General features: G+C 73.0%; 50 protein-coding genes, 1 tRNA gene and 1 pseudogene. 18 read left to right on the forward strand and 34 right to left on the reverse strand.

Annotated features, from left to right (window positions below; all coding sequences use genetic code 11):
- Window positions 1-27 precede the first annotated feature (27 nt).
- Window positions 28-1230: a pyridoxal phosphate-dependent aminotransferase gene (locus ACWDR7_RS02455; RefSeq protein ID WP_449853354.1), complete on the forward strand. Its 1203-nt coding sequence runs from the start codon at window positions 28-30 to the stop codon at window positions 1228-1230.
- A 148-nt stretch (window positions 1231-1378) separates the two neighbouring features.
- On the opposite strand, the gene ACWDR7_RS02460 is transcribed toward ACWDR7_RS02455, so the two are convergent.
- The 5 genes from ACWDR7_RS02460 to ACWDR7_RS02480 all read right to left on the reverse strand — a co-directional run bounded on the left by ACWDR7_RS02460 (window position 1379) and on the right by ACWDR7_RS02480 (window position 7124).
- A complete protein-coding gene (locus tag ACWDR7_RS02460) occupies window positions 1379-2179 on the reverse strand; it encodes a carbon-nitrogen hydrolase family protein (RefSeq protein WP_449853355.1) in 801 nt (266 codons plus the stop codon).
- Window positions 2176-2673 (reverse strand): DUF6328 family protein, encoded by a 498-nt coding sequence (locus tag ACWDR7_RS02465; RefSeq protein ID WP_449853356.1) that lies wholly within the window; start codon window positions 2671-2673, stop codon window positions 2176-2178. Before ACWDR7_RS02465 ends, ACWDR7_RS02460 begins: the two co-directional genes overlap by 4 nt.
- A gap of 98 nt (window positions 2674-2771) precedes the next feature.
- Window positions 2772-2845 (reverse strand) — tRNA-Met (locus ACWDR7_RS02470).
- A 149-nt stretch (window positions 2846-2994) separates the two neighbouring features.
- A complete protein-coding gene (locus ACWDR7_RS02475; RefSeq protein WP_449853357.1) occupies window positions 2995-5904 on the reverse strand; it encodes a UPF0182 family membrane protein in 2910 nt (969 codons plus the stop codon).
- An 83-nt stretch (window positions 5905-5987) separates the two neighbouring features.
- Complete coding sequence (locus ACWDR7_RS02480) at window positions 5988-7124, reverse strand: YlbL family protein (protein ID WP_449853358.1); 1137 nt, start codon at window positions 7122-7124, stop codon at window positions 5988-5990.
- Window positions 7125-7271: 147 nt separating this feature from the next.
- On the opposite strand from ACWDR7_RS02480, the gene ACWDR7_RS02485 reads away from it, so the two are divergent.
- Window positions 7272-8831, forward strand: a complete 1560-nt coding sequence (locus tag ACWDR7_RS02485) for a zinc-dependent metalloprotease (RefSeq protein ID WP_449853359.1) — start codon at window positions 7272-7274, stop codon at window positions 8829-8831.
- Between the two features lie 860 nt (window positions 8832-9691).
- Here the strand turns inward: ACWDR7_RS02485 and ACWDR7_RS02490 are convergent.
- Both ACWDR7_RS02490 and nudC read right to left on the reverse strand, forming a co-directional pair.
- The gene (locus tag ACWDR7_RS02490; RefSeq protein ID WP_449853452.1) at window positions 9692-11380 is read right to left on the reverse strand and encodes an ATP-dependent helicase; all 1689 of its coding nucleotides are present in this window, start codon (window positions 11378-11380) and stop codon (window positions 9692-9694) included.
- 44 nt (window positions 11381-11424) lie between these two features.
- A complete protein-coding gene (gene nudC, locus ACWDR7_RS02495; protein ID WP_449853360.1) occupies window positions 11425-12321 on the reverse strand; it encodes an NAD(+) diphosphatase in 897 nt (298 codons plus the stop codon).
- 154 nt (window positions 12322-12475) lie between these two features.
- On the opposite strand from nudC, the pseudogene ACWDR7_RS02500 reads away from it, so the two are divergent.
- Window positions 12476-13237: pseudogene (locus tag ACWDR7_RS02500) on the forward strand (phosphotransferase); the annotation flags it as partial.
- A 386-nt stretch (window positions 13238-13623) separates the two neighbouring features.
- On the opposite strand, the gene ACWDR7_RS02505 reads toward ACWDR7_RS02500, so the two are convergent.
- Together ACWDR7_RS02505 and ACWDR7_RS02510 are read right to left on the reverse strand one after the other, a co-directional pair.
- The gene (locus ACWDR7_RS02505) at window positions 13624-17088 is read right to left on the reverse strand and encodes a UvrD-helicase domain-containing protein (protein WP_449853361.1); all 3465 of its coding nucleotides are present in this window, start codon (window positions 17086-17088) and stop codon (window positions 13624-13626) included.
- The gene (locus tag ACWDR7_RS02510) at window positions 17085-20330 is read right to left on the reverse strand and encodes a PD-(D/E)XK nuclease family protein (RefSeq protein ID WP_449853362.1); all 3246 of its coding nucleotides are present in this window, start codon (window positions 20328-20330) and stop codon (window positions 17085-17087) included. Before ACWDR7_RS02510 ends, ACWDR7_RS02505 begins: the two co-directional genes overlap by 4 nt.
- A 160-nt stretch (window positions 20331-20490) precedes the next feature.
- Between ACWDR7_RS02510 and ACWDR7_RS02515 the strand changes: the two genes are divergently transcribed.
- Window positions 20491-20715, forward strand: coding sequence for a DUF3107 domain-containing protein (locus tag ACWDR7_RS02515; RefSeq protein WP_449853363.1), 225 nt, complete (start codon window positions 20491-20493; stop codon window positions 20713-20715).
- A gap of 1 nt (window position 20716) precedes the next feature.
- Window positions 20717-21007 carry a hypothetical protein gene (locus ACWDR7_RS02520; RefSeq protein ID WP_449853364.1) on the forward strand — a complete coding sequence of 97 codons (291 nt, stop codon included), beginning with the start codon at window positions 20717-20719 and terminating at the stop codon, window positions 21005-21007.
- A gap of 101 nt (window positions 21008-21108) precedes the next feature.
- Here the strand turns inward: ACWDR7_RS02520 and ACWDR7_RS02525 are convergent, their stop codons facing one another.
- On the reverse strand, window positions 21109-21822 hold the full coding sequence (locus ACWDR7_RS02525) for a ferritin-like fold-containing protein (protein ID WP_449853365.1): 714 nt from the start codon (window positions 21820-21822) through the stop codon (window positions 21109-21111).
- A 194-nt stretch (window positions 21823-22016) separates the two neighbouring features.
- Between ACWDR7_RS02525 and ACWDR7_RS02530 the strand changes: the two genes are divergently transcribed.
- From ACWDR7_RS02530 to ACWDR7_RS02540, 3 genes are all read left to right on the forward strand, one after another.
- Complete coding sequence (locus ACWDR7_RS02530; protein WP_449853366.1) at window positions 22017-23462, forward strand: DEAD/DEAH box helicase; 1446 nt, start codon at window positions 22017-22019, stop codon at window positions 23460-23462.
- A 20-nt stretch (window positions 23463-23482) separates the two neighbouring features.
- Window positions 23483-23977: a DUF2087 domain-containing protein gene (locus ACWDR7_RS02535; RefSeq protein ID WP_449853367.1), complete on the forward strand. Its 495-nt coding sequence runs from the start codon at window positions 23483-23485 to the stop codon at window positions 23975-23977.
- Between the two features lie 87 nt (window positions 23978-24064).
- Window positions 24065-24911 (forward strand): IS5 family transposase gene (locus tag ACWDR7_RS02540; protein WP_233449959.1). Its coding sequence is split into 2 segments (ribosomal slippage): window positions 24065-24370 and window positions 24372-24911, totalling 846 coding nucleotides; the frame shifts between segments, so codons are not numbered across the junction.
- On the opposite strand, the gene ACWDR7_RS02545 is transcribed toward ACWDR7_RS02540, so the two are convergent.
- Window positions 24892-25221, reverse strand: a complete 330-nt coding sequence (locus ACWDR7_RS02545; RefSeq protein WP_026095586.1) for a hypothetical protein — start codon at window positions 25219-25221, stop codon at window positions 24892-24894. The two genes, ACWDR7_RS02540 and ACWDR7_RS02545, sit on opposite strands and share 20 nt — an antisense overlap.
- Window positions 25222-25284: 63 nt before the next feature.
- Window positions 25285-26142 carry a PHP domain-containing protein gene (locus tag ACWDR7_RS02550; protein ID WP_449853368.1) on the reverse strand — a complete coding sequence of 286 codons (858 nt, stop codon included), beginning with the start codon at window positions 26140-26142 and terminating at the stop codon, window positions 25285-25287.
- 110 nt (window positions 26143-26252) lie between these two features.
- Between ACWDR7_RS02550 and ACWDR7_RS02555 the strand changes: the two genes are divergently transcribed.
- Genes ACWDR7_RS02555 through ACWDR7_RS02565 form a run of 3 tightly spaced genes read left to right on the forward strand, consistent with a single transcriptional unit; the run spans window position 26253 to window position 29664 of the window.
- The gene (locus tag ACWDR7_RS02555) at window positions 26253-27278 is read left to right on the forward strand and encodes an endonuclease/exonuclease/phosphatase family protein (protein WP_449853369.1); all 1026 of its coding nucleotides are present in this window, start codon (window positions 26253-26255) and stop codon (window positions 27276-27278) included.
- Window positions 27279-27334: 56 nt separating this feature from the next.
- Window positions 27335-28267, forward strand: a complete 933-nt coding sequence (locus ACWDR7_RS02560) for a hypothetical protein (RefSeq protein ID WP_449853370.1) — start codon at window positions 27335-27337, stop codon at window positions 28265-28267.
- Window positions 28264-29664, forward strand: a complete 1401-nt coding sequence (locus ACWDR7_RS02565; protein ID WP_449853371.1) for an aminopeptidase P family protein — start codon at window positions 28264-28266, stop codon at window positions 29662-29664. The genes ACWDR7_RS02560 and ACWDR7_RS02565 overlap by 4 nt, the downstream gene beginning before the upstream one ends.
- Window positions 29665-29753: 89 nt before the next feature.
- On the opposite strand, the gene ACWDR7_RS02570 is transcribed toward ACWDR7_RS02565, so the two are convergent.
- The 4 genes from ACWDR7_RS02570 to ACWDR7_RS02585 form a co-directional block, all read right to left on the reverse strand.
- Window positions 29754-30914, reverse strand: a complete 1161-nt coding sequence (locus ACWDR7_RS02570) for a cystathionine gamma-synthase (RefSeq protein WP_449853372.1) — start codon at window positions 30912-30914, stop codon at window positions 29754-29756.
- Window positions 30911-31912, reverse strand: coding sequence for a pyridoxal-phosphate dependent enzyme (locus tag ACWDR7_RS02575; RefSeq protein WP_449853373.1), 1002 nt, complete (start codon window positions 31910-31912; stop codon window positions 30911-30913). Before ACWDR7_RS02575 ends, ACWDR7_RS02570 begins: the two co-directional genes overlap by 4 nt.
- A 164-nt stretch (window positions 31913-32076) precedes the next feature.
- Window positions 32077-32745, reverse strand: coding sequence for an alpha/beta hydrolase family protein (locus ACWDR7_RS02580; protein WP_449853374.1), 669 nt, complete (start codon window positions 32743-32745; stop codon window positions 32077-32079).
- Complete coding sequence (locus ACWDR7_RS02585) at window positions 32742-33521, reverse strand: general stress protein (protein ID WP_449853375.1); 780 nt, start codon at window positions 33519-33521, stop codon at window positions 32742-32744. Before ACWDR7_RS02585 ends, ACWDR7_RS02580 begins: the two co-directional genes overlap by 4 nt.
- A 119-nt stretch (window positions 33522-33640) precedes the next feature.
- Here ACWDR7_RS02585 and ACWDR7_RS02590 point away from each other — a divergent pair, with 119 nt between their 5' ends.
- Genes ACWDR7_RS02590 through ACWDR7_RS02600 form a run of 3 tightly spaced genes read left to right on the forward strand, consistent with a single transcriptional unit; the run spans window position 33641 to window position 36620 of the window.
- Window positions 33641-34942: a magnesium transporter MgtE N-terminal domain-containing protein gene (locus tag ACWDR7_RS02590; RefSeq protein WP_449853376.1), complete on the forward strand. Its 1302-nt coding sequence runs from the start codon at window positions 33641-33643 to the stop codon at window positions 34940-34942.
- Complete coding sequence (locus ACWDR7_RS02595; RefSeq protein ID WP_449853377.1) at window positions 34942-35478, forward strand: DUF1003 domain-containing protein; 537 nt, start codon at window positions 34942-34944, stop codon at window positions 35476-35478. The genes ACWDR7_RS02590 and ACWDR7_RS02595 overlap by 1 nt, the downstream gene beginning before the upstream one ends.
- On the forward strand, window positions 35475-36620 hold the full coding sequence (locus ACWDR7_RS02600; protein ID WP_449853378.1) for an Mrp/NBP35 family ATP-binding protein: 1146 nt from the start codon (window positions 35475-35477) through the stop codon (window positions 36618-36620). The genes ACWDR7_RS02595 and ACWDR7_RS02600 overlap by 4 nt, the downstream gene beginning before the upstream one ends.
- Before the next feature lie 36 nt (window positions 36621-36656).
- Here the strand turns inward: ACWDR7_RS02600 and ACWDR7_RS02605 are convergent, their stop codons facing one another.
- On the reverse strand, window positions 36657-37067 hold the full coding sequence (locus tag ACWDR7_RS02605) for a twin-arginine translocase TatA/TatE family subunit (protein ID WP_449853379.1): 411 nt from the start codon (window positions 37065-37067) through the stop codon (window positions 36657-36659).
- A gap of 92 nt (window positions 37068-37159) precedes the next feature.
- Between ACWDR7_RS02605 and ACWDR7_RS02610 the strand changes: the two genes are divergently transcribed.
- On the forward strand, window positions 37160-37795 hold the full coding sequence (locus ACWDR7_RS02610; RefSeq protein ID WP_449853380.1) for an O-methyltransferase: 636 nt from the start codon (window positions 37160-37162) through the stop codon (window positions 37793-37795).
- 57 nt (window positions 37796-37852) lie between these two features.
- On the opposite strand, the gene ACWDR7_RS02615 is transcribed toward ACWDR7_RS02610, so the two are convergent.
- The 3 genes from ACWDR7_RS02615 to dapE all read right to left on the reverse strand — a co-directional run bounded on the left by ACWDR7_RS02615 (window position 37853) and on the right by dapE (window position 40417).
- Entirely contained in the window at window positions 37853-38026 is a 174-nt protein-coding gene (locus ACWDR7_RS02615; RefSeq protein WP_261164427.1) for a DUF3117 domain-containing protein, read from the reverse strand.
- 95 nt (window positions 38027-38121) lie between these two features.
- A complete protein-coding gene (locus tag ACWDR7_RS02620; protein WP_449853381.1) occupies window positions 38122-39315 on the reverse strand; it encodes a mannosyltransferase family protein in 1194 nt (397 codons plus the stop codon).
- A 25-nt stretch (window positions 39316-39340) separates the two neighbouring features.
- The gene (dapE, locus tag ACWDR7_RS02625) at window positions 39341-40417 is read right to left on the reverse strand and encodes a succinyl-diaminopimelate desuccinylase (protein WP_449853382.1); all 1077 of its coding nucleotides are present in this window, start codon (window positions 40415-40417) and stop codon (window positions 39341-39343) included.
- A gap of 57 nt (window positions 40418-40474) precedes the next feature.
- On the opposite strand from dapE, the gene dapD reads away from it, so the two are divergent.
- The gene (gene dapD / locus ACWDR7_RS02630; protein ID WP_449853383.1) at window positions 40475-41398 is read left to right on the forward strand and encodes a 2,3,4,5-tetrahydropyridine-2,6-dicarboxylate N-succinyltransferase; all 924 of its coding nucleotides are present in this window, start codon (window positions 40475-40477) and stop codon (window positions 41396-41398) included.
- Between the two features lie 61 nt (window positions 41399-41459).
- Here dapD and ACWDR7_RS02635 read toward each other — a convergent pair whose 3' ends face one another.
- The 12 genes from ACWDR7_RS02635 to ACWDR7_RS02690 all read right to left on the reverse strand — a co-directional run bounded on the left by ACWDR7_RS02635 (window position 41460) and on the right by ACWDR7_RS02690 (window position 53821).
- The gene (locus tag ACWDR7_RS02635; protein ID WP_449853384.1) at window positions 41460-42758 is read right to left on the reverse strand and encodes a citrate synthase; all 1299 of its coding nucleotides are present in this window, start codon (window positions 42756-42758) and stop codon (window positions 41460-41462) included.
- 87 nt (window positions 42759-42845) lie between these two features.
- Entirely contained in the window at window positions 42846-43958 is a 1113-nt protein-coding gene (gene dapC / locus ACWDR7_RS02640; protein WP_449853385.1) for a succinyldiaminopimelate transaminase, read from the reverse strand.
- 13 nt (window positions 43959-43971) lie between these two features.
- Entirely contained in the window at window positions 43972-44298 is a 327-nt protein-coding gene (gene fdxA, locus ACWDR7_RS02645) for a ferredoxin (protein WP_449853386.1), read from the reverse strand.
- A gap of 9 nt (window positions 44299-44307) precedes the next feature.
- A complete protein-coding gene (locus ACWDR7_RS02650; RefSeq protein ID WP_449853387.1) occupies window positions 44308-44739 on the reverse strand; it encodes a histidinol dehydrogenase in 432 nt (143 codons plus the stop codon).
- 26 nt (window positions 44740-44765) lie between these two features.
- A complete protein-coding gene (locus ACWDR7_RS02655; protein WP_449853388.1) occupies window positions 44766-45080 on the reverse strand; it encodes an AzlD domain-containing protein in 315 nt (104 codons plus the stop codon).
- Window positions 45077-45799, reverse strand: a complete 723-nt coding sequence (locus ACWDR7_RS02660) for an AzlC family ABC transporter permease (RefSeq protein WP_449853389.1) — start codon at window positions 45797-45799, stop codon at window positions 45077-45079. Before ACWDR7_RS02660 ends, ACWDR7_RS02655 begins: the two co-directional genes overlap by 4 nt.
- A 36-nt stretch (window positions 45800-45835) precedes the next feature.
- Complete coding sequence (gene typA, locus ACWDR7_RS02665) at window positions 45836-47749, reverse strand: translational GTPase TypA (RefSeq protein ID WP_449853390.1); 1914 nt, start codon at window positions 47747-47749, stop codon at window positions 45836-45838.
- Between the two features lie 145 nt (window positions 47750-47894).
- Window positions 47895-48455: a PH domain-containing protein gene (locus ACWDR7_RS02670; protein ID WP_449853391.1), complete on the reverse strand. Its 561-nt coding sequence runs from the start codon at window positions 48453-48455 to the stop codon at window positions 47895-47897.
- A 2-nt stretch (window positions 48456-48457) separates the two neighbouring features.
- Window positions 48458-50110 carry a dipeptide ABC transporter ATP-binding protein gene (locus ACWDR7_RS02675; protein ID WP_449853392.1) on the reverse strand — a complete coding sequence of 551 codons (1653 nt, stop codon included), beginning with the start codon at window positions 50108-50110 and terminating at the stop codon, window positions 48458-48460.
- Between the two features lie 14 nt (window positions 50111-50124).
- On the reverse strand, window positions 50125-51063 hold the full coding sequence (locus ACWDR7_RS02680) for an ABC transporter permease (protein WP_449853393.1): 939 nt from the start codon (window positions 51061-51063) through the stop codon (window positions 50125-50127).
- Window positions 51053-51982 carry an ABC transporter permease gene (locus ACWDR7_RS02685; RefSeq protein WP_449853394.1) on the reverse strand — a complete coding sequence of 310 codons (930 nt, stop codon included), beginning with the start codon at window positions 51980-51982 and terminating at the stop codon, window positions 51053-51055. The genes ACWDR7_RS02680 and ACWDR7_RS02685 overlap by 11 nt, the downstream gene beginning before the upstream one ends.
- Window positions 51983-52195: 213 nt before the next feature.
- Window positions 52196-53821 (reverse strand): peptide ABC transporter substrate-binding protein, encoded by a 1626-nt coding sequence (locus ACWDR7_RS02690; protein ID WP_449853395.1) that lies wholly within the window; start codon window positions 53819-53821, stop codon window positions 52196-52198.
- Between the two features lie 180 nt (window positions 53822-54001).
- Here ACWDR7_RS02690 and ACWDR7_RS02695 point away from each other — a divergent pair, with 180 nt between their 5' ends.
- Window positions 54002-54736 (forward strand): CPBP family intramembrane glutamic endopeptidase, encoded by a 735-nt coding sequence (locus ACWDR7_RS02695; RefSeq protein WP_449853396.1) that lies wholly within the window; start codon window positions 54002-54004, stop codon window positions 54734-54736.
- A 183-nt stretch (window positions 54737-54919) separates the two neighbouring features.
- A complete protein-coding gene (locus tag ACWDR7_RS02700; RefSeq protein WP_449853397.1) occupies window positions 54920-55879 on the forward strand; it encodes a hypothetical protein in 960 nt (319 codons plus the stop codon).
- A gap of 61 nt (window positions 55880-55940) precedes the next feature.
- Here ACWDR7_RS02700 and ACWDR7_RS02705 read toward each other — a convergent pair whose 3' ends face one another.
- Both ACWDR7_RS02705 and ACWDR7_RS02710 read right to left on the reverse strand, forming a co-directional pair.
- On the reverse strand, window positions 55941-56540 hold the full coding sequence (locus tag ACWDR7_RS02705; protein ID WP_449853398.1) for a GNAT family N-acetyltransferase: 600 nt from the start codon (window positions 56538-56540) through the stop codon (window positions 55941-55943).
- Between the two features lie 46 nt (window positions 56541-56586).
- Complete coding sequence (locus tag ACWDR7_RS02710) at window positions 56587-57180, reverse strand: hypothetical protein (protein ID WP_449853399.1); 594 nt, start codon at window positions 57178-57180, stop codon at window positions 56587-56589.
- Window positions 57181-57206 lie beyond the last annotated feature (26 nt).

The raw sequence follows: 57206 nt of genomic DNA on the forward strand, positions 1-57206 counted from the left end.
TCGCGGCCCCGACGGTAGCCTGGGACGATGCGATCCGTACCCGGCGCCTGGCGGCGCACCGCCGCCGGTGCAGGACTCCTCGGCGGCGACGGCTCGGTCGCCGCCACCATCTTCGCAGAGATGTCGGCCCTCGCGGCCCGCACGGGCGCGGTGAATCTGGGCCAGGGCTTCCCCGACGAGGACGGGCCCGCCGAGGTGCTCGAGGCCGCCAGGCGCGCGATCGCCGACGGCGCCAACCAGTACCCGCCGGGCCGCGGCGTGCCCGCGCTGCTCGAGGCCATCGCGGCGCACCAGCGCCGCTTCTACGGCATCGAACTCGACCCGGCCACCGAGGTCCTCGTGACGGCCGGCGCCACCGAGGCGCTCGCGGCGGCGCTGCTCGCGCTCGTCGACGGCCCCGAGGACGAGGTCGTCGTGTTCGAGCCGTACTACGACTCCTACGCGGCGTGCGTGGCGCTGTCCGGCGCCACGCTGCGCACCGTGCCGCTGCGCGCGCCCGGATTCCAGCCCGACCTCGACGAGCTGACCGCCGCCGTCACCGACCGCACGCGCGTGATCCTCGTGAACGATCCGCACAACCCCACGGGCGCGGTCTTCTCGGCCGAGACGCGCGCGCACATCGCGCGGCTCGCCGAGCGTCACGATGCGATCATCCTCACCGACGAGGTCTACGAGCACCTCGTGTTCGGCGAGCGGCACGTGCCGATCGCCACGCTGCCGGAGGCCCGCGAGCGCACGCTCACGATCTCGTCGGCGGGCAAGACGTTCCGCACCACCGGATGGAAGATCGGCTGGATCACGGGGCCGGCCGATCTGCTCACCGCCGTGCTCACCGTGAAGCAGTACCTGACGTACGTGAACGGCTCGGCGTTCCAGCCGGCGATCGCCGTGGGGCTGAGGATGCCGGACGCGTTCTTCCGCGGGCTCGCCGACGACATGCGCCGCAAGAAGGACGTGCTGGGCGCCGGGCTGCGCGCCGCCGGGTTCGAGGTGTTCGACCCGCAGGGCTCGTACTTCACGGTCGCCGACGCCGCGCCGCTGGGCGCGACCGACGCCGCCGAGTTCTGCCGCGCGCTGCCGCAGCGGGCCGGCGTGGCCGGCGTGCCGCTCACGGCGTTCGTCACGCCCGCGCGCCGGGCCGAGTGCGCCACGCTCGTGCGCTTCGCGGCCTGCAAGCGCATCGAGGTGCTCGAGGACGCCGCCGCGCGCCTGCAGGCGGCCTTCGCCTGAGCCGCTGAGCTTGCCGTGGTCGCTTCATCTCCGCGGCCTGCGGCCGCTCCGTTCAGCAACCGATCGGGTAGCGCTCATCGGTTGCTGAACGAAGTGAGCGTCAGCGAACGAAGATGAAGCGACCACCGCAAGCGTGCCCGCCGGGGGGTCAGCGCGGCTCGACGCGGTAGCGGCGCAGCTCGAGGGCCGGGTTGACCCGGCGGGTGCGGACGATCGCCTCGGGGTCCAGCCACGCCATCGCCAGCCCGGGCTCGGGCCCGAGGCCGGCGAGCGTCACGCCCTGCGGATCGAGCACGGCCGAGCGGCCGACGCCGATCGGGGCCGGATGGTCGGCCGCGACCACGAAGATCGTGTTCTCGATCGCGCGCGCCGCGAGCAGCGTCGTCCAGTGGTGCTCCTTGAGCGGGCCGCGCACCCACTCCGCCGGCACGAGCAGCACATCGGCGCCCGCGTCGACGATCGTGCGCGAGATCTCCGGGAAGCGCAGGTCGTAGCAGGTCATGAGCCCGAAGGTCAGGCCGTCGATCGCGAACGTCTGCGGCTCGTGCGGCGCGCCGGGCTCCACCCACTCCGACTCGCGCTGCCCGAACGCGTCGTACAGGTGCTGCTTGCGGTACAGCGCCACGACGCCGGAGCCGTCCACGGCCACGGCGGTGTTGCGCACCCGGCCGTCGCCGGCCTGCTCGATGAGCCCCGCCACGAGCGTCATGCCGAGCTCGCCCGCCAGCGCCGCCAGCCGCGCCGTGAAGGGCCCGTCGACCGGCTCGGCGTGGCGCGCGAGGGTCGGATCCATCGGGTTCACGAAGTAGCTCGAGTACTCGGGGAACAGCGCCACGCGCGCACCGCGCTCCCGCGCCTCGCGCGCGAGCCGCTCGATCTCGGCGAGGTTGGCCGCCTTGTCGGCGCCGGGCGCGAACTGGCCCGCCGCCACGCCCACCGATCCGCTCATGACTCCCCTCCCGTCCGGCGCGCCCGCAGCAGCAGCGGCGCGACGAACCACAGCACCACGACGAACGCGGCCAGCACCGATCCGGCGATCCAGGCGGCGGTGTCGCCGAGGACCACCTCGAACACGAATCCCACGACGCCCACGAGCAGCGCCGAGACGATGAGCAGGGCCGTCAGCAGCGCCGCGTGCCCGTAGGAGACCACGGTGCGCTTCATGCCGCCGCGGAAGGCGATGCGGTGCAGCGCCACCGGCGCGAGGGCGATGACGGCGCTCAGGCCCGCCAGCACGATGAGCACGAGGTAGAACACGCGCTGCCCGGGGTTCAGCTCGGCGAACGCCGGCTGGAACGCCAGAGCGAGCAGGAAGCCCGTGAGGATCTGCGTGCCGGTCTGCAGCACGCGCAGCTCCTGCAGCGCCTCGATCCAGTTGCGGTCATCGCGCTCCGCGGGCGTCTCGTTGCGGTGCGGCGCGCTCTGCTCGGCCGGGCTGGACATGCGCCCATCCTCGCACGCGAAGGCCCACGGCGGCCCCGCGCGGGCCGCCGCCAGGCAAAGCAGAAGGCCCGGATCCAAGCGGATCCGGGCCTTCTTTGTTGCGGGGGCAGGATTTGAACCTGCGGCCTCCGGGTTATGAGCCCGGCGAGCTACCGAACTGCTCCACCCCGCGGCACAAGAGACAAGCCTAGCACGGGTTTTCGGAGTGCGCCAATCGGGCCCGATCCCCCACCGGGTGAGACAGCAACTGCGCGCCGAGACGGTGGTCAGAAGCCACTGTCTCGGCGCGCAGATGCTGTTTCGCGGAGGGTCGGACGAGGGTTATTCCTCGGTGCCCTCCGGGGCCGCCTCGAGGTCGAACAGGCGCTGCAGGGCGTCCATGAGGCGCTCGTCGGCCTCGGCATACGCGACCATGTCGCCCTCCTCCAGCGCGGCGTTCTTCGCCTCCAGTGCCTCCGCGGCGTCCGCGAGGGCGGCCTCGCGGGCCTCCGCCTCGGTCGGGTCGGCCGTGCCGCCCTGATCGGGATCCGTCGCGCCCTCGGTCGGATCGACGGGATCGATGTCCTCGTCGCCCGTCTCGGATCCGGAGTCTCCCCCGAATATCGCGTCCAGCGCTTCGGCCAGGGTGTTCTCGAAGGCGATCTCGTCGCCGAACGCCACGAACACCTTCTGCAGGCGCGGGAACGACGTGCCGGTCTTCGACTGCACGTACACCGGCTCCACGTACAGGAAGCCGCCGCCGACCGGGAGGGTCAGCAGGTTCCCGAGCACGAGCTCCGAGTCGCCGATCTGCAGCTGGTTGCGCTCGTCGGCGCTGGCCGGGTCGGCGTTGAAGTTGTTCTGCATCTGGCCGGGTCCGGCCACGGTCGTGTCGCTCGAGACCTCGAGGAGCCGCAGCTCGCCGTAGCCCTCGCGCTTCGCGCCCGGCTCGGTGCCGGCGTCCGCATCCACGGAGAGATAGCCGAGCAGCACGTTGCGGCTGTTCTCGCCCGTCCCCGGCGGGATGAACGACGTGAACAGCGAGTACGACGGCTCGTCCTGATCCGGCATCCGCATCGTCAGGTAGTACGGCGGCTGCTTGACCGCGTCGTCCTGAGGATCGGCGGGCGTGGCCCAGATGTTGTCGCGGTTGTAGAAGCTGGCCGCGTCCTCCACGTGGTAGGTGCCGAGCATGGCGCGCTGCACCTTGAACAGGTCGGTCGGGTAGCGCACGTGGCTCATGAGCTCGCTGCTCATCGCGTCGAGCGGCTCCACCGTGGCGGGGTACACGTTCTGCCACGCCTGGAGGACCGGGTCCTCCTCCTCCCACGCGTAGAGGGTGACGGACCCGTCGTACGCGTCGACGGTCGCCTTGACCGAGTTGCGGATGTAGTTGATCTCGTCGATCAGCAGCTGCGGCTGGGGCACGTTCGAGTCGCTGATGGCGTCCGACAGGCTCACGGTCGACGAGTACGGGTACGAGGCGCTCGTCGTGTACGCGTCGACGATCCACACGACGCGGCCGTCGACGACGCTCGGGTACGGGTCGCTGTCGATCGTGAGGTACGGCGCCGCCTTCTGCACGCGGGTGGCCGGATCGCGGTCGTAGAGGATCTGCGACTCCTCGTTCACGTACTGCGAGAGGAAGATCTCCTCCGACTGGAACTTCAGCGCGTACACGATCTTGTTCAGCAGGTTGCCGACGCTCGGCCCGCCCTCGCCCTCGAACGTCGTGCGGGTCTGGTTCGACTCGTCCCCGCGCGCGTAGTCGAGCTCGCGCGGCTCGGCGCCCTCCGGCGCCCCCACGATCGAGTACTCGGGCGAGCTCTCGCCGAAGTAGATGCGCGGCTCGTAGTCCATCTCGGTGAACACGCCGGTCGAGGGGATGCCGTTCTCGAGGAAGACGGGACCGCCGTCGGCCGTGCGCTCGTTGCCCTTCATGGCCACGAGCCCGTAGCCGTGGGTGTAGACCGTGGCGATGTTCTCCCACGTCTGGCTCTCGAGCTGACCCTGGTTCAGCTCGCGGACGGCCACGACGGTGTCCTGGGACTCGCCGTCGATCTCGTAGCGGTCCACGTCGAGGTTGGGCTGGAAGGAGTAGTACGGGAACCGCTGCTCGAGCTGGCGGACCGTGGGGCTCACGACGCCCGGATCCATCAGACGCAGCGAGGCGGTCGTCTCGGCGTCGTCGCGCAGCTGACCGGCCTCGGTCGTCGTCTCGGCCCGGTACTCCGTGGTGCTGATGTCGTCGATTCCGTAGGCCTCGCGCGTCATGTCGACGTTGCGCTGGTAGTACTCGCGCTCCATCGACAGCTGGTTCGGCTGCACCTGGATGGTGTTGACGACCCACGGGTAGCCGATGCCCACGACGAGCGCCGTGACGAGCAGCAGCGCCGTGCCCGCCAGCGGCAGGCGCCAGCGGCCGATGATCGCGGTGACGATGAACAGGGCGGCCACGACGATCGCGGCGATGGAGAGGATCGTCAGACCGGGGATCTGCGCGTTCACGCCCGTGTAGCCGGGACCGGTGATGCGGTCGTTCGGCGCCACGAGGGTGTTGAAGCGGTCGAGGAACAGGCTCACGGCCTGGAGCAGGATGTAGACCGCGGCCGTGACCGCGATCTGGATGCGCGCCGGCTTCGAGATGCGCAGCTCGCCCTGGCCGATGCGGACGGAGCCGTACAGGTACGACACGATCGCCGTCATCACGAAGCTGAGCAGCACGGCGGCGGAGGCGAACGCCACCACGCCGGTGTAGAACGGCATGGCGAACATGTAGAAGCCCGTGTCGATGCCGAACTCGGGGTCGACCTCGCCCGTCGACACGCCGTTGAGCCACAGCGCCGCCGACTCCCACTGCGCCGAGGCGGCGAAGCCGGCGAAGAAGCCGAAGAACACGGGGATGCCCCACATCGCGAGGCGACGCAGCGGCTCGACGACCTCCTGGTAGCGGTCCAGCTGCGAGCTGAGGCGCGCGTACACGGGCCGCATCCGGTAGGCGAGGAAGATCGACGCCCAGATCGGCGCGGCCATGCCGACGAAGCCGATCACGAACATCAGCGCCCGCCCCGTCCACTGCGTCAGCAGCACGGAGTCGAATCCCAGCTGCTCGTACCAGAGGAAGTCGGCGTAGAGCGTCGCGAAGACGAAGAACGCTCCGACGAGCGCGGCGATCACGACGAGCGAGATCGTCACCACGCGTCGGAAGGGACTGGGAGCTGTGGCCGGCGTCGGCGCTGAGGTCGAGGTCACCCTGCCATCCTAGGCGGGCCGAAACGGCCGGGGGCACGAGCCGGGCACCCCGACGCGGATACGGGGGATTCCCCCAGGGCGGATCAGCCGGCGGTGCAGGACGGAAGCCCGTCCGCGTCGCCGTCCGCGATCGCCTCGACCGCGTCGACGGCCTCGTCGAGCGTCGCGATCGACACGACGGTCAGCCCGTCCGGCTCGTGCCCCACGACCTGGTCGCAGTTGTCGCGCGGGGCGAGGAACCACTCGGCGCCCGCGGCGCGCGCACCGTGCAGCTTCTGGCGGATGCCGCCGATCGGCCCGACCTCGCCCGCGCCGTCGATCGTCCCGGTGCCCGCGATGTCCTCGCCGCCCGTGGCCTCCCCCGGCGTCAGCACGTCGATGATCCCCAGCGCGAACATCGTGCCGGCGCTCGGGCCGCCCACGTTGTCGAGCTGGATGTGCACGTCGACGGGGAAGTCGTCGTAGTCGGTCGTCAGACTCACGCCGATCGCCCATGCCTCCGCGCCGTCGATGACCGCCCGGGTCGGCGTGATCTCGGCCGCGCCCGGCTCGCCGTCGCGCAGGTAGCCGATCTCGATCGGCTCGCCCTCGCTCGCCTGGATCAGCTCGCGCAGCCGGGTGACGTCGGTCACGTCCTCGCCGTCGGCGGTCGTGATCACGTCGCCCTCGCGCAGCGCGCCGCGCGCGGGCGATTCGTCGGTGAGCGAGACGACCTGGATGCGGGAGCCGATGTCGTAGCCGAGCTGGCGCAGCGCGGCCGCCGTGGCGTCGGCCTGGGAGTCGACCATGAGCATGGCGTTCTGCTCGGTGCGCTGCTCGCTCGTCGTGCCCCGCGGGAAGACCGAGTCGAGCGGCACGACGGCCTTCGACGGGTCGAGCCAGGCCGCGGCGAGCTGGATCCAGCGGGGCGTCCACTCGCGGTTGCCGACGACCTGCACGGTGGTGAGGTCGAGGCTGCCGCCGGTCTCGTAGGTCTCGGCGCCGTCCACCTCGATGAGCGGCACGTCCTCGCCCTCGGCATTCTGCGCCGTGCCGATCGTGTTGTAGACCGGCCCCGGCTGCTGGATCACGTACGCCGACGGCATCAGGGTCAGCGCGAAGAGCACGACGAGCGCGATCGCGAGCGACACGGCTCCGATCGCGGTGCGTCGCGGCATCCGCCTGAGTGCCGACAGCGGGGTGGGTCGGGGCTGCTCCCCCGGCTCGTCGAACAGGCTCACGCGCGTGCCATCTCCCTGTGGTTCGTGGCCGTTCGCGCCGGGCGTAAGGCGGATGATCCGCCCGACGTGCCGGGCGACGACGGCGCGACTAGCGTAGAACGCATACCTTCTGGCCGGCTGATACGGCGCACACGAGAGGCGGCTGACGTGTCCCAGGACGATCCCCGACCGGATGACGACCTGCCCGAGTTCCTGCGGCGGATGTTCGAGGGAATGCCCGGCGGCCTTCCCGGCGGCTCCCTCGATCCCGAGCAGCTGCGGCGGCTCTCGGAGGCGATGGGCGACGGCGCGGGCGGCATGCCGTTCGACCCCGCCATGCTGCAGCAGATGATGCAGCAGATGCAGCGCGCGTTCGCCTCGGCGGGCGACGGCATCTCGTGGGACGCGACGAGGCGCAGCGCGCTGCACATCGCGAACCAGGACGGCAGGGGCGTGACCGACGGGCAGCGCACCGACCTGGACCAGGCCTTCGCGCTCGCGAACCTGTGGCTCGGCGAGGCGACGGCGATCTCGGAGCTCACGGAGACCCCGCACGCCATCACCCGCGGCGACTGGGTGGAGCTCACGCTGCCCGTGTGGCAGGAGCTCGCCGAGCCCGTGGCCACGAGCATCGCCGACGCACTCATCGAGGCGCTGCGCACGCAGTCGCCCGAGGAGCTGCGGCCCCTGCTCGAGGGTGCGGGACGGCTCATCCGCGGCATCGGCGGCCAGCTCTTCGCCGCGCAGTTCGGCCAGGTCATCGGCCGCCTCTCGCTCGAGGTGATCTCGGGCGGCGACGTGGGCGTGCCCGTCATGCCGGCCGGCAGCGCCGTGATCCTGCCGCAGAACTTCGCCGACCTGGGCCGCGGGCTCGAGATCCCCGACGACCAGCTCGCGATCTACGTCGCGGCGCGCGAGCTCGCGCACGCCCGCCTGTTCCGCCACGCCAAGTGGCTGCGCCTGCAGGTGATCGCGCAGGTGACCGAGTACGCCCGCGGCGTGGACATCGACGTGGAGCGGCTCGAGGAGCTCGCCTCGCGCTTCGACCCGCAGGACCCCGGCGAGCTGCGCGACGCGCTGCAGAGCGGCGCGCTGCTGCCCCAGCAGTCCGAGGCGCAGCGGCTCGCGCTCACGCGGCTCGAGAACCTGCTCGCCCTCATCGAGGGCTGGGTGGACGTCGTCACGGCCGACGCGACGAGCCGCATGCCCGATCTGGAGCGGATCGCGGAGACGATCCGCCGGCGCCGCGCGGCCGGCGGTCCGGCCGAGGACGCGCTCGCCGCGCTCGTCGGCCTGCAGCTGCGCCCGCGCCGCCTGCGCGAGGCCGCCGCCATGTGGCGCGCCGTCACCGAGGCGGTCGGCGTCTCGGCGCGCGACGCGCTGTGGGACTACCCCGACCTCATGCCGCAGGCGGAGGACATCGACGACCCGTCGGGGCTCATCGCGCGGCTCGAGGCGAAGGCGCGCGGCGACGAGCCGGAGCCCGACGAGATGGACGCCGCGCTCGCGCAGCTGCTGGCCGACGCCGAGCGCGGCGAACCGGGATCGGCGGAGCCGCGGGCAGAGGGCTCGGGCGACCGGGGCTCGGGTGACGACGGCTCGCGTAACGAGGGCTCGGGCGACGGCGGCTCGGGTGACGGGGGCTCGGGTGACGACGGCTCGGGTGACGGTGGCGACCGCGGCCAGGGGCCCGACGGCGAGGGGCCCGAGGCGCCGCGCGCGGTCTGAGGTGCGAACCGCGGGCCGGCGCGGACGCGCGCGGCGCGCGGCTCGCTCCCAGGCGCACGGATCGGGGCCGTCCGCGATCCGCTCTGTGGATAACGCCCCGCGGGCCCCGTGACGGCGACAGAATCGCGGCATGACCCCGCTGCGACTCGATCCGGCTCACGTGCCCCTCTGGCGCGACGCGTCGACGCTGCAGCTCGGCCGCGAGGGCACCGTGGTGCTGCGCGACCCGGCCCCGTGGCAGGAGCGCATCGTGGCCGAGCTCGAGCGCGGCACCGAGCGCGCCCACCTCGAGCGCCTGGCCGCGGCCCTGCGCGTGCCGCGGGAGGCGCTCGACGCCCTGCTCGACCGCCTCTCGCCCGTGCTGCGCCGCTCGGGCGACCCGCGGCGCGTGGCCGTGATCGCGGCCGACCGCTTCCCGGAGCGCGCCGTGGGCGACGTGCTCGACGGCCTCGAGGGCAGCGGCTGGGAGCCGTCGTGGGTGGCTCCGGGCGAGCCGCCCGTCGCGGTGCGGGACGGCCGGATCGAGCCGATCCCGGTCGTCCTGCTGGCCGCGCACGCGGCCGCGCCGCACCAGTGGGCGCCGCTGCAGCGCGCCGACGCGCCGCACCTGCCGCTCGTCTTCGCGGGCGGCAGGGCCGACGTCGGCCCCCTCGTCGTGCCGGGCCGCACCGCCTGCCTCGGCTGCCTCGCCGCGCACGAGCGCGACCGCGACCCCGCGTGGCCGACGCTCGTCACCCAGCTCGTCGCCCGCCGCCCGCCCGACGTCGCGCTGCCGCTGGCGATCGAGGCGGCCGCGCTCGCCGCACGTCTGCTCGACGAGCCCGTGTCGGATGCGGCCGAGGACGGCCGGTCCCGCTCCGTCAGGATCGACGCGGGGCTGCGGCGGCTGTGGCGCTCGCATCGACCGCACGCAGGATGCCTGTGCCGCCTTCTGCCCAGCGAGGCCCCGCGATCTCGGTCAGGAAGCGCGACGGCTGGCGCGCCACCCGTCCCGAACCCCGCGACCACGACAGCGACAGCGTTCGCGCGGCCCGCGTGATGCCGACGTACGCCAGGCGCCGCTCCTCGTCGATCTGCTCGATCCCGGTCGCGTACGAGATCGGCAGCAGCCCCTCCGAGAGACCCGCGAGGTGCACGTGCGGCCACTCCAGGCCCTTGGCGGCGTGGATCGTCGCGAGCGTGACGGTGCGCAGCGACGGCTCGTGGTGGTCCTTGGCCCGCGCGAGCAGCCCGTCGGCGAAGGTGCGCAGCGTCGTGCCGGGGCGTGCCTCCTCGGCCAGGCGCACGACCGCCTGGCGGGCCTCCCAGGCGTTGCGGAGGGCGCCGCCGGCCGCCGGCGGCTCGTCGGAGTGCCCCAGGCTGCGCAGCACATCGCGCACGGTGTCGACGAAGTCGTCGTGCTGCTGCGGGGCGACCGCGGCGCCGCGCAGCGCGAGCACCGCCTGACGCACCTCGGGCAGGTCGAAGAACCGGGTGCCGCCGAGCACCGTCGTGGCGATGCCGCGGGCCGCGAGCGCCTGCTGCAGCACGCCGGACTGGGCGTGCGAGCGGTACAGCACGGCGATCTCGTCGGGCCGCGCCCGCTGCAGCTGCCGCTCGATGGCGGCCGCGACGCCCGCCGCCTCCGCCGTCTCGTCCGCGTAGGCCGTCACCGTCGGCGTGGGCGAGAGCGACTCGTCGCGCGCGGGCACGAGCGTGAGGGCCCCCGGCCGGCCGCGCATGAGCGCGTTGGCCGCGTCGATGACCGAGCGGTCCGAGCGGTAGTTCCGCTCCAGTCGCACGACGGTGGCCCCCGGGTGGCGCCGCTCGAAGTCGAGGAGGAAGCGGGCATCGGCACCGGCGAAGGAGTAGATCGTCTGGCTCGCGTCGCCCACGACGCACAGGTCGCGGCGCTCGCCCAGCCACAGCTCGAGCAGCCGGTTCTGCAGCGGCGAGACGTCCTGGTACTCGTCGACCGTGAAGTGCCGGTACTGCTCGCGCACCGCTGCGGCCACGCGGGGCTCCGCCTCGAGCATGCCGGCGCACGCCAGCAGCACGTCCTCGAAGTCGAGCTGGCGGCGCTCGTCCTTCAGCGCCTCGTACGAGCGCATCAGCGCGACGAGCGCGTCGGGACCGATCGATCCGACCCGGCGCTCCAGCCGCGCGTACTGATCGATCGAGCGCATCGTGATCTTGCGCCACTCGATCTGCGAGGCCACGTCGCGCAGGGTGGCGGTGTCGGGCTTCAGCCCCACGCCGTCGGCCGCGTGGGCGAGCAGCCGCACCTTGTTGTCGATGATCTTCGGCGCCACGTCGCCGGCCACGGTGGGCCAGAAGAAGTTCAGCTGCGCCAGCGCGGCCGAGTGGAACGTGCGCGCCGCGACGCCGTCGACGCCGAGCGCGCGCAGGCGGCCGCGCAGCTCGCCCGCGGCCTTCGTCGTGAAGGTGAGGGCCATCACGCGCGGGGGCGAGTACTCCCCCGTCTCCACGCCGTACGCGATGCGATGCGTGATGACGCGGGTCTTGCCGGCGCCGGCGCCGGCGAGCACGGCCACCGGCCCCCGGAGCATCTCGGCGGCCTCGCGCTGGCGCTCGTCGAGCGCGTCGAGGGCGCTCACGCCGCGCCCCCGGCGCGCTCGACCCACTCTCGGATCAGGCGGTGCGCGATCGAGACGCGGCCGGGGAGCCCCACGCCGCGGCCCGCGAGCCCCTCGCGGATCTCGTCTCGCGTGAACCAGCGCACGTTCACGATCTCGCTGCCGTCGGCGCGGGCCTCGCCGTCCGCGACCGCGCGGGCGTGGAAGCCGAGCATGAGCGAGCGCGGGTACGGCCAGCCCTGGGATCCCGCGTAGCGCACGTCGCGCAGGCGCACACCGGCCTCCTCCGCGATCTCGCGGCGGATCGCCGATTCGAGCGATTCGCCCGCCTCCACGAAGCCCGCGAAGCACGAGTGCATGCGCCCGCCCCACGCCGCATTGGCGCCCAGCAGCAGCCGCTGCCCGTCCTCGCTCTCGACCGCCACGATCACGGCGGGGTCGGTGCGCGGGAACAGCCCGCGGCCGCAGCCCGTGCAGCGCCGCGCCCACCCGGCCAGCGTCACCGGCGCGGGCGAGCCGCAGGCGGGGCAGAAGCCCTCGCCGAGGAACCGCCCGAGGCTCACCCCCACGACGAAGGCCTCGGACTCCGCGGCCGGCAGCTCCGCCCCGACCTCGCGCAGCGGGGCCCACCCGGCCGGCGCCGCCACGGGTTCCCCCTCGCCGTGCCACGCGGCCAGCAGCACGGGCGCGCCGCGCTCGTCCCGGCCGAGGAAGGCCCACTCGGCGCCGGCGGCGACCTCGTCGGGCGCCGCCCAGCCCAGCGCGGGCGCGTCGCCCTCGGCGCGCGGCGCCGCGTCCCCGCGCACGACGAGCACGCGCGCGTCGGCGTCGCCGCGCAGCTCCTCGAGGAGCCCCGGGCGATCGCGTTCCGCGGCGCTGCGCTCGATGGCTCCGGAGGGGGCGGGGCGGGGCATGCGGGACCTCTCTCGCGTCACGGGCGTGCGTGGATTCCTCGCCTGCTGTGCGACGGCCATCCATTATCGCCACACGCCCGGGGCGCCGTGCGCGGTGGCGTGCTCGCGGGCGTGGCGCGGGTGGCGGGCGCTCCGCCCGCATACCCTGAAACGCATGGCACGCTCTCCCTTCACTCTAGCGGCGGCGGTCACGGTGGCCGTGCCCGGCGCCGAGGTCGTCGCGACCCGGCCGCTGACGGCGGAAGGGGCGGGGCGATACGACGCCGCCGTCGCCACGCTGGCCGACGGCAGAGAGGTCGTCATCCGCACCCCCGTCGACGAATCGGCCGAGAGCGAGCTGGCCGCCGAGGCCGTCGCGCTGCGGGCGCTCACCCCCGGCGTGCGCGAGCTGCTGCCGGTGTCGGTGCCGGAGTACCTCGGATCGGCCGTGCTGCGGCAGGGCCGCGCCACCGCCATGACGATGCTGCCCGGCTACCAGATCGAGGCCGCCGAGATCCCGCCGGGCGAGGGCGCCGCGACGTCCATCGGCCGCACGATCGCCGCGATCCACGCCCTGCCGCCGTCGGTGGTCCGCTCGGCGGGGCTTCCCGAGCGCTCGCCCGAGGAGTCGCGCGCCGACGTCTCGCGCGTGATCGACGCCGCCGCGGCCAGCGGCCGCGTGCCGGTGCGCCTCACGGTGCGCTGGCGCACGGCGGCCGACGACGACCGGCTGTGGGCCTTCGAGTCGGCGGTCGGCCTGGGCGGCACGCAGGCGACGTCGTTCCTGTTCGGCGACGACGAGCGCGACGCGCCCGTCGTGACGGGCGTGCTCGACTGGCACGGCCTGTCGATCGACGACCCCGCCATCGACCTGCAGTGGGTGGCGTCGGCGCCCGATGCCGCGCCGCACGTGTTCTCGGCCTACGGAGCCGCGGCCCACCGCGCGCCCGACGACGCGCTCGAGGTGCGCGCCCGCCTGCACGCCGAGCTCGAGTTCGCCCGCTGGCTCCTGCACGGCCTCGAGACGCACCGCTCCGACGTCGTGGACGACGCCGCGGGGCTGCTGGAATCCCTCGCCGACGGCGTGCGCGACAACAACCTGCTCGCGGGCCTGCGCCGCGACGGCGAGACCGGCATGGACGACGCCATCGCGGTGCTGGGCCGCGTGCCCGAGAGCGCCGAGCGCGCCGCGGGAGCGGGCGGCACCGCCATGGAGACCGACGCGTACGACCCCGCCGAGCTGTCGCTCACGGGCGATCTGTCGTGGGACGATCCGGACGGCGGTGCGGCGGACCCGAGTGCGGATGCGCGGGATGCCCGGGCTCAGGAGCCGGTCGAGCCGGGCGCCACCGAGCCGATCGACGTCGCGGACCTCCACCGCTCGACGAGCTCCTCCTCCGACCAGACGTCGTCGCCGCGCAGCACGAGCTCGTCCGACACGTAGAACAGCGCCACGTCGATCCGCTCCAGCGGCACGCCGTGCCTGCGGTGGTACGCGAGCCGGTAGAGGGCCAGCTGCAGCAGGCGGTCGCGCTTCTCGGCGGCCGTGCGCGGCGCGGCGCCCGTCTTCCAGTCGACGATCTCGATGCGGTCGCCGCGGCGGTAGACGGCGTCGAGCTTGCAGATGACGATGTGCGGCGGCTCGCCGTCGCGCCCCGGCAGGGCGAAGTCGATCTCGGTCTCCACCTCGAGGGGGCGCAGCGGCGCCCACTCGCTGCGCTCGAAGATCGCCCGCAGCCGGGCCAGCTCGGCCTCGTCGGCCGCCGACATCGCCTCGCCCGCGCCGTGGCCGGGATCGGCCGCCTCGGCACCGAAGAGCTCGTCGTCGCTCTCCCACAGGGCGTCGTCGGGAGACGGGCCACGACCAACGAGGCCCGAGCGCTGCTCCACCCACTGGTGGAAGAGCGTGCCGAGCCGCGTCTGGCGATAGGGACGCTCCGGCATCGGCCGGGCGATCTGCGAGACCGTGCCGGCGAAGTCGGTCACGTAGTCCTTGAAGCGCGACGCGGGAACGCGCGTGGGCGGGCGCAGCGCCGGCGCGCTCTCGCGGCGGCGGCGCTCGTCGAGCAGCCGGCGCAGCTGCGGCGTCGGCTCGGCGGGCTCGCCCGCCTGGGCCGCGCGGACGCGCGCCGCGGCCCCCTCGACGGGTGCGCGCCGGGCGCCGAGCGGGTCGAGCGGCCACTGCAGCGTGCCGCCCTCGCCCTCGTAGGGGTTCTCGTCGGCGTCCGGCGGCTCGATGGGCGGCAGGCCGAGCTCGTCGATCACCTCGATCAGGTACGTGCTGGGGTCGCGCGGCTTGGACTGCCCGGCCCACGACGAGCCCGTCAGCAGCAGCCGTGAGCGCGCGCGGGTGACCGCGACGTAGGCGAGGCGGCGCTCCTCCTCGAGCTGATGCTCGCGGCTGGCCGCCTTGAACGCCGCGATGGCCGCGGCCAGCTCCTTGGCCGTGCTCTCGGGCCCGGGGTGCCAGTCCAGGTGCGGCAGCGCGTCGCGATCGCCGCGGAAGGCGTAGGGCAGCTGGCCGAAGCCGAGCCAGCCGAAGGTCGTGGGCGGGCTCTTGGGCAGCTCGTCCTTGACCATGCGCACCACCGCCACGGCGTCCCACTCCAGGCCCTTCGAGCCGTGGATCGTGAGCAGCTGCACGACGCCCGGCTCCGGCGGCTCGGCCCGCGGCATGAGCTCGTCCGTCTCCTCCGCGTGCGCCAGCCAGGCCAGCAGGCTGCCGAGCGTGCCGCGCTCGTCCGCGTCGAGGAAGGCGCGCACCTCGTCGGCGAAGGCGCGCAGCTGCGTGGCGGCCACGCGGGCCGGGCCGCGCGACTCGTTCGACGCGAGCTCGACATCGAGCCGCAGCTCGAGCTCGATGAGGCGGATCAGCTCGGGGATCGGCTGCCCGGCGGCCCGGCGCAGCCGCTCGAACACGCCGGCAGCCTCGCGCAGGCGCGCCCTGCCCTCGGGCGTGATCGCCTCCAGCAGGCGGTAGTCGTCCGGCACCGAGCGCACGAACTCGAGGGCGTCGATGATCGAGACCTGCTCATCGGCTCCCGACGACGCCCGGATGCGCTCGAGCAGCTCGTCCGACAGCGGCACGAGCGCGCCGTCGCGGCGCGACAGCGTGGTGGCGAGGTCGTACAGGGCCGCCATGTCGGCCACGCCCACGCCGAAGCGGGGGCCGACGAGCAGCCGGATGAGCGACGAGCCCTGCGTGGGGTCGTGCACCACGCGCAGGGCCGCGACGACGTCGGTGACCTCGGGGGTGGCGAGCAGGCCGCCGAGCCCGAGGATGCGGTGCGGGATGCCGCGGCGGTCCAGCGCGTCGGCGAACGTCTGCATGTGCTTCTTGGCGCGGAACAGGATCGCGCCCGTGTGCGGCCTCTCGCCCGCATGGGCCGCGCGCACCTGCGCGAACCACTCCGCGACGGCGTCGGCCTCCTCGTCGACGGTGCCGGTGAAGCGGTGCTCCACGCGACCCTCCCCCACACCCGGCCGGTCGCGCAGCGGCTCGACGGGCAGCCGGCCCGGCCGCCGCAGCGGTTCGAGCAGGCGGTTGGCCGCGCGCAGCACGGCGCTGTCGTTGCGCCAGCTGATCATGAGGTCGTAGCGCGCCGCCGGCACCTCGGCCGCGAACGCCGCGGCGAACGCGTGCAGGTTGTCGGCGCTCGCGCCGCGCCACCCGTAGATCGACTGGTTGGGGTCGCCCACGGCCATCACGGGCGCGTCGCGGAAGACGGTCGACAGCAGCCGGGTCTGGATGACGGAGGTGTCCTGGTACTCGTCCAGCAGCACCACGCGGTACTGCTCGCGCAGCTCGCGGCCCACCTGCGGCGCCCCCTCGATGATCTCGAGCGCGCCCGTGACCTGGTCGGCGAAGTCGAGCACGCCGCGCCGGTCCTTCTCGGCGCCGTACTCGCGCACGAGCTCGAGCAGCCGCGGCAGCGCGCGCAGGTTGTCGCACGCCTTCTCGATGTCGCCCTTGGTGGCGCGCTGCCGGTTCGCGAACGGCTCCATGCGCTCGGCGAGCTCGGCCGCGTGCCGCGCCACCGCGTCGAGGTCGGCGCGGTGGTCGAGCGCGTCGCCGGCCAGCCGCTGCACGGCCTCGACGATGGTGGACAGGGCCGGATCGATCTCATCGAGCCCCGCCTCGTCGGCCCGCATCACGACGGCGCGGCTGAGCAGCCACGACGCCGACTGCGACAGCAGCGCGGCCTCGGGATCGCGGCCGATCCGCGCCGCGTGCTCGCGCACGATCGCGTCGGCGAAGGCGTTGTAGGTCGCCACGCGCGGCCGCTCGAGCAGGCCGGCCACGCCCGAGGCGCGCGACGGATCCCAGCCGGTGCCGTAGGCGGCGGCGAGTTCGTCGAGCACGGCCCGGCGCACGGCGCGCTGCGCCTCGGGCGCCGCGGCGGCGATGCGCTCGAGCGCGCCGGAGGCGACGATCTCGGGCAGGTGCGGCAGCAGGCCGCGCTCGTCGAACTCGCCGATCCGCTGCAGGCGCGCGCCGATCCGCTCGGCCAGCTCGCCCGCCGCCTTGCGCGTGAAGGTGAGGCCGAGGATCTGCGAGGCCTCGACGTGGCCGTTGGCGACGAGCCACACCACGCGCCCGGCCATCGTCTCGGTCTTGCCGCTGCCGGCACCGGCGACGACGAGCGCCGGACCCGCGGGCGCCTCGATGACCTCGCGCTGCGCGGCGGTGGGCGTCGGCTGCCCCAGCGCGGCGGCGATCACGTCGGCCGACAGCGCGAGCGGGCCGGTCCACGCCGGCGCCGCGGCGGCGATCGCGGGCGCGGTCACGAGGCGCTCACCGCCTTGACGGTGTGCGGGCGGCACAGCGTGGGCCGGTGCGAGCCCCGGCAGTGCACGTCGAGGTTGGCGGTGAAGCCGGCGGCCGACATGCCGCGCGCGGCCTCGGTGACGCGGCGCAGGAAGGCGGCGCGCGCCTCGGGACCGAGCGCGGGCTGGTGCGCCACGCGGTACGCCGACTTCGCGGTCTTCTGCGAGACGACCACGAGCCGCGCCCCCGCGAGCGAGCCGGGTGGGGCTCCGGGCACGAGGCCCGCCTCGACGGCGAGCTGATAGGAGGCCAGCTGCGCGTCCTCGACGACCTTCGCGTCGGAGGTGCGGTCCTCGTACTTGCCCGTCTTCAGATCCGCGATCACCACGGCCTCCGCGGCCGCGCCGTCCGCCGGGCGCGTGGCGACCCATCCGCGGCCGCGCGCGTCGGCGTGCTCGCCGCCGCCGGCGGGGTACGCCTCGACGCGGTCGATGATGCCGCTCAGCAGCGCGTGCGGGCCGAGGTCGGGCGCCTGCTCTCCCTCGGGGATGCCGACGACGCGCGGCTCGTCGTCGAGCGTGACGGCGAGGCGGAAGCGCGCCTCCGCCGCGACGGGCCGGCCGCCCTCGTGGTGCACGTGCCGCAGGTAGCGATGCAGGCGCTCGACGTACTCCTCGGCGCGCCGGCGCTCCTTGCGCTCGATCCAGCCGGCCTCGAACTCCAGCTCGCCCCAGCGCGCGTCGAGCACGCCGCGCATCGTGCCGAGGTCGCCGTCGGGCGCCGCCTCGAGCGCCGCGTGCAGGATCGTGCCGATGCCCGCCGACGGCGCGCCGGCGGTGTCGCCGCCGAGCGCGCGGATCGCCCAGTCGAGCCCGCACGCCTCGAACGTCTCCATGCGCGACGGCGAGACGCGCACCGGCCGCGCGTCCGGATCGACGAGGGGGGCGGTCGTGGAGGGGCCGCGCACGCCGTACCACTGCGCCGGGTCGGCGCCGGGCACGCCCTCGCCGGCCAGCACCGCGAGCTGCGCGGCGGCGTGCTCCTTCGCGGCATCGGGGGCGGCCGACGTGAGCGTGCGGCGGTGCCGCGCGACGAGCCCGCGCAGCGTGAGCGGATGCTCGATCGGCTCGGCCGCCTCGTCCTCCGGAGGCTCGGGCAGCAGGGTGAGCAGCGGGCTCGGGGTGGCGTCGTCGTCGTCCACGGCCGTCACGAGCAGCCGCGAGCGCGCCCGCGACACGGCCCGCACGAACAGCCGCAGCTCGTCGTGCAGCGCCGCCCTGCGGCGGTCGAGCACGCCAGCCGGCTCGGGGGCGGCGGTGCCGGATCGCGCGGCGGCGACCGCGTCGGCCAGCCGCCAGGAGTCGAGCAGGCCGCCGCGCAGCCGCACGTTGGGCCACACGCCGTCCTGCACGCCCGCGATCACGACGGCGTCGAACTCCGTTCCCAGCGCCATCGCCGGCGTCAGCAGGGTGACGGTGCCGGGGCGCTCGGGGGCGGTGAGCGCGTCCTCGGGCACGTCGCTGTCGAGGATGTCGTGGATGAACGGCTCCGGGCCCTCCCCGGGTGAGCGCTCGTTGTAGCGCTTGGCCGCGTCGAACAGCGCCACGAGGCCGTCGAGCGCGCGCCCCGTCTCGGCCGCGAGGGGCTGCGCGGAGACCGCGACCTCGTGCCACGCGCGCGACAGCCGCCGCCCGTCGGGCGTGCGGGCGCGATCCCACGCCTCCCACAGCAGCTCGTGGATCGTCGCGCCGGCGCGACCGAGCTCGTGCAGCCGGCGCAGCGTCTCGGCGAGGCGGTGCGCGGAGCGCGCCTCGGCGGTGTCGATGAACGTCAGGTGCACGGAATCGTTCAGCGCCTCGCGCAGCAGCTCGCGCGCGGGCCGCGTGCCGCCGGCCTCGAGCTCGCGGTGTCGCAGCCGCGCGCGCAGCCGGCGCGCCCCCACGCCGTCGAGCCCGCCGAACGGCGAGCGCAGGGCCTCGAGCAGCGCCTCGCCCTCGCGCTCCTCGGGTTCCGCGAGCCCCAGCCGCACGAGCTCCACGAGCTGACGAACGGCGCGCTCGCTGCCGAGGGGGCGCTGCACGCCCGCCGCCCGCGTGGGCACCTCGCGCGCGGCGAGCTCGGTCTCCAGGGCCGTGATCTGCCGCGTGTCGTGCGCGATCACCGCCATGCGCTCCCACGGCACCCCGTCGTCGAGATGCCAGGACCGCAGCGCCCACGCGATGCGGTCGGCCTCCTCGTACGGCGACGACGCGATGCGCGCCTCGACGACGCCGGGCGCCTCGACCTCCGGCCCGGGCGCGCGGCGGTGCTCCACTCGTCCGCCCGCGCCGATCTGCTGCGTCACGGCGCGCGCCAGCCGCGCGATCGCCGCGTGTCCGCGATGGTCCGCGTCGAGCACGTGCACGGGGCCGAGCACGCCCGCCAGCCGCGCGAACAGCTCGGGCGTCACTCCGCGGAAGGCGCCCGATCCGATGTCGGGGTCGCCGAAGGCGAGCACCGCGACGCCGCGGGCACGCAGGGCCGCCACCAGGTCGATCCCGCCGCGCGTCAGCTCCTGCGCGTCGTCGATGAGCACCGCGCGCAGCCGATCCAGCTCGCCCAGCGGCTGGCCGCTCGCGAGCACCTCGGCCGCCTCGCGGTACAGCTCGGCGCTGTCGCGGTGCGCGGCGCGCATGCCCGAGAGCACGTTGCGGTAGTCGCGCACGAATCCCGCCACCGCCGTCCACGTCTCCGATCCGAGCGCCTCCAGCTCCGCCGGCGCGACGCCCAGCTCGGTGAGCTCCGAGAGGAAGGCGCGCAGCTCCGAGCGGAAGCCGGCCGAGCGGCGGACGGTGGGGCCGAGGTGCGCGGGCCAGCGGGAGCGGCCCGCAGCCTCGTCCAGCTCGTCGCCCTCCAGGAGCTCGGCGATGATCCGGTCCTGATCGGCCCCCGTGAGCAGCTGGGGCGGGTCCTCGCCGCGCCGCACGGTATCGGCCCGCACGATCTGGAAGGCGAGCGACCCGATCGAGCGCGCGAGCGGGCCGGGGGTCGCCACGGCGACCCGCACGCCGAGCTCGTCGCGCAGCCGCGTGGCCGACGGCCGCGTGGGCGTGAGCACCACCACGGCCTCCGGGCCGAGGGCGGCGGACGCGAGCAGCCGCGACACGCGCTCGACGAGCGCCGTCGTCTTGCCCGTGCCCGGCGCGCCGATCACGGTGCCGGACGCGTCGGCGGGCAGGTCGATGACGGCGCGCTGCGCGAGGTCGGGGGTCTCGAGGGGCACGACTCCACGGTAGCCAGCACCGCCGACATCGCGCGGCCGCATCGCGGGGCCGCCGCCCCTGTTCGCCGTCAGCGTGCGCGCCGCCCCGCCCACGGCCGATCGCATAGGCTGACACCAGCCCGGCACCGGCCGTGGCGCGCGCGACGAAAGGCAGTCATCCGTGGAGATCCGCATCGGCATCACCAACACCGGCCGCGAGCTCAGCTTCGAGTCCGCCGAGTCGGCCGAGACCGTCAAGAAGACCATCGCCGCGGCCCTCAAGGAGGGCACCATGCACATCGAGCTCGTCGACGCGAAGGGCACGACCTACCTCGTCCCCGTCGCGAACCTCGCGTACGTCGAGATCGGGTCCGAGGGCAAGCGCCCCGTCGGCTTCGTCTCCTGACATGTACATCCTGCTGGCGCTGATCGGGGCCATCGCGCTGGGCATCGGCCTGCACTACGCGCTCCCCCACCGCGAGACGCGCGGCATCGTGCTGACCCCGGGTGTGGCGGCCCTCGTCGCCGCCGCCGTCTACGCCGCGCTGACGTGGATCGGCTGGGGCGAGGCGAATCCGTGGCAGTGGGTCGCGACCCTCGCCGCCGCGATCGTCGTCTCCGCCGCCGTCGCGGTCACCCTCGGCATCGCCCGCACCCGCCGCGACGACGCCGAGCGCCGCCGCCTCCGCATCGCCTGATCCGGCCCCCTGGTTCCCGCGAGACAGCATTCCCGCGCCGAGACAGCGTGCACACGCCACTGTCTCGGCGCGCAGATGCTGTCTCGCTGAGGAAGCCGGGATCAGGCGGCGAGGCCGAGCGCGTCCATGCGGCGCGCGTGGGCGGCCATGAGCGCCGTGAAGACCGGCTCGACGCGCTTCTCGTCGTCGAGGCCCAACCGCTCGGGCGCGAGCGCCGCGCGGGCCACGAGCAGCGTGTCGCCCACGAGGCGGCGCGCCCACATCGACAGCAGCGATCGCATCTCGTCGTCGCCCTCGATCGTGGCGCGCAGCAGCTGCTCGAGCTGATCGCGGTCGCTCGCCTCGCCGAGGATCTCCGACACCCGCCGCCCCGTCGATCCGTAGCTCGAGGCCAGCGCCAGGTAGAAGTCGTCGAGCATGCCCGCCGTGATGTACACCGACAGCATGGTCTCGCGCGGACGCGCGCCGATCGTCGCGCCGCGGAACGCGTCGAGCTGCTCGCGGAACGGCAGCATCACCTCGGTCGGATCGCCCACGCGGTCGGCGATGAGCCGCACGATCTGGCGGTGCTTGCGCAGCGCGCGGCCGGCGGCGAGCGAGAGCGCCTCCTTCTCGGCCAGCTCCGGCGTGGCGCGGATGAGGCGCGTGAGGGTCTCGAAGTAGCCCAGCTGCAGGTACGCGGCCTGGCCGAGGAACGTGGCGACGTCCGGTGCCAGCTCGGCGAAGTCCACGCGGCGCGCGTCGCCGAGGTCGCCGCGCGAGCGCAGCTTGAGGATGCGCGCGGGCGGCCGGCGCCGCCAGAACCAGTTCACCACGGAGGCGATCCTACGCGGCGGCGCCCGCGCCACGCGGATGCGCGCGCCACGCGCCGCTCAGGGGCTTCCCCGCACCGATCCCCTAGGCTGGTTCACGGCCCCGCCGACGGACGCGGGGCGCCGCGCCTGGGAATCGAGAAGGGCGTGGACCCTTCGTACGGGCGGCGCGCGCCGCCGGACAGGCTTGATTCACAGTGACCGCATTCGCCGACCTCGGTGTCGATCAGGACATCATCGACGCACTCACCGCCAAGGGCATCGCCGACGCCTTCCCGATCCAGGAGCAGACGATCCCGCTGTCGATGCCCGGACAGGACGTCATCGGCCAGGCCAAGACGGGAACCGGCAAGACCTTCGGCTTCGGCATCCCCGTGGTGCAGCGCCTGGGCCTCGACCCCGAGCCCGGCGTGAAGGCGCTCGTCGTCGTGCCCACCCGCGAGCTCGCGGTGCAGGTGTACGAGGACATGGACCTGCTCACCTCCAACCGCTCGACGAGCGTCGTCGCCATCTACGGCGGCAAGGCGTACGAGGGGCAGATCGACCAGCTCAAGGCGGGCGCGCAGATCGTGGTCGGCACGCCCGGCCGCCTCATCGACCTCGCCAACCAGCGCCTCCTCGACCTGTCGAACGCAACCGAGGTCGTGCTCGACGAGGCCGACAAGATGCTCGACCTCGGCTTCCTGCCCGACATCGAGAAGATCTTCACGCGCCTGCCCGCCAAGCGGCACACGCAGCTGTTCAGCGCGACCATGCCCGGCCCGATCCTCACGCTCGCGCGCCGCTTCATGTCGAACCCCATCCACATCCGCGCCACGGATCCGGACGAGGGCCTCACCCAGGCGAACATCAAGCACATCGTCTACCGCGCCCACTCGCTCGACAAGGACGAGATCATCGGCCGCATCCTGCAGGCCGAGGGCGTCGGCAAGGTCGTGATCTTCACGCGCACGAAGCGCGCGGCCCAGCGCCTGGTCGACGAGCTGAACGACCGCGGCTTCAACGTGGGCGGCGTGCACGGCGACATGGGCCAGGAGCAGCGCGAGCGCTCGATGGCCGCGTTCAAGGCGGGCAAGGTCGACGTGCTCGTGGCAACCGACGTCGCCGCACGCGGCATCGACGTGGACGACATCACGCACGTGATCAACCACACGATCCCCGACGACGACAAGACGTACCTGCACCGTGCGGGCCGCACCGGCCGCGCCGGCAAGACGGGCATCGCCGTGACGTTCGTGGACTGGGACGACCTGCACAAGTGGGCGCTCATCAACCGCGCCCTCGAGTTCGGCCAGCCCGAGCCCACCGAGACCTACTCGTCGAGCCCCCACCTGTTCACGGATCTGAACATCCCCGAGGGCACGAAGGGGCGAATCGCCTCCGCCCCGAAGGCCGAGCGTCCCCGGCGCCAGCCGTCCGCGCAGCGCGCGGGCGAGGGCGAGGGATCGTCGCGCCGGCGGCGCCGCCGCACGGACGATGCCGGATCGGGCGAGGGCGGCGCGGCCGCGACCGCCGAGGGCGAGAAGCCCGAGGGCGCGGGCACGCACGACGGCGCGGGCAAGGAGCACCACGACGGCAAGCCCGCCGCGGCGCGCCGCCGTCGTCGCCGCCGCTCGTCCGGTCAGGCCGCGCAGGGCGCCTGACCCGCACGCACGGAGCGCGCGTGGAGACCTGGCGGGCGATCGTCGCGGCGCTGGCGAACGACGCCGCCCGGGTGGCGTACGCCCGGATCGTCGCGGGCGACGCCGACGCCGCGTTCGAGGGGCTGAGCCCGTCGCGCCGCCGCCACGTGGCCGACACGCTCGTGGGCGCCGGCCTCGTCACCGAGGCGGACGGGCGCTGGATCGCGGACGGCGAGGTGTTCCGCGCCGCCCTGCGCGCGGCGCCCGCGCCCCCGCGCGCGACGGGCCCCGAGCGCTTCCTCGACGCGGACGGCCGCATCGCCCAGTATCCGGCGAACAAGACGGTCCGCGGCGAGCTGCTCGCCCTCATCGCCGAGCGAGCGCTGCGCCAGGGCGAGGTCGTGGCGGAGCGCGAGATCAACGAGCGGCTCGCGTCCTTCACCGACGACGTCGCCGTGCTGCGGCGCTATCTCGTCGACTACGGGCTGCTCGAGCGCACCGCCACCGGCTCGGAGTACGCGCGCCCGTCGACCTAGGGCGTGTTGATCAAGAGGTTCCGCTCCTCGGTGGGTGAGTCTTGAACGGTGACGCGACAGGAGATCTCTGACGAGGTGTGGGCCGTGATGGAGCCGTTGATGCCGACGGTGACCGGTCGGTCGCGGCCGTGGACGGATCACCGGCTCGCTATCGAGGGGATGGCGTGGAAGTACCGGACCGGTGCGCCGTGGCGTGACGTTCCGGAACGGTTCGGGAAGTGGAACTCGATCTACAAGCGGTTCAACCGGTGGGCCGGGGACGGCACCTGGCAGAAGCTGCTCACCGAGGTGCAGAAGCAGGCCGACGCCGCTGGGGAAATCGACTGGGTCGTCTCGATCGACTCCACGATCGCGCGCGTGCATCAGCACGGCGCGACCCTCGCCCGGGACACAGGGGGCTGTGCCGAATCACAAGAATCCGTGGTCCGAGCCGCCTGATCACGGGATCGGACGCTCCCGCGGCGGGCTGACGACCAAACTGCACCTGGTCTGCGACGGCCGCGGCCGGCCGCTGAGCATGATGATCACCGCCGGGAACATCAACGACACCACGATGATGAGCGCGGTGCTGGAGAACATCCGCGTTCCCCGCGACGGGAAGGGCCGCCCCCGCACCCGCCCCGACCGGGTGCTCGCCGACAAGGGGTACCCCTCAAGGGCGAACCGCGCCTGGCTCCGCGACCGGAGGATCGCGGCGACCATCCCCGAGCGGGACGACCAGATCGCGCACCGCCGCAAGAAGCCGGGCCGGCCGATCGCTTTCGGGGACAAGCAGAAGGAACGCTACAAGGGACGCAACGTCGTAGAACGCTGCTTCAACCGTCTCAAGCAGTGGCGCGGCATCGCGATGCGCTCGGACAAACTCGCCCGCAACTACCGAGCCGCCGTCAGCCTCGCCGCGGCGCTGATCTGGATCAAGACCGATCTCCGCTGAGCGCTTCGCGCTCCTGCAGCGTGCGCTCAAGCTGTCCCACCGTCGGCGCACCCGCAAAGCCGCGCTCGGTCAGATAGACCCTGCACGCCAAGTCGGCAGTGTTCCCCTGGGACGGGAACAAGTCCTGACCGTCCAGAAGAATCGTGGGCGAGCCCGCGAAACCAGAGCTCACCGCCTCAGCCTCGGTGCGGATCAACACGAACTCCACCGGAACATCGCCCCGTCCGATCGAGTCGAGCACCAGCCGTACTCGATCGCCCGCCTCCTGCCAATTCGGGCAATCCTCGATATGCAGCACCTGGATCTTCACACGCCCATTCTCCCGCGCAACTCGCGGCGGCTGGCCACCCCGCACCTTCTTGATCAACACGCCCTAGGGCGTGACGGGTTCGATCCCCGTCGCCCCGTCGATGATGCGCGCCACCGCCTCGGGCGATGTCGTGTTCTCGCCGATGCGGTTCGGTTTGCCGGCGCCGTGGTAGTCGCTCGATCCCGTGACGATGAGATCGTGCGCGGCGGCGAGCTCGCGCAGCGTCTCGCGGCCCGCCGCGGTGTTCTCGCGGTGATCGATCTCGAGTCCCCCCAGGCCCGCGCCGATCAGCTCCTCCAGCACGGGGATCGGGAGCATGCCACGGCCGGCGGGGTGCGCGATCACCGACACTCCCCCGGCCCGTGCGATCGCCCGCACGGCATCGAGCGGCGAGGGCGCATAGTGGGCGACGTAGTACGGGCTCGCGGGGTGGAGCATGTCGGCGAACGCCTCCTCGCGGCTCGGCACGATGCCCTTCGCGATGAGCGCGTCGGCGATGTGGGGGCGGCCCACGGTGGCATCGCCCACGCGCTGCGCGAGCACGTCGTCCCACGCGATGTCGTAGTCGCGCGCCAGGTTGCCGACGAGGCGCTCGGCGCGCCCGATCCGGTCCTCCCGCACCCGCTGCATCATCGCCGCCAGCTCGGGAGCCGCCGGATCGAACAGGTAGGCGAGCACGTGCACGCTGCGCCCGCGGTGCTTCGCCGAGACCTCGGCCCCCGGCAGCAGCGTCATGCCGAGCGACGCGGCGGCGTCGGCGGCCTCGTCCCACCCGATCGTCGTGTCGTGGTCGGTCAGCGCGATCGTGCGCATCCCCGCCGCGTGCGCCGCGACGCACAACGCGGCGGGCGGCTCCGTGCCGTCCGAGCAGGCCGAGTGCAGGTGCAGATCCGCGGGCCCGGCCGCTCGTTCATCGCCCATTCCCCCGATGGTAATGCGGGCGGCGCGGGCCGCCGATCCGATGGCGCGCGGCCACGCGGCACACGGTCGACATCCGCCATACGCCCAGGTGACGATCGTAGGCTCGCCTCGTGCGTGTGCTCGGGTTCCTCTTCACGGTGCTGTTCGCATGCGCCACCGCGGTGCTCTCGTTCCCCCGCTTCTTCCGCGTGGAGCACATGTTCCCCATCGCGCAGATCATCGCGGTGCGCGGTCTGCTGGTGGTGTGCTTCGCCGGCATCGCGCTGTTCTTCCTGCTCGTCGCCGCCTCGCGCGCGGCGCGCGGCTTCGCGCTGTCGATGGCGATGGTCGCCGCGATCGGCGCGATCCTGGGCGGCGTCGCGCTCGGCATGCGCGGCTACGGCGACGACACGCTGCCGGCCGCGACCGACACGAGCGTGCGGGTCATGACCTGGAACACGGCGGGCGACGCCACGGGCGCGTTCCGGGTGGCGCAGACGGCGATCGCGATGGACGCCGACATCATCGCCCTGCCCGAGACGGCGCAGTCGGTGGGCGAGCAGGTCGCCGTCGAGATGCGCGAGCTCGGGCGCCCCATGTGGGTGCACCACGTGGCGTACAACGACCAGGACGCGCCGACGCCGCAGGCCTGGGAGACGACGATCCTCATCTCACCCGAGCTGGGCGACTACTCGGTCATCGAGTCCTCCAGCGACGGCTCCAGCAACACCACGGTGCTGCCGAGCGCCGTGGCGATGCCGGTCGACGGCACGGGCCCCATCGTCGTCGCCGTGCACGCGGTGGCGCCGCGCCCCGCGTACATGGACGCGTGGCGGGACGATCTGCGCTGGATCGCGGATCAGTGTGCCGACGGCAACGTGATCATCGCCGGCGACTTCAACGCGACGATCGATCACATGCAGCGCTTCGGCGTGGACGGCCACGACCTCGGCTACTGCTCCGACGCCGCCGCCGAGACGGGCAACGGCGCGGTCGGCACGTGGCCGACGAGCGTGCCCTCGCTGCTGGGCACCCCGATCGACCACGTGCTGCACTCCGACGCGTGGCGCCCCACCGGCTCCATCGTGCTGACGAACCTCGACAAGGCGGGCAGCGACCACCGCCCCCTCGTCGTGCAGCTCGAGCCGGCCGGCTGACGCACCCCGCCGGCGTCTCCCAGCGATCTGTCACGGGGCGCCGGCACGCTCACGGCGTGAGCTCCCCGAAACGGATCCCGGCCGTCGCGGCCGTCCTCGTCGGCGTCATCGCCGCCCTCCTCGCCCTGCTGCCGTGGATCGCCACGGGCATGCGCCTGCCCCTGCAGAACCTGTGGGCGAGCCCGACCCTGCCCGCCGACATGCCCTTCGCGCTGCTGCCGTTCAGCCAGTACACGCTGCCGTCGCTGTTCGGCCTGCTCGCGCTCCCGGGCGCGCTCGCGGGGCTCGCGCTGCGCGATCGCGTGGCCGCGCGGGGCCGCTGGCTCGCGACGGGCGGCATCGCGATCGTGCAGGCGGTCGCGATCGCGCAGACGGGGATCGTCACCGCGGGCGGCATGCGCCAGGCGGGCGCGCCGACCTTCGCGATCGACGTGCGCTCGATCTCCACGGCCGCCGCGCTCTACGTCACCGCGATCGTCGTGTTCTGCGTCGTCTCGGCGGCGATCGGCGTGCTCGCGCTGCACCTCGCGACCCGCGCGCCGGTGACCGGCGCCGCCCTGGGACTCGCGGCCGGCGCCGTGGCGGCCGGGTTCTGGCTGCGGGCGTGGTTCGACGTCGCCGGCCCGTTCTCGCTCGATCCGCCGGCCGCGCTCGTGTGGGGCTCGCACTGGCTTCCGGCGATCCTCGTCGGCGCGATCCTCGCGTGGACCGGCCGGCGCCCCGGCGCGTGGATCGGCTCGCTCGCGCTGCTGTGGCTCGCGCCCGCGCTGCTGTGGGGCCTGCTCGGCGCCGTCGCGTCGCGCGTCAACCTCGGGTCGTGGGGGCCGATGCTCGAGTCGGGCGTGACGATGCTGCGGATGCGGCTCGTCGACGGCGCCTGGCCGGTGCTCCTCGCGGCGGCGATCGGGCTCGCCGGGTCCGTCGCCCTCGCCCTGCGGCGCCGCCGCGGCACCCCTGTGCCGGGCGCGGGTGAGACACTGGAGGCATGAGCGACACGACGACCGCGGAGCAGCAGCAGGCAGAGGCGACCTCCAACCGCAAGCAGCCGTTCCCGCAGGGATTCCTCGACACGATCGGCGAGGGCTGGGCCGAGAAGGCCGAGCCCGTCGCGCCCGCGCGCGAGCAGGCGCCGTTCGCGGCGAGGCGCCGCGAGGCGGTGTCGGCGGCATTCCCCGGCAAGCGCCTCGTGATCCCGGCCGGCTCGCTCAAGCAGCGCAGCAACGACACCGACTACCCGTTCCGCGCGCACTCCGCGTTCGCGCACCTGACCGGATGGGGCAGCGACGCCGAGCCCGACTCGGTGCTCGTGTTCGACCCGACCGACGAGGGCCACGACGTCACCCTCTACTTCCGCGAGCGCGCCGACCGCACGACGGCCGAGTTCTACTCGGATGCGTCGGTGGGCGAGTTCTGGATCGGCCCGCGCCCGTCCCTCGACGGCGTCGCGGCCGACCTGGGCGTGGCCACCGCGCACATCGACGCGTTCGAGGCGCGCGAGGGCGACGTCGTGCTCGACGAGGACGCCGAGCTCAGCCGCTTCGTCTCCGAGCTGCGCCTCGTGAAGGACGAGTACGAGCAGGAGCAGCTGCGCGTGGCCGTGGACGTCACGGCGCGCGGCTTCGACGACATCGTGCGCGAGCTGCCGCGCGTGATCGAGCACCCCCGCGGCGAGCGGATCATCGAGGGCGTCTTCCACCAGCGCGCCCGCAGCGACGGCAACTGGGAGGGCTACGACACCATCGCGGCGGCCGGCCCCCACGCGTGCTACCTGCACTGGACGCGCAACGACGGCCGCGTCGTGCCGGGCGATCTCGTGCTCATCGACGCCGGCGTGGAGGTCGACAGCCTCTACACCGCCGACATCACCCGCACGCTGCCCGTGAACGGCACGTTCAGCCCCGTGCAGCGCCGCGTCTACGAGGCCGTGCGCGAGGCGGCCGACGCGGCCTTCGCCGCCGCCCGCCCCGGCGTGACGTTCCGCACCGTGCACGAGACCGCCATGGAGGTCATCGCCGCGCGCACCGCGGAGTGGGGCCTGCTGCCCGTCACCGCCGAGGAGGCGCTCGACGCCGACCGCGGCGGCCAGCACCGCCGCTACATGGTGCACGGCACGAGCCACCACCTGGGCATCGACGTGCACGACTGCGCCGCCGCCCGCCGCGAGATGTACTACGACGGCATCCTCGAGCCCGGCATGGTCTTCACGATCGAGCCCGGCCTGTACTTCCAGATCGACGACCTCACCGTTCCCGAGGAGTACCGCGGGATCGGCGTGCGCATCGAGGACGACATCCTCATGACGGCCGACGGCCCCGTGAACCTCTCGGCCGGCATCCCGCGCACGGCCGACGAGGTCGAGGCCTGGATCGCACGCCTCGCGCGCTGACGCCGTCGCCCTGACCGATCCGCGCGGAGCCGCGCTGACCCCGTCCCGCGGCGATTCGAGCTGAGGCCGCCGGGCTCGCCGCGGGTGGCTCAGCGCAGCGCGTCGTCGAGGTCCTGCAGCAGGTCGTCGACGTCCTCGATGCCGACCGACAGGCGCACGACCTCCGGCGGCACGGCGAGCGCGGTGCCACGGACCGAGGCGTGCGTCATGGCGTCGGGGTAGTTCACGAGCGACTCCACCCCGCCGAGCGACTCGGCGAGCTGGAACAGGCGCGTGCCCTCGGCGAAGCGCCGCGCCGCGGCGGCGTCCTCGAGGGCGAGCGAGACCATGCCGCCGAAGCCCGACATCTGCCGCGCGGCGATGTCGTGGCCCGGATGCGACGGAAGGCCCGGGTAGTACACGCGGGCCACGCGGTCGTGCGCGTCGAGGAACTCGGCCACGCGCTGCGCGTTGGCGCTGTGGCGCTCCATCCGCAGGCCGAGCGTCTTGATGCCGCGCGTCGTGAGCCAGGCGTCGAGCGGGCCCGAGACCGCGCCCGCGGCGAACTGCAGGAAGCCGACGCGCTCCGCGAGCCCGTCGTCGTCGAGCACCACGGCGCCGCCGACGACGTCGGAGTGGCCGCCGAGGTACTTCGTCGTCGAGTGCACGACCGCGTCGGCGCCCAGCGCGAGCGGGCGCTGCAGGGCCGGCGACGCGAACGTGTTGTCGACGACGACGGTCGCGCCGTGGGCGTGCGCGGCGTCCGCGAGCGCGGCGATGTCGACGATCCTCAGCAGCGGGTTGCTCGGCGTCTCGAGCCACACCACGCGCGGGCTCTCGCGCCGCAGCGCCTCACCCACCGCGTCGGCGTCGCCGAGGTCGACCACGCTCACGGTCACGCCCCACGGTCCGAGGATGCGGGTGAGCAGCCGATACGTGCCGCCGTAGACGTCGTCTCCCAGCAGCACTGTGTCGCCCGGCTGCAGCAGGGCGCGCAGCAGCGCGTCCTCGGCGGCCAGGCCCGAGGCGAACGACAGCCCGTGGCGGCCGCCCTCGAGCGCGGCGAGCTGCCGCTGCAGCGCCGTGCGCGTGGGGTTGGCCGCGCGGCCGTACTCGTAGCCGTCGCGCAGCCCGCCGATCCCGTCCTGCACGTACGTGGACGAGAAGTGCACGGGCGGGATCACCGCGCCGGTCGCGGCGTCGGCGTCCTGGCCGGCGTGCACCGCGGCGGTGGCGAAGCCGTGCGGGCGGTCGTGCGGGGATGCGGTCATGGGGTGGTCCTCTCAGACGGGGAATCGATGGGCTCGGGGGCCGCGTCGCCGAGGCCGTGCGCGCGCAGCCAGTCGTCGTCGAACACCTTGCCGAGGTAGCCGCGGCCGTGGTCCGGCAGCAGCACGACCACGACGGCGTCGGCGGGCAGGTCGCGGGCCACGCGCAGGGCCGCGACGACGGCGAGCCCGCTGGATCCGCCGACGAGCAGCCCCTCCTCGCGCGCGAGGCGGCGCGTCATGGCGAACGACTCGGCATCGGACACGCGCTCGTAGGCGTCGACGACGGTCGGATCGAAGGTGCCCGGCCAGAAGTCCTCGCCCACGCCCTCCACGGCGTAGCCGTGCACGGGGCCGCCGGAGTAGATGGATCCCACGGGATCGGCCCCGACGATGCGCACCCGGCCATCCGACACCTCGCGCAGGTACCGCCCGGTCCCCGTGATCGTGCCGCCCGTGCCCACGCCCGCGACGAAGTGCGTCACGGTGCCGTCGGTGTCGCGCCAGATCTCCGGCCCGGTCGTCTCGTAGTGGCTGAGCGGGCCCTGCGGGTTGTCGTACTGGTTGGGCTTGTACGCCCCCGGAGTCTCGGCGACGATCCGGTCTGAGACGCTGTAGTACGAACGCGGATCCTCCGGCGCGACGTCCGTGGGCGTCACGACCACCTCGGCGCCGTACGCGCGCAGGACGGCCCGCTTGTCCTCGGAGACCTTGTCGGGCACGACGAAGACCGTGCGGTAGTTCCGCTGCTGGGCGACGAGCGCGAGCCCGACGCCGGTGTTGCCGCTGGTCGGCTCCACGATCGTGCCGCCGGGCCGCAGGAGCCCGTCGCGCTCGGCGGCGTCGATGATGCGCGCCGCGATGCGGTCCTTGGCGGAGCCGCCGGGGTTGAGGTACTCGACCTTCGCCAGCACCGTGGCGGCGATGCCCTCGGTGACGCGGTTCAGACGGACGAGCGGGGTGTTGCCGACGAGCTCGGCGATGCTGCGCGCGTAGCGCATGGGATTGTTCCTCTCGGTGCCGCGCGGGGCGCGGGCGCTGTCGACGGCTGTCTGCGGGCGCGCGAATGCGCTCAGCGACAACAGCGACAGGTGAGGATCACGTGGCCATCCTGCCCGCTCCGCGGCCCGGCCGGCGAAGTGTGACGGAACATTGCGTCCGCGTCCTACGCGCCGCGCACGAACTCCGCCACGAGCGGCGCGAGACCGCGGCCGATCCCGTCCGCCGGGCGCCGCGCGCCCTTCACCTCGAACGAGTGATTGGCGCCCGCGATCCACGCGATCCGCGCGTCGCGCCAGTCGGCGACCGCGGCCTCGAGCTGCTCGCGCGGCTGAACGAACGGATCGTTCTCGCCCTCGACGAACAGCTGCGGCACCGTCACGCGCGGCAGATGCTCGGCTCGCGGCTTCTCGGGCCGCCCCGGCTGGTGCAGCGGATAGCCGAGGTAGATGAGCCCCTCGACGGGGAAGTCGCCCTCGGCGGCCGCCATCGACGCCATCCGCCCGCCGTACGACTTGCCGCACGCCCACACGCGCTCGGCCCGCGTGCGCGCCTCGGCGAGCACGGCGCGCCAGGCGAGGATCGCGTGCGCGGCGGGGCCGGGCATGCGGCGGCCCGCGGCGACGTAGGGGAACTCGAAGCGCAGCGTGCGGATGCCGAGGTCGTTGAGCCCCGCCGCGAACCCCGTGAGGAACGGGTGGTCCATGCCGGCGCCCGCGCCGTGCGCGATCACGACGGTGTCGGCCGCGTCGGCGGGCCCGCTCCAGGCGGCCCCGACATCGACCGGGCCCGCCGGCAGCGCGACGGCGACGCGGATGCGGGCCTCGGCCGTCACGCGCGGTCGGCGTCGCGCCCGGTCGGGCCCTCGGAGTCGGACTCGTCGGCGCGCGGCTCGTCCGACTGGGGCTCGTCCGACCGCGGCTCGTCGGCGCGCGGCTCCGCCGGCTCGGCCTGGGGCGCATCCCCGGGCGCGGGCGGCACGGGAGCGGCCTGCGGCGGGAGCGGCGGCACGGGCGGGATCGTCGGCGCCTGCGGCGCGGAGGCCGGGCGGTCGTCGATGCGGATGCCGTAGCGCGGAGGCTCGAGGGGCGCCGGCGGCGTCGGCGCGGCGGCGCGAGCGGACGGCGCGACCCTGCCCGGGCGGTCGCCGCCGCCCAGCACGTCGCGCGCGCTGGACACGTGCGGTCCCGAGACGGCGATCTCGTAGTGGTCGGCGATCGGCGCCGTGATGCTCGTGTAGTCCCGGCGGCGGCGCGTGAGCGAGTAGGTCAGGATCTGCATCATCATGCCGATCGCGACGCCCACGAGAAGGCAGCCCAGCAGGACCTGGATCGAGAGGGTCGGCGACAGCAGCGTGATGATGGCGCCGAACATGAGCCCGAGGAACGCGCCGTTGAGCGCTCCCGACCACGCCGCGCGGGCGTAGCCCATGCGGCCCGTCACCATCTCGACCGCCTTGAGTCCCGCCCACACGATGCTGATCTCGCGCGCCGGGACCTCGGCCTCGATGAGCTTGGACACCGCCTTCTGTGCGGCCTCGTAGTCGTCGTACCGCGCCACGGTCTCGCCGACGTTCTGCGGCGTCCGGCCCGTCCCACCCAGCATGCTCATGCCTCGATCATCCCACGCGCCGCCCGCGCGCGCCTTTGCGCCGGCTATGGATGCCCTGTGCCGCGCGGTTCCAGGCGCGCCCCCGTCCCGCCCGGGCACCGCGGTCTACGCTGGGAGGCGTGAGTACGCAGAGGGTCTTCGTGGCGCGCCTGGCGGGATGCCCGGTCTTCGACCCCTCCGGCGACCGTCTCGGGCGGGTCCGGGACGTCGTCGTCGTGTACCGAAGTTCCGGCTCGCCGCGCGTGATCGGCCTCGTGTGCGAGATCCCCGGCCGCCGCCAGGTGTTCCTCTCGATCGGTCGGATCACCTCGATCTCGACCGGCCAGGTGATCACCACCGGCCTCATCAACGTGCGCCGCTTCCAGCCCCGCGCAGGCGAGCTGCGCGTCATGGCCGAGATGATCGGCCGCCGGGTCGAGTTCGTCGACGGCACGGGCACCGCCGTCATCGAGGACGTCGCGATCGAGCCGAACCGGCTCGGCGAGTGGTCGATCGGGCAGCTGTTCCTGCGCAAGCCCAAGACGAGCGCCTCGCCGTTCGCGAAGGGCCCCACGACGTCCGCCACGTGGAGCGAGGTGCGCGAGCAGCGCCGGCCCGGCGAGGCGCAGTCGGCCGAGCGGCTGGCCCAGACGTTCGCCGACCTCAAGCCCGCCGACCTCGCCAACACCCTGCTGGATCTGCCGGAGGTGCGCCTCATCGAGGTGGCCGAGGAGCTCTCGGACGAGCGCCTCGCCGACGCGCTCGAGGAGATGCCCGAAGAGGACCAGGTGCGCATCCTCGAGCGCCTCGGCGACGAGCGCGCCGCCGACATCCTCGACTCGATGGATCCGGACGACGCCGCGGACGTGCTCGCCGAGCTGCCGCAGCAGCGCCTCGAGGAGCTGCTCGAGCTCATGGAGCCCGACGAGGCCGAGGACGTGCGCATGCTGCTGCGCTACGGCCCCGACACCGCCGGCGGACTCATGACGAGCGAGCCCATCACCCTGCCCGCCGACGCGACGATCGCCGAGGCGCTCGCCCTCATCCGGCGGCACGAGCTGCACCCCGCCCTCGCCGCGAGCGTGTTCGTGACGCTGCCGCCGTACGAGACGCCGACGGGCCGCTTCCTGGGGGCCGTGCACTTCCAGCGGATGCTGCGCTATCCCCCGCACGAGCGCGTCGGAGCGATCCTCGACGACACGCTCGAGCCGCTGCTCGTGACGGCCCCGGCGGCCGAGGCCGCGCGCCGCCTGGCGAGCTACGACCTCGTCTCCATGCCCGTGGTCGACCAGGCCCACCGCCTCGTCGGCGCGGTCACGGTCGACGACGTGCTCGACTACCTGCTGCCCGACGACTGGCGATCCCAGGACGCCGACGACGAGCGCATCACCGCGCCGCCCGAGACGGGCACGATCGCGCTGCCGCCGGGAGGTGCGCGGTGATGGCGCGCGCCCGCGACCTCGAGACGCCGCGGGGCCGCACCCCGCGCTTCGTGGAGACGCAGCCCAAGGGCAGCGACCGGTTCGGTCAGGCGACCGAATGGATCGCGCGCGCCATGGGCACGCCGTGGTTCCTGCTCGGGCTCACGCTCTTCTGCGCGGTGTGGATGGCGTGGAACACGCTCGCCCCGGCGGCGTGGCGGTTCGACTCCGCCGCGCTCGGCTTCACCGCGCTCACGCTGATGCTGTCGCTGCAGGCGTCGTACGCGGCCCCACTCATCCTGCTCGCCCAGAACCGGCAGGACGACCGCGACCGCGTCTCGATGGAGCAGGATCGCCAGCGCGCCGAGCGCAACCTCGCCGACACCGAGTACATGGCGCGCGAGATCGTGGCGCTGCGGATGACGATCGACGAGCTGCGCGAGCAGCAGGTCACGCGCGAGGCGCTGCGCGACGAGCTGCGCGCGCTGCTGGGCGAGCTGGGCGACGACGGCTCCCCCGAGCCCCCGGACGAGCGGCGCCGGAGGGATCGGGCGTGACGGATCTCGCCGAGCGGGTGCGCGAGGCGGTCGGCCGCGTCTCGGATCCCGAGCTGCGCCGCCCGCTGTCCGAGCTCGACATGGTGCGCGGCGTGACCGCGGAGGGCGACGCCGTGCGCGTCGAGATCGCCCTGACGATCGTCGGCTGCCCCGCCGCCGACCGCATCGAGGCCGACGTGCGCCGCGCGGCGGAGGGCGTGGCCGGCGTGGGCGAGGTCGCGCTCGAGATCGGCGTGATGACACCCGCCGAACGGCAGGCGCTCACCGACCGGCTGCGCGGCGGGCCGGCGCGGGTGATGCCCTTCGGGCCCGACTCGCTCACGCGGGTCATCGCCGTCACGAGCGGCAAGGGCGGCGTGGGCAAGTCGACCGTCACGGCCAACCTCGCCGTCGCCCTCGCCGCGCGCGGACTCAAGGTGGGGCTCGTCGACGCCGACGTGCACGGCTTCTCGATCCCCGCCCTGCTGGGCCTGGCGCGCGGCGGCGAGATCGCGCAGCCGACGCAGCTCGACGACCTCATGCTGCCGCCCGTCGCGCACGGGGTGAAGGCCATCTCGATCGGCATGTTCCTGCAGCGCGGTCAGGACGGGCGGCTCGGCGCCGTCGCCTGGCGCGGGCCGATGCTGCACCGCACCGTGCAGCAGTTCCTCACCGACGTGTACTTCGGCGACCTCGACGTGCTGCTGCTGGACATGCCGCCGGGCACGGGCGATGTGGCGATCTCGGTCGGCCAGCTGCTCCCCCACGCCGAGGTGCTCGTCGTCACCACGCCGCAAGCCGCCGCCTCGGACGTGGCGGTGCGCAGCGGGCTCGTGGCGCGCCAGACCGGGCAGCGCGTGGCCGGCGTGGTCGAGAACATGGCGGCGATGACCCTGCCCGACGGCACGACGCTCGACCTGTTCGGCTCGGGCGGCGGCGACGAGGTCGCCCGCGCCCTGTCCGAGGACCAGGACGCCGCCGTGCCCGTGCTCGCGTCGATCCCGCTCAGCCCCGCGCTGCGCGCCTCGGCCGATGCGGGCGATCCCGTCGTCGTCGCGCACCCGGACGATCCGGCGGCCCGCGCGATCACCGGCCTCGCGGCGACGATCGCGGCCCAGCCGCGCGGCCTCACCGGTCGCCGCCTGCCCTTCTCGCCGTCCTGACCCCCGGTCGCCTCGACCGGCGAAGACGCGCCGCGGTCAGGTGGCCTCGGGGTCGTACGGGGGCGGCTCGGCGGCGCTGAAGTGGCGGCGCGCGGCGGGCCGGGCCGGGGCGATCGCCGTCGCCCCGGCGCCCGCCGCGGCGGCACCGGCCGACGGCCGTCGCGGCGCCACGGCGGTGGCCGAGACGGCGGGCTCCTCGAGCAGCGCCTCGCGGATGATGCGGCGCGGGTCGTACTGCCGGGGATCGAGCCGGCGCCAGTCGACGTCCTCGAAGTCCTCGCCCATCTCGCGCTTCACGCGCTCCTGGGCCCCCTGCATCCAGTCGCGCGCGCGGCGCACGAACTGTCCGAGCATCTCGGCGTAGCGCGGCAGTCGCTCCGGGCCGATCAGGAGCGCGGCCACGACGCCGATCAGGATGATCTTCTCGAACGACAGGCCGAACTCCACGGGGTTCATCGTACCCGTGGCGGGCGGGCCGTTCCCGTTCGCCGCGGCGACGCGCGCCACGCTCGGCCCCGCCGCGCCGTAGGCTTCTGGACATGAGCGAGCACGATGCGATCGCCCGATTCGTCCGAGAGAGCGTGACCGAGCCGGAGCACATCGCCCGCGCGCGGCAGCACGCGCGCGAGCTGGGAGCGGCGCCGGTGAGCGCCGCCGTCGGCGCGCAGCTCGCCTTCCTGGCCGCCGCCACCGCCGCGCGCACGATCATCGAGGTCGGCACGGGCGCCGGCGTCTCGGGCCTCTGGCTGCTCCACGGGGCCCCGGAGGCGACGCTCACGACGATCGACAGCGAGCCCGAGCACCTCGCCGCGGCCCGCGAGTCCTTCCAGGCCGCCCGGGTGCCATCGACCAGGGTGCGCTGGATCACCGGGCGCGCGGCCGAGGTGCTGCCGCGGATGAACGAGGCGGCATACGACCTCGTGCTCGTCGACGCCGACCCCGAGCACGTCATCGACTACGTCGCGCACGGGCTGCGGCTCGCGCGCCCCGGCGGCACGGTGCTCGTGCCGCGCGTGCTGGCGGGCGGCAAGGTGGCCGATCCGGTGCAGCGCGACGACCTCACCACCACGTACCGCACGCTGCTGCGCGAGACGCAGGAGTCGGCCGCGGTCGTCGCGGCCCTCGCCCCCGTGGGCGAGGGGCTGCTGCAGCTCACCACGGTCCGGGCCACCTGAGGCGCGCGGACACGAAAAGGCCCCGAGCATGCGCTCGGGGCCCTTTGTCTGAAGCGATCAGGCCGCGTTCACGACCTCGCCGAGGACGCCGTAGAGCTCCTTCGCCTCGTCGTCGTTGACCGAGACGACCAGCCGGCCGCCGCCTTCCAGCGGCACGCGAACGATGATGAGACGCCCCTCCTTCACGGCCTCCATCGGTCCGTCACCGGTTCTGGGCTTCATGGCTGCCATGGCGGGCTCCCTTTCCTAGGTGTCTGCGTGCTTAGTTTATCGGTCGGCCGGGTCTGGTCCATTCGCGAACGGTTAAGAACTGGTGCCGATGCCGCTCACGGCACCTGCCAGTAGCTGCTGCCCTGTCCGTACATATTCCAGATCCACCACCACTGGCCGAGCAGCCCGAGCGCCAGCACCGCGATCCGCACGCCCCGCGAGCGCACCGCGGCGAACGCGCCCCACAGCGGCGACAGCGGCGCGAGCAGCCGGAACACGCTGGACTGCGGGAAGAAGACGAGGAAGAGGTACACGAGGTAGCTCCCCGCCCACAGGCGCAGCTCCGGGCCGACGCGTCGCACCGCGCGCGGCAGGATCAGCAGCGCCGCCGCCGCGAGCATGAGCGCGACGACCGCGACGGGCGCGAGCCACGCGGGCAGACCCCACACGCCGAACCACACGTCCGCGCCCTGGAACCAGCCCTCCAGCGGCAGGAAGTGCTCGGTGCCCACCCACGAGCGGCGCCACGCGAGCTCGGTGTCGAGATAGGCGCCGGGCTCCCCCGTGACGACCGCGGCGATGACCTGCCAGGCGAAGCCCACGGCGGTCGCCAGCGCGCCGAGCGCGACGATGTGCGCGATCTCGCGCGCCGGCAGCGGGTCGTCGCGGCGCGCGAGCCAGCGGTGGATGCCGTACAGGCCCAGCAGGAGGGCGAACGCGAGCACGCCGGGGCGCGTGAATCCCATGACGGGCACGAGCAGGTAGAGCCACCACCACCGCCGCCGCACGACGCACAGCAGCGCGAGGAACAGCAGCAGCAGGAACAGCGACTCGGCGTAGCCGGCGTGGAAGAGCCCCGCGAGCGGCCCGCACGCGAACAGCACGACCGCCCACATCGCCTCGCCCTCGCCCTGCCGCACCCGCAGCAGGCGGTGCAGCGCCAGGCACGCGAGATAGCCCGACACGAACGACACGAGGAAGCCGCCGACGCCCCACGCCGCCCCGAGCGCGACGGCGACCGCCTGGGCCAGGTATGCGTAGACGGGCATGAACGCCCAGGCGTTCTCCGTCACGTGCCCGTCCGCGTCCCGCGGCAGCTCGGAGGGATAGCCGTCGTAGGCGACCGTCCAGTACCACTGCGCGTCCCACGCGAGCGCGAAATCCGACAGCGGGTTGCCGGAGGGCAGCTGCGTCTCCGGAGAGGCGAGCGCCGCCGCGATCAGGATGAAGCCGACCGTGACCAGACGCGCGGCCGCGTAGACGGCCGCGATCCGCAGCGCCGCGGGGAGCCCCCGCCAGGCCGCTCTCACGTGCCGCCCTCCGCCCGCGACCGGGTCAGGACCCGCTCAGCCACGCCCGCAGGCCGCGCTCGACCCGCTCGATCTGCGAGACGGGCACGCGCTCCTCGTCGTGGTGTGCCAGCGACGCGTCGCCCGGACCGTAGTTCACGGCCGGCACGCCGAGCGCCGAGAACCGCGCCACGTCGGTCCAGCCGTACTTCGGGCGGGCGCTGCCGCCGACGGCGCGCAGGAAGTCCCGCGCGAGGGGCGCATCCAGGCCCGGCCGGGCCGCGGCGGCGCTGTCGGTGATCTCGACCTCGTACCCCTCGAACACCGTCCGCACGTGCGCGATCGCCTGCTCGATCGTGCGGCTCGGCGCGAAGCGGAAGTTCACCTCGACCTCGCACAGATCGGGGATCACGTTGCCGGCCACGCCGCCGTCGATCCGCACGGCGTTGAGGCCCTCCCGGTAGGCGAGGCCGTCGACCTCGATCGTCTTCGGGCGGTACTCGGCCAGGCGCATGAGCAGCGGCGCGGCGGCGTGGATGGCGTTCTCGCCCATCCACCAGCGGGCGCTGTGGGCCCGGGCGCCGCGCGTGCGCACGACGGCGCGCAGCGTGCCGTTGCAGCCGCCCTCCACCTCGCCGGCGGTCGGCTCCCCCAGCACGGCGAAGTCCGCCGCCAGCAGCTCGGGCCGCTCGCGCTCGATGCGGCCCAGGCCGTTGCGCGACGCCTCGACCTCCTCGTGGTCGTACCAGATCCACGTGATGTCGACGGCCGGGTCGGTCAGCTCCGCCGCGAGCTTCAGCTGCACCGCGACGCCGGCCTTCATGTCGACGGTGCCGCGGCCCCAGATGACGGCCTCGCCGTCCTCCTCGATGTCGCGCGTGGGGAGGTTGGCGTTGATCGGCACGGTATCGATGTGGCCGGCGATCGCCACCCGCTGCGCGCGGCCCAGGTCGGTGCGCGCGACGATCGTGTCGCCGAGGCGCACGACCTCGAGGTGCGGCAGGGCAGACACCGCCGCGTGGATCGCGTCGGCGAGCGTCGTCTCGTCGTCCGAGACGCTCGGGATGTCGCAGATCGCGCGGGTGAGATCGGCGGACGAGGCGGTGAGATCGAGCGTCGGCATGCCTCCAGCCTACGGGCGCCCGGCGAGTCGCCATCCGCCGATCCGTAGGATTGAGGCATGACGGATGAGCGCTGGATTTCCGGTGTCGGGCTCGCGACGATCGCGGCCGACGGCACCGTCCTGGACACCTGGTACCCCGCCCCGCGCGCCGGCCGCGCCGATGACGCGACCGACGAGGTGGAGTCGCTCGACCGCCTGGCCGCGCCCGACGAGAAGCGCGACGTCACCGTCGAGGTCGTCACGCTCGAGATCGATCTCGATGCCGCGCCGGCCTCGACCTCCGACGCGTACCTGCGCCTGCACGCGCTTTCCCACCGCCTCGCCCGCCCCAACGAGCTCAACCTCGACGGGCTGTTCGCGCACCTGCCGACCGTGGCGTGGACGAACGCCGGCCCCATGCTGCCCGCCGACGCGGTGCGCCTGCGGCCCTACCTGCAGCGCGACGGCATCCAGGTGGTCTCGCTCGACAAGTTCCCGCGCCTGACCGACTACGTCGCCCCGGAGGGCGTGCGGATCGCCGACACCTCGCGCGTGCGCCTGGGCGCGCACCTCTCCCCCGGCACGGTCGTGATGCACGAGGGCTTCGTGAACTTCAACGCCGGCACGCTGGGCGCCTCGATGGTCGAGGGCCGCATCTCGCAGGGCGTGGTCGTGGGCGACGGATCGGACATCGGCGGCGGCGCCTCGATCATGGGCACCCTCTCGGGCGGCGGCACCCACCGCGTCTCGATCGGCGCGCGCACGTTGCTCGGCGCGAACGCGGGGATCGGGATCTCGCTCGGCGACGACTGCGTCGTGGAGGCCGGCCTGTACGTGACGGCCGGCACGAAGATCCGCCTGGAGGACGGCTCGGTCGTCAAGGGCGGCGAGCTCTCGGGCTCGAGCGGCCTGTTGCTGCGCCGCAACTCGCTCGACGGCGCCGTGGAGGCCGTGCGCCGCGAGGGCGTCGGCGTGGTCCTCAACGCCGCCCTCCACGCCTGACCCGGCCGACACGAGAACGGCCGCCCTCCCGAGGGAGTGCCGGCCGTTCGTGTGAGAACCCCTACCGTCCGCGGTACTCGCGGGCCGGGGAGCCCGTGTAGAGCTGCTGGGGGCGGCCGATCTTGCCGCGCGCGTCGAGGTTGGCCTCGCGCCAGTGCGCGAGCCAGCCGGGCAGGCGGCCGATCGCGAACAGCACGGTGAAGACGCGGGTCGGGAAGCCCATCGCCTTGTAGATGACGCCCGTGTAGAAGTCGACGTTCGGGTAGAGCTTGCGCTCCTTGAAGTAGTCGTCCTCGAGCGCGATCTCCTCGAGCTCCTTGGCGAGGTCGAGCAGCGGGTCGTGCACGCCGAGCGCGGCCAGCACCTCGTCGGCCGACTCCTTGACGAGCTTGGCGCGCGGGTCGTAGTTCTTGTAGACCCGGTGCCCGAAGCCCATCAGCTTCACGCCCTCTTCCTTGTTCTTCACCTTCTCGACGAAGCGCTTGACGCCCTGGCCGGACTCCTGGATCTGGCCGAGCATGTTCAGCACCGCCTCGTTGGCGCCGCCGTGCAGCGGGCCCGAGAGCGCCTGGATGCCCGCGGCGATCGACGCGAACTGATCCGCGCCGGTGGATCCGACGAGGCGCACGGTCGAGGTCGAGGCGTTCTGCTCGTGGTCCTCGTGCAGGATGAGCAGGCGCTCGAGCGCCTTCGCCATGACGGGGTCGATCTCGTACGGCTCGGCCATGTTGCCGAAGTTCAGACGCAGGAAGTTCTCGACGTAGCTGAGCGAGTTGTCGGGGTACAGGAACGCCTGGCCGATCGACTTCTTGTGCGCGTACGCCGCGATCACGGGGAGCTTGGCGAGCAGGCGCACCGTGGTGAGGTCGACGTGCTCGGGGTTGTCCGGATCGGAGTCGTTCTCGTAGTAGGTCGACAGGGCGGCCACCGCCGACGAGAGCACCGCCATAGGGTGCGCGCCGGCGGGCATCGCCGTGAAGAAGTTCTTGAGGTCCTCGTGCAGCAGCGTGTGGTGGCGGATGCTGTCGTCGAACTGGCCGAGCTGATCGGCCGTGGGCAGCTCGCCGTAGATGAGCAGCCAGGCGATCTCGAGGAAGCTCGCGTCGCCGTTCACCAGCTGCTCGATCGGGTAGCCGCGGTAGCGTAGGATGCCCTGGTCGCCGTCGATGTAGGTGATGTCCGACATCGTCGAGGCGGTGTTGACGAAGCCGTAGTCGAGCGCCGTGAAGCCGGTCTGCTTCGTGAACGTCGAGACGTCGATGGCGGACTTACCGTCGGTGGCGGGCAGGACGGGGAACTCCGCGGTCTTGTCGCCGACCGTCAGTACGGCCTTCTCGGGCAGGCTTCCTGCGTCGCTCACGGCGCCTCCTTGCGAATCGGGATGCTGATACTCGCTCGAATGGGCCGAGCGGATCCGCGCGCGGCCGTCATCCACCCTAGCCGCTGATCAGAGTGCCGATGACCGCAGGCGATCGGCGGCCATCCTGATGCGCTCGTCGCTCGCGGTGAGCGAGAAGCGCACGTGCTGCGGGTGGTACGGGCCGTAGAAGACGCCGGGACCGGCGAGGATGCCGAGCCCGGCGAGCCGGCCCATCGTCTCCCACGCGTCGCGGCCCTCGGTGGCCCACAGGTACAGGCCCGCCTCGCTGCGGTCGATCCGGAACCCCGCGGCCTCGAGCGCCGGCTTCAGCACGTCGCGGCGCGCGCGGTAGCGCTCGCGCTGCTCGGCCACGTGGGCGTCGTCGCCGAGGGCCGCCGCCATGGCGTGCTGCACGGGCGCCGGCAGCATGAGCCCGAGGTGCTTGCGGTTCTTCAGCAGCTCGCCGACGATCTCGGCGCAGCCGGCCACGAACGCCGCCCGGTAGCCGGCGAGGTTGGACTGCTTGCTGAGGGAGTACACGCTCAGCAGGCCCGCGCGGCTGCCGCCGGTGACGCGGGGATCGAGCACGCTCGGCACGGGGCCGGCCGCCCACTCGCCCTCCCAGCCGAGCTCGGCGTAGCACTCGTCGCTCGCCAGCACGGCGCCGAGCTCGCGGGCGCGCGCCACGGCGCGGCGCAGCTCGTCGACGCCCCACACGCGGCCGTCGGGGTTGCCCGGGGAGTTGATCCAGATGAGCTTCGCGCCCTCGGGCCACTCGTCCGGATCGTCCGCCGCGACGGCGGTGGCGTCGGCGACGGCCGCGCCCACCGCGTAGGTGGGGTACGCCGCGCGCGGATGCACGACGATGTCTCCCGCGCTCAGGCCCAGCAGCGTGGGCAGGAGCGCGACGAGCTCCTTCGATCCGATCGTCGGCAGCACGTTGCGCGGCGCGAGATCGGTCACGCCGCGCCGGCGCGCGTACCAGGCGACGATGGCCTCGCGCAGCGCGGGCGTGCCCACCGTCTGCGGGTACGCGTGCGCGTCGGTCGCGGCGACGAGGGCGTCGCGCACGACCTGCGGCGTGGGGTCGACGGGAGAGCCGATCGACAGGTCGCACAGCCCGTCCGGGTGCGCCGCGGCGCGCTCGGCGAGCGGGGCGACGGCGTCCCAGGGGTAGTCGTCGAGGTCGCGGATGCCCATCGGAGCGGCCGGATCAGTGCGCGCCGGCCTGCGGAGGCAGCGCGGCGATGACCGGGTGGTCCTTCGGGATCACGCCCACCTTGGCGGCACCGCCGGGCGAGCCGATCTCGTCGAAGAACTCGACGTTCGCCTTGTAGTAGTCCGACCACTCCTCGGGCAGGTCGTCCTCGTAGTAGATCGCCTCCACGGGGCACACGGGCTCGCAGGCACCACAGTCCACGCACTCGTCGGGGTGGATGTAGAGGCTGCGCTCACCCTCGTAGATGCAGTCGACCGGGCACTCATCGATGCAGGCGCGGTCCTTGACGTCCACGCACGGAAGGGCGATCACGTAAGTCACGTGACGATTCTACGCGCCGCCTTGCTGACCCTTCCCCGAACCGGTGCGGATGCCCCGCAGATCGGGCCAGGCGACGACGACGATCACGACCGCCGCGACGACCCACGACCAGATCACGCCGAGGGGCGCCTCGCCCGGCGCGGACTGCGGGACGACGATCGATCCGCCCGGTCCCTCGCCGGAGAACAGCATGACCATGGCGAGCGCGCCGAGCCCGGCGGCGAGCACCGTGACGCGGTCCTCGGAGAGGCATCGCACGGCGATCAGCAGGGCCAGCAGCCCCACCGCGGCCAGGATGGTCCCGAACGGCACGACGAGCCCCGCCAGGCCCGTGGGGACGACGGCGGCGGAGTGCATGACGGTGCCGACGATGCCGTAGACCGCGCCGGCGACGAAGGCGCCGGCCCACGTGAACAGGCGGATGTGCCACACGGAGCGCATGCGATCAGCGTACGCGGCGGCGCCTGTCAGGCCGCCCAGCCCACCAGCCGCAGCAGGGCCGCGGTCGCGGCGGCGGCCACGACGACGACGAGGAACGACGCGCCACGCCACAGCAGCAGGGCCGCCACGGCGATGGCGGGCAGGCGGGCGTCCACGCGGATCGCCATGCCGTCGCCGAGCGCCTGGACGGCGACGAGCGCCGACAGCAGCGCGACGGTGAGCAGATCGGTGATGCGCGCCGGGCGCGGGCGCTCCAGCCACTCCTCCGGCACGAGGTAGCCGACGAGCTTGAGGCCGACCACGGCGATGCCCGCCAGCAGGATCGCGGTCCACGCGCTCATCCCGCGGCCCCCGATCCGGTGCCCGCCGGCGCCGCCGCCCGCCGGCCCAGCCAGTTCGTCCAGCCGACCACGACGGCCACGACCGCGGCGAGCAGCACCGGCACGCCCGGCGCGAGCCAGGGCGTGGCGACGGCGGCGACCACGGCAGCCGCGGCGCCTACGGCCACGGCCTGACGCGATCGCAGCCGGGGCCACAGCAGGGCGAGGAACGCCGCCGCGGCGGCGGCGTCGAGGCCGTAGGCGCGCACGTCGCCCAGCACGTCGCCCAGCAGCGCGCCGGCGAGCGTGGTGAGGTTCCAGCCGATGAAGATGCCGACGCCCGTCACCCAGAACCCGATGCGACGCGCGGCGGGATCCTCGTGCGCGAGCGCGACGGCCGTGGACTCGTCGATCGTGAACTGCGCGGCCGCGAGGCGCCGCGGCCACGTGCGGCCGACGATCGGGTTCATCCGCGCGGCGTACACGGCGTTGCGCACGCCGAGCAGCGCGGCCGACGCGATCGCCGCCGGTCCCCCGCCGCCCGATCCGAGCACGCCGATGAAGGCGAACTGCGATCCGCCCGAGAACATGAGCAGGCTCAGCACGCATGTCTGCCACACGTCCAGGCCCGATGCCGTGGCCAGCGCGCCGAACGAGACGCCGTACGCGCTCGTCGGCAGCGCGACGGCGAGGCCCTGCCGCCACGCGCCGCGGCGCTCGGCGGACGGGCTGGTGCTCACCGGATCGAGCTTAGTGGAGCCCGTTCCGGCAGGGAATCAGGCGTTCGCGTCCTGCCGCTTGCGGCGCGAGGCCTCGCGGCCGCGGGTCGTGGCGTCGAGGATCACCTTGCGGATGCGCACGGCCTCCGGCGTGACCTCGACGCACTCGTCCTCGGCGGCGAACTCGAGCGACTCCTCGAGCGAGAGGATGCGCGGCGGGGTCATCGACTCGAACGTGTCGGCCGTGGAGGAGCGCATGTTGGTGAGCTTCTTCTCCTTGGTGATGTTCACGTCCATGTCGTCGGCGCGCGAGTTCTCGCCCACGACCATGCCCTCGTAGACCTCGTCGGTCGGGTTCACGAAGAACGACATGCGCTCCTGCAGCGCGATCATCGCGAACGGGGTGGCCACGCCCGCGCGGTCGGCGACGATCGATCCGTTCTGGCGCGAGACGATCTGGCCGGCCCAGTCGTCGTAGCCGTGCGAGATGGCGTTGGCGATGCCGGTGCCACGCGTGATCGAGAGGAACTGCGTGCGGAAGCCGATGAGGCCGCGCGACGGCACGATGAACTCCATGCGGATCCAGCCCGTGCCGTTGTTGATCATGTTGTCCATGCGGCCCTTGCGCGCCGCCATGAGCTGCGTCACGGCGCCGAGGTGCTCCTCGGGCACGTCGATCGTGAGGTGCTCGTAGGGCTCCTGGATCTTGCCGTCGGGGCCCTTGCGGGTGACGACCTGCGGCTTGCCGACGGTGAGCTCGAAGCCCTCGCGGCGCATGTTCTCGACGAGGATCGCGAGCTGCAGCTCGCCGCGGCCCTGCACCTCCCACGCGTCGGGGCGGCCGATGTCCTTCACGCGGATGGAGACGTTGCCGATGAGCTCGCGGTCGAGGCGGTCCTTGACCATGCGCGCCGTGAGCTTGTGGCCCTTGACCTTGCCCACCAGCGGCGAGGTGTTCGTGCCGATCGTCATCGAGATCGACGGCTCGTCGACCGTGATCTGCGGGAGCGGGCGGATGTCCTCCGGGTCGGCGATCGTCTCGCCGATCATGATGTCCTCGAAGCCCGCGATCACGGCGATGTCGCCGGGGCCGGCCTTCTCGGCCGGGTAGCGGTCGAGCGCCTTCGTCATGAGCAGCTCGGTGATGCGCGCGCTCTGCGTCGTGCCGTCCTGACGCACCCACGCCACGGTCTGGCCCTTCTTCAGCTCGCCGTTGAAGATGCGCAGCAGCGCGAGGCGGCCGAGGAACGCGCTCGAGTCGAGGTTGGTCACCCACGCCTGCAGCGGGGCCTCGTCGTCATACTCCGGCGCGGGCACGTGCTTGAGGATCGCCTCGAACAGCGGCTCGAGGTCGTCGTTGTCGGGCAGCGACCCGTCGGCGGGGCGGTTGTGCGACGCGGCGCCGGCGCGGCCGGAGGCGTACACGACGGGCACCTCGAGCAGTGCGTCGACGTCGAGGTCGGGCACGACGTCGACGAGGTCGCTCGCGAGACCGAGCAGCAGGTCCTGGGCCTCGCCCTCGACCTCCTCGATGCGCGCGTCGGGGCGGTCGGTCTTGTTCACGAGCAGGATGACGGGCAGCTTCGCCTCGAGCGCCTTGCGCAGCACGAAGCGGGTCTGCGGCAGCGGGCCCTCCGAGGCGTCGACGAGCAGCACGACGCCGTCGACCATCGACAGGCCGCGCTCGACCTCGCCGCCGAAGTCGGCGTGGCCCGGGGTGTCGATCACGTTGATCGTGATCGGGGTGTCGGTGTGGGCACCGTTGTACGTGATCGCCGTGTTCTTGGCGAGGATCGTGATGCCCTTCTCACGCTCGAGATCGTTCGAGTCCATCGCACGCTCTTCGAGGTGCTCGTGCGAGCCGAACGACCCCGTCTGGCGCAGCATGGCGTCGACGAGGGTCGTCTTGCCGTGGTCGACGTGCGCGACGATCGCGACGTTGCGGAGGTCGGGACGGAGGGCGCGCGCCATGAAAGGGATCCTTGCGTTCTGTGGGATGTGCCCCGGAGGCGGGGCGTTCCATCCTATCGCGGCGTGGCTGGGCGGTCCGTGCGCACCGGCGGGGGGTCCGCCTCGCGCCCGACGGCGCCGTCCGCTGACGCTCAGGCGGTGACGCTCAGGCGGTGACGCTCACGGCGATCGCGGCCCACACGACGAGCACGGCGAGCGACGCGACGCCGAGCAGGTCCCACGAGCGCACGATCCGGTCGTCCGGCGCGGCGGCGGCGTTGAGCTTCATCTCGCGCAGGATCTCGGCCTCGACGTCGGCGGGCCGATCCCGCATCCGGCCGCGCGGCCGGCGGGTGGGCACGCCCCACGCCTGGATGGTCTTGCCGCCGGCCGCGGCCGTGAGGCGCACCTCGAGCTGCCACCGCATGACGATGTCGTCGATCGCGCCCCACGGCACGCGCGTGATCCGCAGGATGTTGTGCACGGTCACGCCCGCCTCGTCGGCGACGACGTGCGGCGCGTAGACGAAGACGTAGATGAACCAGAGCAGACCCAGCGGCCACGGGGCGATGAGCACGGCCTGCAGCCAGCCCCCGCGGACGGTCGCGTCGATGAGCAGGCCGACCACGAGCACGGCGGTGAGCGCGAGCCAGACCCGGCCCCAGGTGGGCCGGATCTCGCGCTTCAGCTCGTCGCCGGGCTCGTAGTCCGCGCCTGCTCCCGACACCGTCAGCGCCCCCCGAGCGGCAGCGTGGCGCCGGGGATCGCGTCGAGGAGGCGGCGCGTGTACGCCTCCTGCGGGTTGGCGAAGATCTCGTCCACGGTCCCCTGCTCCACGACCTTGCCCCGCTCCATGACGCACACCATGTCGGCGGCGACGCGCACGACCGCGAGGTCGTGCGTGATGAACAGGTAGGTCAGGCCGAGCTCGGCCTGCAGCTCGGCCAGCAGCGTGAGGATCTGATCCTGCACGAGCACGTCGAGCGCCGAGACCGCCTCGTCGAGCACGATGATGTCGGGCTTGAGCGCGAGGGCGCGCGCGATCGCGACGCGCTGGCGCTGGCCGCCCGACAGCTCGTTCGGGTACCGCATCGCCAGCTCGCGCGGCAGCGCCACCTGGTCGAGCAGCTCCAGCACGCGGGCGCGCTGGGACGCACCGTCGCCGACGCCGTGCACCTTCAGCGGCTCCGCGATGAGCGTGCCGATCGAGCGCAGCGGATCGAGCGAGCCGTACGGATCCTGGAACACCGGCTGCATGCGGCGGCGCAGGCCGAGCACATCGCGGCGCTTCAGCGTCGACGTGCTCACACCGTCGATCAGAACGTCACCGCTCGTCGGCTCCTCCAGCTGCAGCACCATCTTCGCGACGGTGGACTTGCCCGATCCGGACTCCCCCACCAGCGCGAGCGTCTTGCCACGCGGGATCTGGAACGACACCCCGTCGACAGCCCGGAACGCCTCGCTCGAGAAGCCGCCCTTGCGGATGCGGTACTCCTTGACGAGATCGCGCACCTCGACGACCGGCGCCGCCTGCGCGAGCACCTCGGTCTCGGTGGTGACGTGCTCGACGCTCGCCTGGATGCGCTGCGAGGCGAGGCTGGGCGCCGCGGCCACGAGCCGCTGCGTGTACGGGTGCTGCGGGTCCTCGAGGATCTCGCGGCTCGGCCCCGACTCGACGACCTCGCCCTGATTCATCACGATGATGCGGTCGGCGCGCTCGGCGGCCAGGCCCAGGTCGTGCGTGATGAGCAGCACCGAGGTGCCCTTCTCGCGCGTGAGCGAGGCGAGGTGATCGAGGATCACGCGCTGCACCGTCACGTCGAGCGCGCTCGTCGGCTCGTCCGCGATGAGCAGCTTCGGGTCGGCCGCCAGGCCGATGCCGATGAGCGCGCGCTGGCGCATGCCGCCGGAGAACTGGTGCGGGAACTGGTGCAGGCGGCGCTCGGCGTCCGCCAGCCCCGCCTGCTGCAGCACCTCGATCGCGCGACGCTCGACCTCCTTGCGGCCGGTGGCGAGGCCGTTCGCACGGATCGCCTCCTTGACCTGGAAGCCGATCGACCACACGGGGTTGAGGTTCGACATCGGGTCCTGCGGCACGTAGCCGATCTCGCGGCCGCGCAGGCGCTCCATGTCGCGCCGGCTCGCGCTCGTGAGCTCGCGGCCCTCGAGCGTGATCGTGCCGCCGGTGATCTCGCCCGTGCCGGGCAGCAGGTCGATCACGGCCGAGGCCGTGGTCGACTTGCCCGAGCCCGACTCGCCGACGATCGCGACCGTCTCGCCCGGGAAGACGTCCAGGTCGATGCCGTGCAGCACCTCGCGCTGCTTCTTGCCCGTGCCGAAGGCGACCTTCAGGCCGCGGATCTGCAGCAGTGCATCCGTCATGGGGATTCCTTCACTCATCGCTGTGCCCTCGCCTTCGGGTCGAGCGCGTCGCGCAGCATCTCGCCGAGCGTGATGAACGCGAGCACCGCGATCGTCAGCGCGAGCGACGGCCAGAACAGCGCCATCGGGGCGGTGCGCAGCGTGGCCTGCGCCTGGCTGATGTCGGCGCCCCACGAGACCGTGTTGCCGCCCAGGCCGACGCCGAGGAACGACAGGGTCGATTCCGCCACGATGGCGTGGCCGAGGCTGATCGTCGCCACGACGATGACCGGGGCCATCGCGTTGGGCAGCACGTGCACGAGCATCGTCTTGAAGCGCGACAGCCCGAGGGCGATCGACGCCATGACGTAGTCCGACTGCTTCACGCGCAGCACCTCGGCACGCACGATGCGCGCCGTCGAGGCCCACGAGAACCCGCCGATCGCGAAGGCGAGCGTGAGCTCGTTCCGCGCGCTCGAGAGCACCGTCATCACGACGATCGCCGCGACGATGTAGGGGATCGTGAAGAAGATGTCGCCGATGCGCGAGAGCAGCGAGTCGAGCCAGCCGCCGTAGAAGCCCGCGAGGGCTCCCATGATGAGGCCGATCGCGGTGCCGATGAGCGTGGCCAGCAGGCCGACCACCATCGACGTGCGCGTGCCCCACACGAGGCGCGACCAGATGTCGCAGCCCTGGCGGTTGAACCCCAGCGGGTGGCCCGCCGCGGCGCCGCCGTTGCTGTTGGCCAGCTGGCAGGCGCCGCCGGAGGGCGCCACCTGCGTGAACATGCCCGGCGCGACCGCCATGATGATCACGACCGCGGCGAGGACCATCGAGATCCAGAACAGCGGGCGCTTGCGGACGTCTCGCCACGCGTCGAGCCACAGGTTGCTCTTGCGGGTGCTCAGGTGGACCTGGTCGACCTGGACCTGCGCCTCCTTCACGGGCGCCACGAAATGCGTACTACTTGACATAGCGGATCCTCGGGTCGAGCAGACCATAGAGCAGGTCGACGAGCAGGTTGATGAGGACGTACACGACGACGAAGATCGTCACGAACGACACCACGGTGGGCGTCTCGTGCTTGATGATCGCCGTGTACAGCTGGTTGCCGACGCCGGGCACGTTGAAGATGCCCTCCGTCACGGTCGCGCCGACCATGAGCACGCCGAACTGCGAGGCGGTGTCGGTGACCATCGGGATCATCGAGTTGCGCAGCACGTGCACGGGGATGACGCGCGAGCGCGACAGGCCCTTGCCGTAGGCGGTGCGCACCCAGTCCTGCTGCAGCGTCTCGATCGTCGACGCGCGGGTGAGGCGCATCATCGTGGCGTAGATGCTGAACCCGAGCACGATCGCGGGCAGCCACAGGCCGCCCCAGTCGTTGTCGCTGCCGACGGTCGGCTTGAACCAGCCCAGCTGCACGCCCAGGAAGAACTGGGCGGCGAAGGCGACGACGAACACCGGCACCGCGACGAACAGCAGCGCGAAGACGAGCATGAAGTGGTCGTAGACCGTGCCCTTCAGCAGCGCCGAGGTGAGGCCGATGACGATCGCGAGGATGAACGCGATCGCGACCGCCATGATCGCCAGGCGCAGGGTCACGGGGAACGTGCGGGCGAGCGTCTCGATCACCGGCTGGCCGTTGAAGCCCACGCCGAAGTCGAGGCGCAGGATCCCGCCGAGGTAGTTCAGGTACTGGACGATGAACGGCTGGTCGAGCAGGTAGCGCGCGCGGATCTGCTCCAGCAGCTGCGGCGGCGGCTGCTTGTCGCCGAACAGCGCGGCGATCGGGTCGCCGGGCATGGCGAAGACCATGAAGTAGATCAGCAGCGTGGCCCCGAGAAAGACGGGGATCACCTGCAGGATGCGTCTGAGGATGTAAGTGGCCACCCTCGTGCCTCCCTTCTGGGGATGACGAGGTCACACGACACGGAAGAAACCCTGGCCCGCGACTCGGGCGAGGAGCACAGCAGAAAGCGGGTCCTTCGGGGGACCCGCTCGGCCATCCTCCGCTCCCGAAACTGGGAGAACGGTGTGCCGGCGACATGGTGCGAGGCGGTGGCGTGTACGCCACCGCCTCGCAGCGGATCATCTCAGGCCCGGTCAGCCCTTGGTGATGTTGTAGTGCAGCGGCACCGAGTTCCAGCCGAACTCGACGTTGTCGACCGTGTCGGCCCAGCCGCCGGTGACGTTCGAGTACCACAGCGGGGTGGCGGGCAGATCCTGGAGGAGGATCTCCTGCGCCTGCTGGAACAGCGCGTTCGCCTCGTCCGGGTCGGTCGCGCTGATGCCCTGCGACAGCAGCTCGTCGAACTCGGGGTTCGAGTAGTCGCCGTCGTTCGATCCGGCGTTGGTCGCGTAGAGCGGGCCGAGGAAGTTGTACAGGCCCGGGTAGTCGGCCTGCCATCCCGTGCGGAACGCCGTCGTGATGGTGCGGTTCGTGACCTCTTCGCGCAGACCGGCGAAGTCGGGGTACGGCGCACCGGCCGCGTCGATGTCGAGCGTGCCGGCGATCGAGTTGGCGACCGCGTCGACCCAGCCCTGGTGGCCGCCGTCCGAGTTGTAGGCGATCTCGAACGTGCCCTCCCACGGGCTGATGGCGTCGGCCTCGGCCCACAGCTCCTGCGCGCGCTCGGGGTTGTACTCCAGCACCTCGGCGCCCTCGAGCTCCTCGCTCCAGCCGTCGATCACGGGCGACGTGAAGTCGCTGGCCGGCGTGCGGGTGCCCTGGAAGATCACGTCGGTGATCTCCTCGCGGTTGATCGCCATCGAGATGGCCTGACGGCGCAGCACGCCCTCCTCGCCCTCGAAGTGCGGGAGGTACTCGGGGATCGTGAACGACTGGAAGATCGCGGCGGGCTGGTTGACCCAGTTCTCGCCGAGCTCGTTCTGGTACGTCTCGAGAGCGGCCTCGGGGATCTGGTCGAGCACGTCGAGCTCGCCCGAGAGCAGGTCGGCGTAGGCGGCGTCCTGCGAGGCGTAGAAGCGGATGTCGAGGCCGTCGTTCTGCGGCTCGCGCGGGCCCTCGTACTCCTCGTTCACGACGAGCGAGATGCCCTCGTCGTGGACCCAGGCGTCCTCGCTGGCCAGCTTGTACGGGCCGTTGCCGATGGGCGACTCGCCGAAGGCCTCCATGTCCTCGAACGCGACGTCCGGGAGCGGGTAGAAGGCCGAGTAGCCGAGGCGCTGAGCGAAGTCGGTGGCCGGCTTGTTGAGCGTGATCGTGAAGGTGTACTCGTCGACCTGCTGCAGGCCCGAGAGCTCCTCGACGTTCTCGTCCCAGCTGAAGCCCTCGATGTCCTCGAAGAAGTAGCTCGAGAGCTGCTGGTTGTCGAGCGCGGCGCCGTAGTTCCACGCCTTGATGAAGTTGTCGGCCGTGACCTCTTCACCGTCGGTGAAGGTCAGGCCCTCCTTGATCTTGACGGTGAGCTGCGTCGGCGAGTCGACCGTGATCGACTCGGCGACCTCGTTCTCGACCGAGCCGTCGGCGTTGTACGAGATCAGACCCGAGAAGATGCTGTCGAGGATCTTGCCGCCGCCGACCTCGTTGGTGTTGGTCGGGATCAGCGGGTTCTGCGGCTCCGTGCCGTTGGTGGTGACGATCGCGTCGCCGCCGGCGCCGTTGCCGCCGTCGCCGCTGCCACCATCGCCGCTCGCGCACCCGGCGAGCAGCATGCCGCCGAGGCCGAGCAGCGCGACGCCCGAAAGGGCGACCTTGTTGCGCTTCATTGGGTTTTTCCTCCAGGGAAGGGATTGAGCCTGCCCACTCGGGCGCAGGCGATAGCGACGACGATAGGCACGGTGGGACCATCGCACCAACTCGCATCGCGAACTGTTACATCGCCGTAACGCGCGCACACGGCCGCTGAGCATTCTGCTGACGGCCTGCGCGTGTGGCACGCTGGCGGGGTGGCGCGCGCACGGCTGTGGTGGGAAATCGGCATCGTCCTGGCGCTTTCGCTCGGACAGTCCGCGCTGTACTCGGTGCTCTCGCTCGTGCGCGCGCTGACGCGCGCGCCGCTTTCCGAGCAGTCGGCGGCGCTGAACCCGTCGCGGGCGGACGACGCCGTGTGGGACGCGGTCTACCGCGTGCTCGACGTCTTCTTCGACCTCGCCCTCGTCGCGCTCGTCGTGTACCTCCTGTGGGAGCCGGGCCGCAGCGCGCTGCGCCGCATCGGGCTCGACTTCTCGCGCTTCGGGCGCGACCTCGGCCTTGCCGTCGCGCTGCTCGCCGCGATCGGGGTGCCGGGGGCGGCCCTCTACGCCGGCTCGCGCGCGCTGGGCCTGACCGTGCAGGTGCAGGCGGCCGGGCTCGACGCCGCCTGGTGGACGATCCCCCTCCTGCTGCTGTCGGCGCTGCGCGCCGGGCTGCTCGAGGAGGTCATCCTGAACGGCTACCTCGGCGAGCGCTTGCGCGAGCTGGGCTGGCGCCCGTGGACCACGATCCTCGCGATCGCCCTGCTGCGCGGCGCCTACCACGCGTACCAGGGCCCGGCGATGATGCTCGGGAACGTCGTGATGGGCGTCGTCTTCGCGTGGGTGTACCTGCGCTGGCGGCGCGTCATGCCCCTCGTGATCGCGCACACGCTGATCGACGCCATCGCCTTCGTGGGCTACCCCCTCTTCGCCCCCTACCTTCCCTAGCGGCTCGGACCGGAGGAGATCCGCAAGTCTGTGCCAAGTCCGGGCGCTCGAACGGCCGGATTCGGCACAGACTTGCGGACTCGCCGCGCCCCGACTCGTCCCCAGCCCGGCGGAGGAGCGGATCGGTTCACAGATCGAGCGCCAGGAGACCGGCGCGCGGAAGGCGCTGGGACCGTGGAAGGCATGACAAGCCCGACTGCCGACGTCCTCGCCGCCTCGCTGCAGCCCAGCCCCGTGCCGCTTCTGCGGCGTTCGGATGACCGTTCGATGCGCCGCGACATCGAATCGCGAACGCTCCACCGGGTTCGCGCAGGAGTGTTCGCGCCCGCGGAACAGTGGGCCGCTCTGCCGCCCTGGCAGAAGTACCTTGCTCGCATCCACGCGCTGGCCCTGAAGCGCCCGGCCGTCGTGTTCACCCACGAGTCAGCCGCCGCGCTGTGGGGGCTACCCGTGCTCGGCGATCTCCGCACGATCCATGTGCTCGTCGCTCGCAAGGGCGATGCCCGCCGCGTGGGTAACGTCCAAGGGCACCACGCTGTCGAGGAGCCGGACCTCGCCGACAGCCTCGGCGTCTGCGCGACGACGGCGGTCGCGACTGCCGTCGACCTCGCGCGCAGCCGCCATCCCGCCTACGGGCTCACGGTGGCCGACGCGCTCCTCCGTACGGGGGCGTGCTCGCGCGAGCGCCTGCTGCTGGCGAATGACGCGCGTCGCAGCGGGCGCGGACGGGCCGTCGCAGCCTGGCCTCTCGAACATGCAACTCCGCTCTCCGAGTCCGTCCTCGAGTCGATCAGCCGCGCTGCGATCGAGTGGCTGGGGCTCCCGATCCCCCGCCTGCAATCGCGCTTCGTGATCGATGGCGCTGAGTACCGCGCCGACTTCGAGTGGCCCGATCAGCAGGTGATCGGCGAGGCCGACGGCGACACGAAGTACGCCATCGGCGACGCGGCGGATGCCGTCATCCGGGAGAAGAAGCGGGAGGATGCGCTGCGCCGCTCGATGCGCGGTTTCGCCCGCTGGGGCTGGAACGAGTTGCGGGCGCCCGAGCGTCTCGGTCTGGCGCTGGAGGCGGCCGGCGTGCCGGTGGTCCGCCCGCCCCGCACCACGCATCTGCACGGTCTCGCGCAGCTGCTCAACCGCTGAGTCCGCAAGTCTGTGCCAAATCCGCGCCGAGTACCGTACGGACTTGGCACAGACTTGCGGATTAAGGGTTGCGCGGCTCGAGGCGGGACTCGAGGCCGCGGCGCACCTGCGGCCACTCGGTCGCGAGGATCGAGTACACCATCGTGTCGCGCCACGTGCCGTCGGGCATGCGCAGGTGACTGCGCAGCACGCCGTCGAGGCGGGCGCCCAGCCGCTCGATCGCGGCGCGGGAGCGGTGGTTGTGCCAGTGGGTGCGGATCTCGACGCGCACGCAGCCGAGGTCGTCGAACGCGCGGGCGAGCAACAGCAACTTGGCGGCGGGATTGATGCCGGTGCCGTGCGCGTCTGCACGCAGCCAGGTGTATCCGATCTCCACGCGCAGATCGGCGGGCGAGACGCTGCAGATCGAGGTCATGCCGATCGCCCGGCCGGTGGCGGGCTCGACGACGGCCCAGGGCGCCATCTCGCCCGCCGTCTGCCGCGCGAGGCGGCGCTCGATCTCGGCGGGGACCTCGTCGGGCGCCGGAAGTCGCGAGAACCAGGTGCGGCGCCACAGGTCGTCGAAGGCGACCGCCTCCGCGAGGTCTGGGGCGTGCTCGGGACGCAGCGGCTCCAGCCTCACGATGTCGTTGTGCAGGACGGGTGTGTCGACGAAGGTCACCGCTCGAGCCTAGAGGCGGTCGCGGGCGACGGGAGCGTGCGGCGGGTCAGTCGTCGAGGAGCCAGTGGTGGCGCATCATGAGGGCGCGGTCGATCGCGGCGATCGGGCCGAGGACGGCCGCCGGCGCGGTCATCCATTCGGGGAAGCGGATCGGGGAGGTCTGCGGCAGGTCCGCTCCGGTGATCTCCGCGAGCCAGGGCAGGCCGACGTCGAGCAGCTCGGTCACGCCGACGAGCAGCGCGACGACGAGCACCGTCCACGACACCGCAGACACCGCCCGGCTCGCGGTCGGGTGCCGGGCGTCGACCTCCTGCCGCCACCGCTCGAGCGTCTCGGTACCCGGCTCGAGCCGCCGCTCGACACCGTCGGCCACGAGCCGCGCGCGCTTGAGCCCGTAGAGGCTGAAGGCGACCTCCACGCGCCCACCCGGCACCTCGAACGCCGCCGGCGAGGACTGCGTCGCGGTGTGCTGGCCGTCGATGTAGAGGCGCACGCGCTCGTCGAGATCGAAGTAGTCCACCGCGACGTCGTAGCGCCTTCCCGCGTGGTCGATGCCGAACGTGCTGTGCCAGAGCCTGCGGATGCCGCGCGCCCGTGGCAGCGCGCTGCCGTCGCCGGGCTCCTCCTTCTTCCCCATCACCCCCGAGATCAGGGCACGGCCGCGGG

The organism is Microbacterium sp. NPDC003461 (assembly GCF_053588335.1).

Coding starts and splice junctions, on each gene's coding strand:
- ACWDR7_RS02455 (WP_449853354.1), top strand. CDS start 28: ATGCGATCCGTACCCGGCGCCTGGCGGCGCACCGCCGCCGGTGCAGGA.
- ACWDR7_RS02460 (WP_449853355.1), bottom strand. CDS start 2,179: ATGAGCGGATCGGTGGGCGTGGCGGCGGGCCAGTTCGCGCCCGGCGCC.
- ACWDR7_RS02465 (WP_449853356.1), bottom strand. CDS start 2,673: ATGTCCAGCCCGGCCGAGCAGAGCGCGCCGCACCGCAACGAGACGCCC.
- ACWDR7_RS02490 (WP_449853452.1), bottom strand. CDS start 11,380: ATGCTCCGGGGGCCGGTGGCCGTGCTCGCCGGCGCCGGCGCCGGCAAG.
- nudC (WP_449853360.1), bottom strand. CDS start 12,321: ATGCCCCGCCCCGCCCCCTCCGGAGCCATCGAGCGCAGCGCCGCGGAA.
- ACWDR7_RS02520 (WP_449853364.1), top strand. CDS start 20,717: ATGTACATCCTGCTGGCGCTGATCGGGGCCATCGCGCTGGGCATCGGC.
- ACWDR7_RS02550 (WP_449853368.1), bottom strand. CDS start 26,142: ATGGGCGATGAACGAGCGGCCGGGCCCGCGGATCTGCACCTGCACTCG.
- ACWDR7_RS02565 (WP_449853371.1), top strand. CDS start 28,264: ATGAGCGACACGACGACCGCGGAGCAGCAGCAGGCAGAGGCGACCTCC.
- ACWDR7_RS02570 (WP_449853372.1), bottom strand. CDS start 30,914: ATGACCGCATCCCCGCACGACCGCCCGCACGGCTTCGCCACCGCCGCG.
- ACWDR7_RS02575 (WP_449853373.1), bottom strand. CDS start 31,912: ATGCGCTACGCGCGCAGCATCGCCGAGCTCGTCGGCAACACCCCGCTC.
- ACWDR7_RS02585 (WP_449853375.1), bottom strand. CDS start 33,521: ATGAGCATGCTGGGTGGGACGGGCCGGACGCCGCAGAACGTCGGCGAG.
- ACWDR7_RS02595 (WP_449853377.1), top strand. CDS start 34,942: ATGGCGCGCGCCCGCGACCTCGAGACGCCGCGGGGCCGCACCCCGCGC.
- ACWDR7_RS02610 (WP_449853380.1), top strand. CDS start 37,160: ATGAGCGAGCACGATGCGATCGCCCGATTCGTCCGAGAGAGCGTGACC.
- ACWDR7_RS02615 (WP_261164427.1), bottom strand. CDS start 38,026: ATGGCAGCCATGAAGCCCAGAACCGGTGACGGACCGATGGAGGCCGTG.
- dapE (WP_449853382.1), bottom strand. CDS start 40,417: ATGCCGACGCTCGATCTCACCGCCTCGTCCGCCGATCTCACCCGCGCG.
- dapD (WP_449853383.1), top strand. CDS start 40,475: ATGACGGATGAGCGCTGGATTTCCGGTGTCGGGCTCGCGACGATCGCG.
- dapC (WP_449853385.1), bottom strand. CDS start 43,958: ATGGGCATCCGCGACCTCGACGACTACCCCTGGGACGCCGTCGCCCCG.
- ACWDR7_RS02650 (WP_449853387.1), bottom strand. CDS start 44,739: ATGCGCTCCGTGTGGCACATCCGCCTGTTCACGTGGGCCGGCGCCTTC.
- ACWDR7_RS02655 (WP_449853388.1), bottom strand. CDS start 45,080: ATGAGCGCGTGGACCGCGATCCTGCTGGCGGGCATCGCCGTGGTCGGC.
- typA (WP_449853390.1), bottom strand. CDS start 47,749: ATGGCGCGCGCCCTCCGTCCCGACCTCCGCAACGTCGCGATCGTCGCG.
- ACWDR7_RS02675 (WP_449853392.1), bottom strand. CDS start 50,110: ATGACGGATGCACTGCTGCAGATCCGCGGCCTGAAGGTCGCCTTCGGC.
- ACWDR7_RS02680 (WP_449853393.1), bottom strand. CDS start 51,063: ATGTCAAGTAGTACGCATTTCGTGGCGCCCGTGAAGGAGGCGCAGGTC.
- ACWDR7_RS02690 (WP_449853395.1), bottom strand. CDS start 53,821: ATGAAGCGCAACAAGGTCGCCCTTTCGGGCGTCGCGCTGCTCGGCCTC.
- ACWDR7_RS02700 (WP_449853397.1), top strand. CDS start 54,920: ATGACAAGCCCGACTGCCGACGTCCTCGCCGCCTCGCTGCAGCCCAGC.